This is a genomic window from Limosilactobacillus fermentum, assembly GCF_013394085.1.
GTDB classification, from domain to species: Bacteria; Bacillota; Bacilli; order Lactobacillales; family Lactobacillaceae; genus Limosilactobacillus; species Limosilactobacillus fermentum.
The window spans coordinates 1,660,767-1,717,850 of record NZ_CP040910.1 but is presented as its reverse complement, the minus strand read 5'-3'; the positions used below and the strand labels follow the sequence as shown (position 1 = coordinate 1,717,850).

The window sequence follows — 57,084 nt, the reverse complement described above, 5'->3', positions numbered from 1 at the left end:
CCAGCGTCTTTCATGACCCCTTCCGGGTGCGCTACCAGGCCAGCCTGTTAGCTAGCGGCCACTTCGACTGGGGGGCCAGCGACTACTTTTACCGCTACCCCAATAACGCCGTCAACGCCGTTCTCTTGGCCGGCCCGCTCTGGGTGGGGCGCTTAGTCGGGTTTAACGACGCCACTACGCTCGGGGCGCTGGGTTTTGTAATGACCAACGCCCTGATCCTCGCCTGTGCCCACCTAGCCAGCCGACTCGCCAAAGACAGGGCCGCCGCCATCTTAGTCGTCGCCTGGTTTTTGCTCAACTCGGTCACCTACACCAACTTCTTGCAGGTTCCTTACAGCGACCTGCCCAGCATCCTGGCTGTGGCGGTGATCCTGCTGGTTTGGCAGGCCCACCAAGAACGGCCCCACTGGGCGAAGTTACTCGTCCTCGGCGGGGCGGTCCTGGTCGGCCAGTTGATCAAGCCCAACCTGATCGTCTTGGCGCCGGCCGTTTTGTTAACCTGGTGCTTGGTCAAACCCCGCCGCCAGCTCCTGGCCCCGGTTACTACGGTTTTGGTTGCCTTGGCCCTAACGTTGCCGGTTAAACAAGCGCTCCTGACGGCGGGACACTACCAAGCAAACGACCGCTACCGCCTGCCGGCGACCTCTTGGATCTACATGTCCTACCTGCCGGCCACCGGGGGCCAGTACAACAGCCAGGTGGTGCAACAAGAGGAAACCTTGCCCAATTTGGCCACCCGCCAGCGGTTCGTTCAAAGCGCCCTAGTGAACCAGGTTAAGAAACTCGGGGTCGGCGGCCTCTTCCAGCAGTGGGGGACCAAGCTGGTTAACTTGACTGATGAGCGCCACGTGCCAATCGAGTACCGGGCCGGACCCCAGCGGGCACCGGCTTGGTACCTGGCCCACGCCAAGCTGGCCGGTGTCTTACAAAACTTCCTATTACAGGTCGGCTGGTTAACCCTCTTCGCCCTGACTTTGCGTAAGGTCATTTACCTGCGTTTAAACTCGGCGACCGCGGTCCTCTTGGCGGTCTGGGCGGTCGGCTTCGTGGCCTTCGAGGTCCTCTTGTGGGAAGTGGAGGACCGGTATGGCTTGGCCCTGCTCCCGTTCTTATTCGGGCTCGTCAGCCTGCCGACGGCGCCCCGCTTCAATGACGTTGGGGCACGACTGCCCTGGTTCTGGTGGCCGCTGGTCGGTCTCGTCGGGGCGCTGCTCCTGTTAACCAGCCTTCCCAAGCCTAATTCGATTACCGTCGCCACCCAGCAAAGCTCGCTATCGGTCCAGTACGGCGAACGGCCTTACCAACTCGCCCCTGGAGCCCAGCTGAGCCAGGCGGTGACGCTTCACCACGCCGCCAGCCGGGCCCAGGTTTGGCTGCCGCATAAGAGCCGGGCGACCGTGACCCTGCTGACGCCCGCCGGTCAGCGGCTGGCCCTCCACCGCCGCGGTGGGGTGGTGGCCTACCGCGGGAAGTTAGCCGCCGGCACCTACCGGCTCGTGGTGGCGAACCCAACGGCCCGCGCCCAGCCAGTTTGGGTAACTAGCTGGCCCCACGGCCGCCTAGCCCCGCACCCGCTGGTGGTTAACCACCACGCCACCGGGGGCCGGAGCCTGCGCTACTTATTTAGTACGGATTAAAAAAACGATCGCCCGGGCGGGACGGTCGTTTTATTTTGGTAGCGAACTCCTGGGGGTGAATATACAAAATAAAATGCATATAATCCGTGATTTGTGCTTATTTGACGGTTATTTTCCGAAAATCTTGCATTTTTATTTGATTTTCATGCAAAAGGAGTGTATCCTTAGTCACAATTAATCATTGAAAATAGAAAGCGAGGACGAGCTTATGGCCAAGGAAAAAGTTGTTTTAGCATACTCAGGGGGACTCGATACGTCGGTGGAAATCGCCTGGTTGAAAAACAAGGGGTACGACGTGATTGCCTGCTGCATTGACGTTGGTGAAGGCAAGGACCTGGAGGCCATCAAGGAAAAGGGGCTTAAGGTCGGCGCCGTTAAGTCGGTCGTCATCGACGCCAAGGAAGAATTCGCCAGCGAGTACTGCCTGCCCGCCCTGCAGGCCCATGCCATGTACGAAAATAAGTACCCCCTCGTTTCAGCGCTTTCGCGGCCGTTGATCGTCAAGAAGTTAGTGGAGGTGGCCAAGGAAAACGGCGCCACCGCGATTGCCCACGGTTGTACCGGGAAGGGGAACGACCAGGTGCGGTTTGAAGTCGGCATCCACGCCCTGGCGCCGGACATGAAGATCGAAGACCCGATCCGGGAAGTTCACTGGGCGCGGGAAGAAGAAATCGACTACGCCAAGGAAAACGGGATTCCAGTGCCGATTAACAAGCAAAGCCCGTACTCCATTGATGAAAACCTCTGGGGCCGGGCCAACGAATGCGGGATCCTGGAAGACCCGTGGGCGAGCGCCCCGGCCGACTCCTACGACCGGACGGTGGCCTTAGAAGACACCCCGGACACCCCCGACGTCATTGAACTGACCTTTGAACACGGGGTGCCAAGCGAATTAAACGGCGAGCAACTGAGCCTGGCCACTTTGATCATGACCCTGGACAAGCTGGCCGGTAAGCACGGGATCGGTCGGATCGACCACGTCGAAAACCGGCTGATCGGGATCAAGTCACGGGAAATCTACGAATGCCCAGCAGCCACGGTCCTCCTGGCCGCCCACAAGGATATCGAAGACATCACCCTGGAACGGTCGCTGGCCCACTTCAAGCCGGTGATCGAAAAGCAAATTGCCGACATGGTTTACAACGCCCAGTGGTTTACGCCGTTGATGACTGCCCTGCTGGCCTTCTTAAAGGAAAGCCAACAGGACGTCAACGGGACGGTGCGGGTCAAGCTCTTTAAGGGTAACGTCATTTGCGAAGGGCGGAAGTCACCAAACTCGCTGTACGACGAAAACCTGGCGACCTACACGGTGGCCGACTCCTTTGATTCCGAAGCCGCCGCTGGCTTCATCAAGCTGTACGGCTTGCCAACCCAGGTTTACGCCCAGGTCCACCAACAAGACCAAGCGCCAGCCCAAAAGAAGCCCGCGGCACCAACGAAGGACGAAGGGGCGCCGGACTTTATCTATCAAGTACAACACCAAGGGGTAACGAATTAATGGCAGTTAAGAGAATGTGGGGGGGTCGCTTTGAAGCGACCGGTGCCAAGTGGGTCGAAGAATTTGGGGCCTCGATCTCCTTTGACCAGCAGATGGCCGCAGAAGATTTAGAGGGTTCCTTGGCCCACGTGACGATGTTAAAGGAAACAAAGATCCTGCCGGCGGCCGACGCTGACCAGATCATTACGGGGCTCAAGAAGCTCCAGGACCAACTCGAAGCAGGGGAGCTTACGTTTACGGTTGAAAATGAAGACATCCACATGAACTTAGAGGCCCTCTTGACCGAGGAGATCGGACCGGTGGCCGGCAAGCTCCACACCGCCCGGAGCAGAAACGACCAGGTGGCCACCGACCTACACCTCTACGTCAAGCACCGCCTGCCCCACGTCATCCAGGCGATCAAGGACTTGCAAAAGGTATTGGTCGAAAAGGCGGCGGCCAACGTCGAAACGATCATGCCCGGCTACACCCACTTGCAACACGCCCAACCGATCTCTTACGGCCACTACCTGATGGCCTACTTCCAGATGCTTCAGCGTGACGTCGAACGGTTTGAGTTTAACCAACAGCACACCGATCTAATGCCGTTGGGGGCGGCCGCCTTGGCCGGGACGACCTTCCCGATCGACCGGGAACTGACCGCCAAGCTCTTGGACTTTCAGGCGCCCTACGTTAATTCCTTAGACGCCGTTTCCGACCGGGATTTTGTCCTCGAATTCCTGGCCAACGCCGCCATTTTGATGACCCACCTGTCCCGGCTGTGCGAAGAGATCATCATGTGGTGTTCCTATGAATTTGGCTACCTAGAGCTGTCCGACCAGTACTCAACCGGTAGCTCGATCATGCCGCAAAAGAAGAACCCGGACATGGCCGAACTGGTCCGGGGCAAGACCGGCCGGGTCAACGGCCACCTTTTGGGGCTCTTGACCACCATCAAGGGCCTGCCGCTGGCCTACAACAAGGACTTGCAAGAGGACAAGGAAGGGCTCTTTGATGCCGTTAAGACGATCATGCCGAGCCTGAAGGTGGTGGCCGGGATGCTTGAAACCGCCCACGTCAACAAGGAGAAGATGGCGCAGGCCACGGAGCGCGACTTCTCCAACGCCACCGAGCTGGCCGATTACCTGGCCACCAAGGGGATTCCCTTCCGTCAGGCCCACGCCATCGTTGGCCAACTGGTCTTAGAGGGGCTCAAGACCGGCACGACCCTGCAGGAAATCCCGCTGGTCAAGTACCAAGAGATCGACCCGGCGATCGGCGAAGACGTTTACCACGACCTCCAATCTAAGGTGGCCGTCGAGCGGCGGAACTCGCTGGGCGGGACCGGGTTTGACCAGGTCAAAGCCCAGATTGAAGCCGCCAAGCAACTACTTTCTAAATGATTAATTGAAAAAAGCAGTGGACCATGACCCGAGACGGCCATGGTCCACTGCTTTTAGTTTTCGGATGAGTAGCCCACGGCCTGCCAATGGTTGGTCCGCACTTCCGATAACGTGCTCCCCAACCACGGGCCTAGTGGCTAAGTCTGGCCACAGAACACCGCTGGCGCGCTAACCTGTGTCCTATCCTTAGCCCAACGGCCCGTCGAGGAGGTTGGGTCGCACTCAAATTCTCCCAATCACCCTTGCCGGAATTCCCCCGACGATCGTGTTGGCGGCCACGTCCTTAGTGACCACCGCCCCGGCCGCCACAATTGCGTTTTCGCCAATCGTGACCCCGGGGGTAATGGTGGCGTTAGCACCGACCCAGGCCCGCCGCTTGATCACGATCGGGGCGAGGTCTAAGTGACGGAGCTCAGCCGGGTTGCGCCGGTGGTTGACCGTCGCCAGGGTCACGTTAGGTCCGATTAGGGCGTCGTCTTCTAGGGTAATTGTCCCCAGGTCGGTGAACATGCAGTTTGAGTTAATGAAGACCCGTTTGCCCAGGTGAATCCGGACCCCGCAGTCGGTGTAAAAGGGCAAGCGGATTTCGGTGCTCTCGTCAACCGGGCGCCCGGTGATCTGGCTGACCAGTTCGCGCACCGCGGCGGCATCGTGGACCTGGGTGTTAAGTTTTTGGACCAGCAGCTGATTTTGCTGGATCCGTTCCTCCAGCTGGGCGTATTCTGGCGTGTTTAGATCAAGTTTCTCTACTATTGTCGTGACCTCCGTTTCGTTTGCGCTTATTATAGAAGAAAAGGGCCGGTGACGGAAATAATTTCCCGGGAAATAGCCGGCGGAGAGAGGGATTCGAATGGCAAAACAGATTAACGTGGTAGCGGCGGTGGTCATTGACGGGGCCAAGCTGCTGGCGGGGCGCCGGGAAGGGGGCCGCTTGGGCGAAGGCTTTTGGGAGTTGCCGGGGGGCAAGCTCAAACCCGGTGAAGATCCCCGCCAGGCCCTGATGCGCGAATTAAAAGAGGAGCTGGGGACCGCATCCTATATCGGTGAACGGGTTTTACCAACCGTCGTTCACACCTACGATTGGGGCGAGGTCCACATGCAGGTCTTTTACGCTGGTTTAAAAGGCAACGCCCTGACCGCGGTCGCTCACGATGCCTTCCGGTGGGGGACCCCGCAAGAATTAGCGGACCTCAACTGGCTGGGGGCCGCCAAGCCGGTCATCGCCAAGCTCCAAGGTGTGGACCTGACCAAGGTGGTCTTCCCGGCCGCCGGGACGGTCTACACCCACACTGTTCAGTACTACGAGACCGACCGGATGGGGATCACCCACCACTCCAACTACGTCCGCTGGATGGAGGAGGCCCGGACCCACTTCCTAGCGGCGATCGGCTGGGATTACGCCAAGATTGAAGCGGCCGGGATCATCTCACCGGTCGTTTCGGTCAACTGCCGCTACAAGCGCTCGACCACCTTTAGCGACCAGGTGGTAATCACCACCAAGATTGCCGCCCTCGACCGGGTGCGCTTGACCCTGTCCTACCGAATGGAGTGTCACGATCAGCTGGTGTGCGAGGGGACTTCGGAGCACTGCTTTACCAACCAGGACGGCAAGCTCTTGCGGCTCAACCGCGACCTGCCGGACTTTTACCAGGCCCTACAAGAGGCCAGCCAGGTAAAATGAATCAACTTTGCCTCAGGTTAAGCATTTCCCATTTGCAGCTACCCCTTATATAATTTAAGTAATACTACTAAAGGGGGAAACACCATGAAAATTGTCATTTTAACTGGGAGCCCGCACCACCCGGGAACGTCCGAACAGCTGGCCGATGCCTTTGAAAAGGCGGTCCGGGAAAACGGCCACCAAGTTTAGCTTTGACGCCGGGCGCCGGGCCAGTGAGTTCAGTCTCCTGCAGCTGGAGGACGAGTGCCCGGGGATGGAAGTCGCCGTCCGCCCGGATGACGTGGTGGAAAACGAGGTCCTGCCCAAGCTGATCGAGGCCGACCTGGTGTTTTGGTAACCTCCCTGTACTACTACGGGATTAACGCCGCCTTGAAGGCCGTCATCGACCGCTTTTACGCCTACAACCACGAGTTGCACGGCGGCAAGCAGGCCGTCACCCTGATTTCCGGGTACGGCGATGACAGCGCCTTTGCCTCCATGAAGCTGTACTTCAAGCAGCTGCTGGACTACATGCGCTGGCAACCGGCCGGCACGGTCCTGGCTAGTGATTCCTGGAACGGGCGTCAGCTGGCCAAGCACGTCCAGGAAGCGGCTGAGCTGGGACACCAATTTGAGGAGTGGGTACCCACCACTGGCCGACCGTTGTTAGCGACGGGGTTAGAGTGGGGGCCCACTCTTTTTTGGACTAAACCAATTATGGAAACGGTAATGAAAGCGCCGCCTCGGCAAAGAAGATTTAAATAACGGCGGTTAGTTAATTAATGAAATAATATTATCTAGTTGATTCTAATAAAAATCTAATTTAGCGGCGGCGAAACATTGACTAATCCCGGTGAGATTGATAAAATGAGTTAAACTTTTCTTATTATTCTAATTAAGATCTAATTGTCAACGGGAGGAAAAACCAGTGAGTTTTTGGAAAACCATTACGCGGAAGGAAGATCCGCACGTATACGCTAATAAGGACGCCCACCTGGTCCGATCATTACGGGTGCGCGACTTCTTAGCCTTGGGGGTAGGGACGATCGTGTCGACCTCCATCTTTACTCTTCCTGGGGAAGTGGCTGCCATTCACACCGGTCCATCAGTGGCGATCTCCTTTGTGGTCGCTGCCGTCGTGGCCGGCCTGGTGGCCTTTGCCTACGCTGAAATGGCGGCGGCGATGCCATTCGCCGGGTCCGCTTATTCATGGATTAACGTTGTCTTCGGGGAATTTTTCGGATGGATTGCCGGCTGGGCCCTGTTAGCCGAGTACTTCATCGCCCTGGCCTTCGTTGGGTCGGGGCTGTCGGCCAATCTGCGGGGGCTTTTGGCGCCAATGGGGATCACCCTGCCGAACTCCTTATCCAACGCCTTTGGGACTGACGGTGGGGTCGTCGACATCATCTCCGTGGTCGTGATTGCCGTGGCCGCCGTCCTGATTGCGATGGGGGCTTCGCAAGCCGCTCGGGTCGAAAACGTACTGGTGGTTTTAAAGGTCTTCGCGATTCTCTTGTTCATCGTCGTCGGCCTCTTTGCCATCAAGGCCGCTAACTTCCACCCCTTCATCCCCAAGTACCACGAAACGGCTAACGGGCCGTTCGGGGGCTGGCAAGGGATTTACGCCGGGGTTTCGATGATCTTCTTATCCTACATCGGGTTTGACTCGATCGCCGCCAACTCTGCCGAAGCCGTTAACCCGCAAAAGACGATGCCGCGCGGGATCTTAGGGTCCTTGGCGATCGCCGTGGTTCTGTTCGTGGCCGTTAGTTTGGTCCTGATCGGGATGCTGCCGTACCAAAAGTACGCCAACTCCGCCGAACCAGTTGGGTTAGCACTGCGGGCCGCCGGTCACGGTGGGGTCGCCACCGTTGTTCAAACGATCGCCGTAGTTGGGATGTTCACCGCCCTGATCGGGATGAGCATGGCTGGCTCCCGGCTGATCTACTCCTTCGGGCGTGACGGAATGTTGCCGAAATGGCTTGGTCAATTGGACGAGCACCAACGGCCAAACCGCGCCCTGTGGACCTTGACGATCATCGCCATCGTAATCGGGGCCGTCTTCCCGTTCGCCTTCTTATCCCAACTGATTTCTGCCGGAACCTTAATTGCCTTCATGTTCGTTTCCCTGGGGATTTACGCCTTGCGGCCGCGGGAAGGGAAGGATATTCCGAACCCCGCCTTCAAGATGCCGTTTTACCCGGTCATGCCGGCCTTAGGTTTCATCGCTGCCCTCTTCGTGTTCATGGGCTTAGACATTCAAGCAAAGCTCTACGCTGGGGCATGGTTTGTTTTAGGATTAGTCATTTACTTCGCATACGGGATGAGTCACTCATTCCTGGCCAAGAAGGGAGACACTGATCATGGAGGAGAAAAAAAGTAACCAGCAGATGCTCGCTGCCGAAGAAGAGGCCTTTTCCTCGGCGGCCCGAATTAAGTATTATGACATTGTGATTGATAAAGGGCGGGGCGCCATTATTACCGACGTGGAAGGCCACGACTACATTGACCTCTTGGCCAGTGCTAGCTCTACCAATACCGGCCACGCCCACCCCAAGGTCGTCAAGGCCATCGCCGACCAGGCGGCCAGGCTGATCCAATATACCCCCGCTTACTTTGCGAACTCCCAGGCCGCCCGCTTAGCCCCGCGCCTGGCGGCGTTGGCACCGATCAGCGGGCCGGTAGAGGTCGCCTGGGGTAACTCGGGGTCCGACGCCAACGACGCGATCATTAAGTTTGTCCGCGCCGCCACCGGGCGCCAATACATCGTTTCCTTCACCGGGGCCTATCACGGCTCCACGTACGGCTCGATGACGATCTCAAGCGTCACCTTAAACATGAGCCGTAAGATGGGCCCGCTCTTGCCCGGCGTGGTGAAGGTGCCCTTCCCGAGCCCGTGGGACAAGTTAGCCGGTGAAAGCGACGACCAGTTTGTCGACCGGATGTACAAGGCCTTTTTGCAACCCTTTGAAACCTACCTGCCGGCCGAAGAAGTCGCGGCGATCGTGATTGAACCAATCCAGGGGGACGGCGGGATCATCAAGGTTCCCCAGGCCTACATGGAAAGGATCTATGCCTTTGCCAAGCAAAACGGGATCCTCTTTGCCATTGACGAGGTCAACCAGGGGATGGGGCGGACCGGAAAGTGGTGGTCAATTCAACACTTCCCGGGCATCGAACCGGACCTGATGTCGGTCGGTAAGTCGCTGGCCTCGGGGATGCCACTGAGCGCCGTGGTCGGCAGAAAAGAGATCATGGAAGCGCTCGGCCCGGCGGCCAATGTCTACACGACCGCCGGTAACCCGGTGACGGCCGCCTCCGCCAACGCCACCCTCGACGTGATCGAAGAAGAACACCTGGTGGAACGCTCGGCGAAGCTAGGGCAAAAGGCCAAGGACTTCTTTGACCAGGAACAAGCCAAGTACGACTTCGTTGGCGACGCCCGCTTGTACGGGCTCAACGGTGGGATTAGCATCGTCGACCCGGCCACTGGTAAGGGCGACGTTGAAGCCACCACCAAGCTGATGTACCGGATCTTTGAACTCGGGGCGATTATCATTAGCCTGCGCGGGAACATCCTCCGTTTCCAACCGCCGCTGGTTATCACCGAAGAACAATTAGACAAAGCCTTTGCCATCATCGACCAGGCCTTTGCCGAACTGGCCGCTGGCAAACTAAGCCTCCCCTCCAACGCAGAAGAGCTGGGTTGGGAATAATTAGGGAGTGGGAAATAACCTCCAAAGCAGGTCGTATGACTAAGCTAGGGCGAACGGTTGGTGCGAAACGCACCGTTTTCGCCCGTACTTAGAACACTAGACCTGCGGTTATTTTCCACGTTATCTGTCTAACATTCAGACATACAGTAAGAGACTAGGAAAGCCCTGTTTTCCCAGTCTCTTTTCTTTTTGTATAATGTTGGAAGTGCGGACCAACCATAGGCAGGCCGTGGGGTAAGGATAGGGCACAGGTTAGCGCGGTACGCGGTGTTCTGTGGCCAGACTTAGCCACTAGGCCTGCGGTTGGTGAGCACGTTATTAGTGTAACCGACGAAGATACAATAGCATTTAAGAGGAGGAATCGCTATGGATACTTATATCGTGGCCATCGTCTTAATTGTGGCGGTGATGGTCTACAAGCTGGTGAACGAAACGGTCACCCGGGTTACCAAGGAACGGACCAAGCGGGTAAAAGAAGAACGCAAGATACTGGAACTAAGGGTGGAACTGGAACGGCTGAAGCACCAACCGCCGGTGGATGAACCGGCAGCGCCCCTACAAGAGGTCGAGCAAGGAAAAGACCAGCGGGATGGTGACCAAACTCAGGAGGGTTGAAACGCTCATCACGACCGTGGCCGGGCGGGCATCGCCCTTAGCTTGCAGGGTGAAGAGAACCACTAACCCGGCGACCGGGCAGGCGGCTAAGATGACGGTGGTCATCAGCGGCACCCCGGTCAAGCCGAGGCACTTTAAGATCACGATCGTCAGGGCCGGGAAGACCAGGTTACGCAACAAGATCGTCGCCCCTAAAACTGGTGGGACTTTCAGGTCGGCACGGCGCATACCGGCTAAGTTGGAGCCGATGATGATCATCGATAGCGGGGTGAAGGCGGCGCTGGCGTAGTCAAGAAAGGACGTCAGCATGCTGGGGACCGGAATTTGAACGGTGAAGATCACAATCCCCAAGGCGATGGCAATTAAGTTGGGGTTGGCCAGGACCCGCTTGAGCCGGGTTAGCGGGGCGGCGGACTGTTTTTTAAACATTGCCACCCCGTGGGTCCAAGTGAAGGCGTTGAAACCGACCATCGAAACGACCCCGTAAAAGACCCCGGTGCTGCCAAAGAGGGCCTGGGCCAGCGGGATTCCCATGAAGCCGTTGTTTGAATAGATCGACCCGTACGTGGCGATCCGCCGCAGGTTAGCGTCTTTAACCTTAGCAAAGGCCAGTTTGGCCAGTAGGATCGTGACCAGGTAGGTGATCACCACCCCGACCAGGGTCAGGCAAAAGATCTTCAGCCGGGTGACGGAAAAGGGCGCCAAGAAGGCCTTGATGATCACGAGCGGGCTTAAAAAGTAGAGGACCAAATTAGTGAGGTCGTTGATCGTGGTCGGGCTTAGAAAACCCAGCTGGCGGGCGAGGGCCCCCAGTAGCATCAACAAAAAAATCACGGCAATTTGGCTGGCGAGTTGGGATAAGCACATGGGAAAACACCTTTCGTAGCATTAATGTTACTATTATAGGGGTGCCGACGGTTAAAAATAAACTAACAAATAGTAAGTCATAATATTTGGTACCGCTTTGAAATTCTGGTAAACTTAGCTTAAGAATTTATCAAGGAGGCCTTTAACATGGCAGTAGCAGAAACCACTGACGCAACTTTTGAACAAGACACGAACTCCGGGGTCGTTTTAACCGACTTCTGGGCAACCTGGTGTGGCCCGTGCCGGATGCAATCCCCAATCGTGGAAACCGTCGCCGATGACATGGCCGGCCAAGTGACCGTCAACAAGCTCGACGTCGACGCTAACCCACAAACGGCGGCCGCCTTTGGCGTGATGAGCATCCCGACCCTGCTGATCAAAAAGGACGGCCAAGTTGTCGACAAGCTGATCGGTTTGCACACCAAGGACCAGATTGAAGACACGCTGAAGAAGTACTTGTAAAAAGGAGTGCGACCAACCGAAAAGCAGGCCGTATGGCTAAGCTAGACCTGCAGTTGGGAGCATGTTGTAAAAGGGGAGTGTAGCCAGGCGCCACGCTCCCCTTTTTAGGTTTATAATGAAGGCGCAATCAAGAATTTAATGGGGGTGGCTTAAATGGAACTTTATGACTACATTTTGCTCGGAACTGGTCCGGCCGGCTACAAGCTAGCTAAGGGCTTGGCTGGCGATAACCACCGAATTCTGGCGGTCGAACCCAACTTGTTTGGCGGGACCTGCCCCAATGTGGGGTGCGAGCCCAAGATCTTTTTGGAGGGGGCCGTTCGCGCCGCCTTGGCCACCACCAATCTAGTGGGTAAGGGGATTGATCAGGCGGCCACCGTCGATTGGGCTACCTTGATGAAGACCAAGAAGGCCCGCTTTGACTCTTGGCCCAGCGAAACCAAGGCGATCTACGAACAGTTGCCGGGGGTGACCGTTAAGGTGGGCGCCGGCCGGTTTACCGGGCCGCACACGGTTGCCGTGGGGGACGAGAAATTCGCCGGCGACCAGATTGTGATCGCCACCGGGGCCCGTCCGCACCGGCTGGATTTCCCGGGCAGCGAGCTAACCCACGATTCCACCGACGTCTTGTCCCTGGACCAGTTGCCGGCCACCACGACGATCATCGGCGGCGGCTACGTGGCCATGGAGTTGGCCACCCTGTTAGCGGCGGCTGGTAGCCAGGTGACCCTACTGATCCGCGGCGACCGGGTGCTGAAAAACTTCGCCCAGGGAAACGTGCGGCGGCTAGTCAAGGAAATGACGGGGCGGGGGATCCGCTTTGCCTTCAACACCAGCCCCGCTGAACTCAAGCCACAAGATGGGCGCCTTACTTTAATTACTAACAATGGCAACGCCCTGACGACCGACTATGTCATCGACGCCACCGGACGGATCCCCAACGTCGAAGCGCTGAACCTGGCGGCGGCCGGGATCGAATACGACCGCCACGGGATCGCGGTCGACGAAAACCTCCAGACCAGCTTTGCCGGCGTCTACGCGGTGGGCGACGTGGTTAACCGGCCGTGGCCCAAGCTAACCCCGGTTGCTGAGCGCCAAGCCGACTACCTGCTAACCCGCTTTGGCCACGATGACCCAACGGCGCCCTTCAACCTACCGGTGGTGGCCAGCGCCGTCTTTTCTTACCCGACCCTAGCCCAGGCCGGGGTCAACCCCGATGAAGCAACGGCTGGCCAGCACGTTGAAGAATTTGATTGGGGCGGTAGTAGCCTTTACGCCGGGCAAAACGAGCACCCGCACTACATCTGCGTTTACGACAACCAGGACCGCCTGGTCGGGATCAGTGCCCTGGGGGCGGGGGCGGCCGATGATGTCAACGCCGTCCTGCCCGCGATTGGCTTGGGGCTGTCACGGGCCCAGTGGCAAGCGGCCATGATCGAGGCCTACCCAACGACCGGGGATAAGGTGGCGGCGTTGCTGAAATAAGGAAGTGCGGACCAACCTACTCGACAGGTCGTATGGCTAAGCTAGGATGGGGGGCGATGCGGTACGCATCGTTCTCCGTCCGTACTTAGCCACTAGACCTGTGGTTGGGAGCACGTTATCGTAAGTGCGACCAACCGTTAGGTAAAATAGGGAGAGCCTGAGAGAAAATCCGATTTTCTCCCAGGCTCCTTTTTGGGGACAGGACAAATCCGCAAATTTGCGTAATAAAAAGGAGTGTGACCCAACCTATCAAGCAGGCCGTTGGGCTAAGCTAGGGTAAAGTTTAGCGCGGAACGCGGTGTTATTTGACCGTACTTAGCCACTATGTCTGCGGTTGGGGAGCACGTTATCTTGCGCAAATCTAAATATTTGTCGTGTGTCGTTTGGTGACCGGTTAAAAAAAGTAAACACCCCCGCAAGGAGCGGAGGTGTTTAACAGAGTCGATTGATCTTTTAATTATTATAGCATGATAGCGGTTACGTTAAAACCTTAAATCAAAAGAAATTAGGGCTGGAATCCGGGCCCTAAACCACGTACAATGGTCGTTGATTGTTTTAAAAAGATGGGAGGAGTTATTGATGACCAAGTACCGGCTGCAGGCCGTTTTATTTGTGATGGTGGCCTTTATGCTAGGCTGCAACGAGTACATGATCGTGGGGGTCTTGCCAGACATTAAGGGTGAATTTGGCACCCCACTGGCCACCTTAGGTTATTTGGTGACCGTTTTTGCCGGGGTGTACGCCCTGTTGACGCCGGTCTTGACCACCATAGCGAGCCGTTTTCGCCGCTATGACATCTTATTGGTTTACATGGCCATCTTCTTGGTCGGCAACACCTGGACGGCGCTGGCCGGGGGTTTTTGGTCACTGCTCTTGTCGCGGATTTTGACGGCGAGCGTGTCCGGGGCGATCATCTCCCTAGTTTTAATCTTAGCGGCCCAACTGGCCCCGCGCGAGAAGCGGGCCGGGCTAGTTTCCTGGGTCTTTGCTGGCTTTTCGATCGCCTCGATCATCGGGATTCCGATCGGCACGATGATCAGCACCACCTTTTCTTGGCACGATTCCTTTTGGATGGTGACCGGGATCGCCACCCTGGTTTTGATCGGCTTGGCGCTTTTGGTGCCACGCGAAGACACCGCCACCAAGGGGAGTCTCTTGGCCCAGTTTAGCCTTTTGAAGGACGCCCGGATCCTATTAGGGGTCGGGTTGGTCGTGAGCGTCTGCGCCGGCCAATACACCTTTTACACCTACATCCGGCCGCTGTTGTCAACGATGATGGGCTTTTCGATCAGTACCCTGAACTGGATCTTGCTGGGGATGGGGGTCGCCTTTATCATCGGCAACAAGTTTGGCGGTTACCTAGCCGACATGGGCGGGATCAAGCAACTGCCCCACATCTACTTTATGATGACTTGCTTGTTATTGATGATGGCGCCGCTCTTCCACTTTCCGTGGTTGGACGTTTTGGCCATCGCCCTGATTTGCGTGGCTATCGCTTGTTATGGGGCGTCCACCCAGCTGATGTTTTTAGACATCGCCGAAAGGGACTACCCGCAGTCTTTGGAGCTGGCTTCGTCTTTAAACTCGATCTTTGCTAACATCGGGATTTCCCTGGGATCCTTTACGGCGGCCGAAACGGTGGGCTTCTTAGGCCTGACCCACGTCGGTAACGTCGGGGCGGTCTACGGGGTGTTGGCGGTCCTGGCCGCCTTATTCTTACGCCGGCGCTACCAGAGCGCACAATACTAACAATAAAGGGCTACGCCAACTCGGCGCAGCCCTTTTTGATTGGTTAGTATTTACTTAGCCCACGGCCTGCTTTACGGTTGAGTCGCACTTCCAATAACGTGCTCCTCAACCGCAGGCCTAGTGGCTAAGTCTGGCCACAGAATACCGCCGAGGGCGCTAACCTGTGTCCTATCCTTAGCCCACGGCCTGCTTTACGGTTGAGTCGCACTTCTTACAATAGGTTTAATACCGTGTTAATCCCGGCGTAAGCCATGAAGATAACGACCAGCCAGCCGGTCCAAGTCAACCAAGCGGGGTGGTGGTAGCCTGCCCCCATGATCTTGATCTTGCGGGAGGCCACCAGCAGGATCCCTAAGGCGATTGGTAAGATGAAACCGTTGATCGCCCCAACGACCACCAGGACGGTAGCCGGTTGGCCGACAAAGCAGAAGATCAACGTCGCAAAGGCAATGAAGCCGATCGTGATCGCCATCTTGTAGTGGCGGTTGTGGTCGGTGTTTTCGTTTTTACGGCTGGTGTAGTCCAAGAACGAGATCGAGGTAAAGGTTGAACCGATCACCGAGGACATCCCGGCCGCAAAGAGTAAGAGGCCAAAGAACTTGTAGCCAAAGGTACCGGCCGCGACCTTAAAGATCGTGGCGGCGGGGTTGGCGGCGTCTAGGGTGCCACCACCTAAGACCACGGCTAACCCGGTCAAGAAGAGGACGATCCGGATCACGGAGGCTAACCCGATTCCGGACAGGGCGCCGAGGTTGACGGCACCGAGGTCTTTGGTCCCCTGGGCGCCCCCTTCTAAGAGCCGGTGCCCCCCGGCAAAGGAGATGTACCCCCCGACGGTCCCGCCGACAATCGTCAGGATCGAGTAGAAGTTAACCTTGGTCGGCATAAAGGTGTGGCTAACGGCCGTCCCGTACGGGATCTTCATGATCGCCAGCGTGTACAAGAGGACCAAGACGGCGATGACCGCCAGCACCTGGACGGTCCGGTCGACGGCCTTCAGGGCGTTTTTCATCACTAAGATCAAGACGGCGGCGACGGCCGAAATTACGGCGCCCCAAATGGTCGGGATCCCAAACAAGACGTTGAGCCCCAGGCCGGCCCCGGCGACGTTTCCGATGTTGAAAAAGAGCCCCCCGATCGCCACGAGCAGGGATAAGAAGTAGCCCAGGCCGGGGAAGACGTCGTTAGCGATCATTTGGGCCCGCTTTCCGGAGACGATGATGACGCGCCAGATGTTGAGCTGGACGATGACGTCGACGATGATACACATCAGGATGGCGAAACCGAAGTTAGCCCCTTCCCGTTGGGTAAAGGTAGCGGTTTGGGTTAAAAAGCCGGGCCCCACGGCCGACATGGCCATTAAAAAGGCGCCCCCAATCGCGGCGTTGCGAACGGTACGGCGGTGATCAGTCGTTTCTTGCATCGGCAGTTCCTCCTAACATGCTTGAATGGTAATTCCGTTGGCGGTAAAGGTTTGGCGTAGCTGGTCCACCAGGGCTAAGGCGGCCTGGTTGTCACCGTGCACGCAGATGGTGTCGACTTTGAGCGGCACCGTTTCCCCAGTCACGGCGGTTACCGACTGGGTTTGGACCATCGAAAGGGCCCGCTCGGCCACGGCCAGCGGGTCGGTCAAGACGGCGTTGGGTTGGCTACGGGGCACTAGGGAACCATCTGCCTGGTAGCCCCGGTCGGCAAAGACCTCCGAATAAGCGGGGAGGCCGACTTCCTTGGCGGCCACCAGGAGTTGGCTGCCTGCCAGGCCATAGAGGGGCAGTTGGTCGTCAACTTGGGCGACCCCCTCGCAGATGGCCCGGGCCAGGGCTAAGTCCTTAGCGGCGGCGTTGTACAGGGCGCCGTGGGGTTTAACGTGGTGGAGGCGGTGGTCTTTGGTAAAGCCCATTAAGGCGCTGACTTGGTAGGTCACCATGTTTTTGACCTCGGCGGGCGCCATGTCTAACTTGCGGCGGCCAAAGCCCCCCAGGTCAGGGAAGCCGGGGTGGGCGCCGATCGCGACCCCCTTGGTCTCGGCCAGGGCGACGGTCTGGGCCATCACGTCGGGGTCGCCGGCGTGGAAACCGCAGGCGACGTTGGCGGCCGTGATCAGGTCCAGCACCTGGTCGTCGTTACCAATCGTGTAGCGGCCGAAGCTTTCACCCAGGTCGCTGTTTAAATCAATCCTCGTCATCTTGCTCCTCCTTTTGGTTCGGGTTCATTTGGTCGTCTAACCAGTTAACGGTGGTGGTCAGGCGCTGGAAGGCCGGCGCCTGTAAGATCTCAATCAAGAGGTCTAAGTTGGTCTTGATGCCGTCGATCACCGTTTCGTCGATCACCGCTTGCATCTGTTGCAGGGCCCGTTGCCGCCGTTCACCGTAGACGATCAGCTTGGCGATCATCCCGTCGTAGTTACTCGGTACCGTGTAGCCCTGGTAAAGGGCGGTGTCGACCCGGACGCCCGGCCCTCCCGGTAGGTGCAGGGCGGTGATCTTACCCGGTGTTAGGGCGTTGACCCGGCACTCGATGGCGTAACCAACCGAGGCGGGGCGCTCCGCTTTTAACTGGGCCCCGGCGGCCACCAGGAACTGGCTTTCGACCAGGTCCACCCTGGTGGTCAGCTCGGTAATGGGGTGTTCGACCTGGATCCGGGTGTTCATTTCCATGAAGTAATAGGAACCGTCCTCGTTGTACAAGAACTCGATCGTCCCTAAGCCTTCGTACTTGAGCTGGGCGGCGGCCTGTTCGCTTTGGGCCAGCATGGCTTCGCGAACCGGGGCCGGTAAGACGGCGGCCGGCGCCTCTTCAATCACCTTCTGGTGGCGGGCCTGGATCGTGCAGTCCCGTTCACCCAGGGCCAGGGCGTTACCGTACTGGTCACCAATCACCTGGACTTCAATGTGGCGCGGGTGGGCCAGGTACTGTTCTAAGTACATCTGGTCGTCGTTAAAGGAGGCCCGGGCCTCGTCCTGGGCGACGGCGAACTTGGCCTCCATTTCCTCGGCGTTACGGATGATCCGCATCCCCTTGCCCCCACCCCCGGCGGCGGCCTTGAGCATCACCGGGTAGCCAACCTCTTCGGCCTGGGCCAGGGCGGTTGCTAAGTCGTGGAGGGGCTCTTGGCTCCCCTTGACCAGGGGTAAGCCGGCCCGGCGCATCGTCAGGCGGGCGGCCTCCTTGTCACCAAGCAGGGCGATCGTTTCCGGGCTTGGTCCGATGAAGGTCAGATCGTTGTCCTGGCAGGCGCGGGCAAAGGCGACGCTCTCCGATAGGAAGCCAAAGCCGGGGTGGACGGCGTCGGCCCCGGTGACTAAGGCGGCCCCAATCAGGGCGCTGATGTTTAAATAACTCTTCTCGGCGCTCCCCGGCCCGATGCAGACGGCCTCATCGGCTAACTTGACGTGGAGGGCCTTGGCGTCGGTCGTCGAATAAACCGCCACCGTGGCCAGGCCCAGCACCCGGCAGGTCCGGATGATCCGGACGGCGATTTCGCCCCGGTTAGCGATCAAGACCTTGTGGAAGGGCCAGCGGGAGCGGGAATTATTTGATTTGAATAAGCGGTTGGCCATACTCAACCCCCTCCTCGTTATTGACTAGGACGGCCGCCACCGTTCCCTCGACGTCGGCCACCACGTCGGTAAAGGCCTTCATCGCCTCGATCACGCCGACGACTTGGCCGACCTTGACGGTGTCGCCAACGGAAACAAAGGGCGGGTCCTGGGGTGACTTAGCGGTGTAAAAGACGCCGACGGTCGGGGCGTCGATCGTGGTACCACTGGCTTCGAGGTGCGGCGCCCGGACTGGCGGGGCTGCGTGGGGAGCCGGTGCGCTAACTGCCGGGGTGACCGGTGCCGGGGCCTCTTTTTTGAGGGTGATCTTCTGGTCGCCGGTTTGGTAGGTTAGCTCGCTTAGGTGGTACTTATCCAAGAGCTTGCTTAGGGCGTCTAGGGTTGGTTCATCGATGTTCATGGTTACTCCTCCTCAAATAAAGTGGCGATCCGCTGGTTGGCCACCCGGGTAATTCCGTAGGGCGGTAAAAAGGCGGCCGAGCGCAGTTTCTGGGCCAGCTGGTTAATGGTTCGGCGCCCCTCTTCCAAGCGGGTTTGGGCTTCTGCTTGGTCAATTAAGTTAAACTGAACGGTTTGCCCCGGGGCCAGCTGGGTGAAGGTCGGCAAGTCGGCGCTGGTGATCACGGCTAAAAGGGGGTAACCGCCGGTGGTTTGCCGGTCGGCCATCAGGACGATCGGTTGGCCGCTGGCCGGGATCTGGATCGCCCCCATTACGGTCGCCGCCGACAGCATGCTTTGGTCCGGCACCGGCAGGGTCGGGCCGCTGAGCCGGTAGCCCATCCGGTCGGATTGGTTGCTAACGGTGTAGGTGGTGTCCAAAAAGGACTCCCGGCTGGCCGGGTCAAACCAGTCCCACTGGGGACCCTTTAACACGCTGATGGTAGCGGTGGTGTCTTTTGAAACCGGTGCGGCACCCTTCGTGTGGCGGTGGTAGTAGCCGGGCAGGGTTAAGTGTTCTTCAATCGGCAGGTCGTCGCCGGCTTGCAGGGGCCGGCCCGAGTAGCCGCCCAACTGCAGGCGCAGGGTGGTGGAACGCGACCCCAGCACCGGGGCGACCTGGAGGCCACCGGTCACGGCGAGGTAGCCGATCCGACCGCTAGCGGCGTGGCCGATAGCGAGCCGGTCGCCCTCGTGGACCTGGTAACAGCGGTTGGGGTCGACGGGCTGGTCGTTTAAGGTTGCCTTAAAGTCGGCCCCACCAAGGGCGATAAAGGTGCTGACCGTAAACTCGACCGTCGGGCCGGCCATGAAGAATTCCAAGACGGCGGCGGAAGCGGGGTTACCAACCAATAAGTTGGCCGTGATGGCGGCGGGTTGGTCCATTACCCCCGAGGTGGGGAAGCCGTCGATCTGGTGGTTAGGGCGCCCGAGGTCCTGAACGGTAGTCTGCAGGCCCGGTTTTAGTACGCGTAAACTCAATTAATTCACCGCCTTTACTTGGTAGGTACCGTTGGCCACGTCGGTTTTGATCAGGTCAAACTCGTGGTCGGTCACGGCAAAGAAGCGGACCCGGTCGCCGGCGGAGTAAAAGCTCTGCGGGTGGGCAGGATCGTACAAGTTCAGCGGGGTCTGGCCGATGATTCGCCAGCCCCCCGGGGAAGCCACCGGGTAAAAGCCGGTCTGCTTGCCGGCAATCCCGACGCTACCGGCGGGGATTTCCAGCCGCGGCTTAGCTAAGCGGGGCATGGCGATTTTGTCATCGACGCTACCCATGTAGGCAAAGCCGGGTAAAAAGCCGAGGAAGTAGATCAGGTAGTCCTGGTCGGTATGGGCTTGAACAACCTCGCCGGTGCTCTGGTCAGCAAAATTAGCGACGTCGGCGAGGTCCGGCCCCCCATCCCCACCGTAACGGACCGGAATTAGCCAGGTAGTGGGCGTGGCTAAGGGGGCGCTCAGGGAGGAATCGATCAGGGGCTTGAGGGTGTGGCTGAGCTTGTCGTAATTCGTGACGATGCCATCGTAGGTAACGGTTAAAGTCGAATAAGCCGGGATGAGGGCCACGATGCCGGGTAGGTTGGCCTGGCGGATTTCTTTAATCAGGGTTTGTAAGCGCCGGTTGACGACCGGGTCGATTGAATCGCCCAGGGTAATCACCAGGGCTTGGTCGCCCAGCGGGGTTAATTGGTAAGAATCCATCGGGGCGCCTCCTTTCATTAAAAAATAGTGAGATCAATTTTAAATGTACCAGCTTTCAACTTGCTTGTCAAAAGTTATTGTCGGTACTTATGTAACCATCCATGGTATTTAGTTAATATTTGAAAGCTAAAGGCGCTTAAAAGGGGCGGTGGGGAAAGTAATCCCTCATTGATACTTAATATAAGTTAAGAATCACCCTGAATTAATAGATTTATTTATGTTGGTGAATCACTGGTGACGGCGCCCTTAATTTGGCGTAAAATGGGAGCTAAAGTTAACTTGAGGAGAATTGGAATGGAAGCAATTAAGGAACACACTTACCAAATCGGCGAGGTCGCCCGTAAGTACCACCTTTCCGTGGCCACCCTGCGTTACTACGACCAGGAGGGCCTGATCCCCGGCTTGGGTAAGTCGGCCAGCGGGGTGCGCCAGTTCACCGACGAAAACCTCGGCGCCCTAGACGTGGTCGAGTGCCTGAAAAACGCCGGGATGTCAATCAAAGACATCAAGGTCTTCATGGAATTAGCCAGCCAGGGGGACGCCACCTTAGCGGAGCGCCAGGCGATGTTTTACGACCTCAAACAGCGGCTGCAAGCCAAGCTAGCCACCCTAGAGGAGACGATGAAGATGGTCGACTTCAAGTGCGCTTACTACACCCAGGCGGTGGCCGACGGGACCGAACGCTACGTTAAAGAAGCGATGCACCGGGTGGACTAGGGGGAGCACGTCATCTGTAGCACAGTTAAAACAAAAAGCTGAAGATCGACGTCTAAAAGGACGTGATCTTCAGCTTTTTTTACTTAATGAGTGTGCATTCACTGGTGAGGTTGGGTCGCACTTCCAATAACGTACTCCCCAACCGCAGGCCTAGTGGCTAAGTACGGGTAAAGAACGCCGCCGGGGGCGCCAACCTTCCCCCTAGCTTACCCACGGCCCGCCAATGGTTGGGTCGCACTTCCAATAACGTGCTTCCCAACCGCAGGCCTAGTGGCTAAGTCCGACCACAGAACACCGCGTTCCGCGCTAACCTGTGGTCTTGTCCTTAGCCCACGGCCTGCCCAATGGTTGGGTCGCACTTCCAATAACGTGCTTCCCAACCGCAGGCCTAGTGGCTAAGTCCGACCACAGAACACCGCGTTCCGCGCTAACCTGTGGTCTTGTCCTTAGCCCACGGCCTGCCCAATGGTTGGGTCGCACTTCCTATTTTCTCGTCACCACCGTCACCTTCCGCAGGTTGGCGATAATTAGCTCCCACTCCTGCTTTCTGGTCAGCATCAGCCGGCCCCGCCTGAAGTCGAGCTGGGTAGCGGTGCCCGCGATTGTTTCGTAGTAGCCGCTGTCGCCGTTGAAATATTCGACCTTGAGGCGTAGGGGCAAGAGCGGCTTGATGGCCAGTAACTTACGCTCAATGCGCTTGGTGCTCAGCTCATCGGGGTAATTCTTGTGGCTGTAGCGCTCGGCGACCTCGTTGATCAGCTGGTGGTAGCCGGTCAGGGCCGCAAAGGGAGCGAACTGACCAGCGTGGTCGGCCGCCGGTAGGGGCCAGTGGTGCTTGGAGACCGGCCGGGGCAGGTCCATGATGTCTTGGTAGGCGCTGGTGTCTTTAAAGAGGCGGGCCTCGATGGCCGCCGTTTGTTGGTCTAGTGCTGGTTTGTTCATGCCTTGTGGCCCCCAATCTCGTCGTTGCGCTTACGGGTGGTCGACCCGTCTAAGAGGTCGGCGGCCCGGATAATGGCGTTTTTACCATACTGTTCTTGTAGCTTTAACACTAGTTCTTGGACCTCGTGCTCCTGGTCGCGGGTCGACTGGGCGCTTTGTTGTTCCGCTACCTTTTGGTGGGGGTCTTCAAACAGGTTTAACTGCTCGGTACGGACCTGTTTGGCGGCCTCTTCTTCATCGACTAAGTGATTGGCGATCACCGTTACCTTACGGATTAAGAGGTCCCGGTTGGCGATGCGGTCGTAGAGGTCCAAAAAGGCGCCCCGCAGCTCCCGGGGCGAAGAGGTGAGGTCGGGTAAGTTGGCACCGCCGTGATCGGGCTTGGGAACCTGGCGGCCGTAAAAGTCGGTTACGATCGGGCCGTGGTAGTTGCTGGCGTAGGAGATGCTCTTTACGTCGTAGGAGAGGAGCAGGGCGATCTGGTTGGTCAAAGCGTGGCGCTTGACCAGCTGCAAGGACAGGTCGGCGCTCATCTCGCTGATCACCTGGCGGGCTTGGGGGATCGTGTAGGGTTTCATCAGTACTTGGCCGGAGTAAATGCCGTGTTCGCTGGCCCGGTAGTTTTTAATGTCTTCGATCGTGGCGGCCTCGTAGCCCCAGGCGTGGTTGATTAGGAGCTGGGCGTGCTTGCCAAACTCGCGGTACAAGACCTCCTCGTTTTGCGGGTCCGACAGGGTGCCTAAGGAGCACCGGGCGATGTCGCCCATCGTGTGGAGGCCAAGCTTTTCTAGCCGGCGGGCGTACCCGCGGCCGATCCGCCAAAAGTCGGTCAGGGGTTGGTGAGCCCACAGGAGGCGGCGGTAATCTTGTTCGGTCATCGCCACGATCCGTACCCCGTCAGCGTCGCCGGGGATCTTTTTGGCCACGATGTCCATGGCGACCTTGGCCAGGTAGAGGTTGGTGCCGATCCCGGCGGTGGCGGTGATCCCAAATTCGGCCTGGATCGCTTGGATCATCTTTTTGGCCAGTGCGTGGGCCGATTCGTGGTGGGTGGCCAAGTAATCGGTGGCGTCGATGAAGACCTCATCGATCGAGTAGACGTGGATTTTTTCCGGCGGGATGAAGCGGAGGTAAATCTCGTAGATCTTAGCCGACACCTGGAGGTAGTAGCGCATCCGCGGGGGCACGATCATGAAATCGACCCGCAGGCCGGTGCGGCTTTCCAGTTCGTCCTTGTAGATCGACCGGGTCTTGGCTAGGCGCCGGTTGGCAAACTTAGCGGCCCGCTGGCGGTTGACCCGGTCGACTTGCTGGTTAACTTCAAATAGGCGTGGCCGGCCGGGGACGCCAAACGACTTTAGGGCCGGGGAAACAGCTAGGCAGATCGTCTTGTCGGTCCGCGAGGCGTCGGCCACGACTAGGTTGGCGTTTAAGGGATCCAACCCGTGGGCGGCGCACTCCGCCGAGGCGTAAAAGGACTTCAAATCAATGGCGATGTAGGTGTGCTCTTGGGCCACGCGGGCCACCCCCCTTCGTAAATCACCCCTATCATAGCAGATTTTAGTTATCGGAACAAGTGTTCGGTTACAAGAAGTGCGGACCAACCATTAAGCGGGCCGTGGGCTAAGGACAAGACCACAGGTTAGCGCGGAACGCAGTGTTCTGTGGTCGTACTTAGCCACTAGGCCTGCGGTTGGGAAGCACGTTATCTGTATAACAGTCGAAAATTGAAAAAAGCTGGAGATCGCATCGGTAAAAACGTGGATCTTCAGCTACTTCTGTAATTGATTGAAAGGAGGTTGGTCCGCACTTCCTACAAATTCAACTCAAACGCCAAGCGCACCGGGTCAACCGGGTCGACCACCTTGATGATCCCCCGGTACTCAAAGCCGGCGCTCTTAGCCACGTGTTGCATTGGCTGGTTGAGCTTGAAGGTGTCGACGCGGAAGTTGTGGACGCCCCCCCTGCAAAGTGGTCAATGATTAGCTTAAAGAAGCGCTGGCCAAGGTGTTGGCCCTGGTACTGGTTGGAAATGGCGATCCGGTGGATAGTGGCGTACGGGGCGGTCGTATTTTGCCAGGCCCCGTCAATTTCTTGGTAGTTGGGGTCTTCGCCAACGATGACGGCGGCGTACCCGACCACCTGGTGATCGGCCTTTAGCACCCAGCCGACCTCGTTAGCGATGTCAGTGGTGATCGTGTCGGCGTTGGGGTAGCCGGATTGCCACTGGGTCGAGCCGGCCGCCTTCAAGAAGGCCTTGGCGTGGTTGATGATTTCTAGGACGGCTAAGACGTCAGCGGTCGTGGCCGGGGCCAGCGTGAAAGTAGGGTTCATAGACAGGATCCTTTCTGGTTAATCGTATTGGTCGAGCTTAAACTTTTTGATTGCGTAAATCAATTCGTTCGCGTAATTGGGGTCGGTAGCGTAGCCGTTATTTTGCAGGGCCCAGGCCGCCTTGGTGTAGGACTTGGTAATCACGCCCCGGTAGCGGTGGGGGTTATCGGTGGTCCCGTTTAAGATCAACTTGGTGTGGGCGTCAATTGAGGCCTTCCACGAGGAGTAAACCTGGAAGTACTGCTTGATGGTAACGGTCTTGCCGTTGAGGGTTTCTTTGGTGTACATCTTCACCCGGTTGGTTTTACCGCTGGCCTTGATGCCAAAGAGGTTATTGTACTTGTAGGCTAGTTTGGCCCGTCCCCAGTCGGATTCGGTCCCGGCCTGGGCGATGATGATCGAAGCGGGGATCCCGTACTTCTTTTCCACCGCTTGGGCGGCCGGGGCGATTTCTTTGATGAACTCCTTGGTGGTGATCTTAGCGGAGTGGGTTTGCGAAAGCGAGGTTTGTTGGTAGTAGGCGGCGCCAATCCCGACGCCGAGCACGACGAGGAGGCTGACGATGATGCCGGCCACGATGACGATCACGTCGTCATTTTTCTTCACATCAATCATCCTTTCTCAGTTTTCCCCATTATAGCGGGGTGGTGGGCCGTTAAACCATTAATCGGAAAAACTTCACCGAAAAAGCGTTAAAAGTCGGCAGATTTGTCTGGTTGAAATGGGAGCGCCCCTTCGTTAAAATTAGATTATGATTAACGGGTGATAAAACCGTCCAACTGTGTTAGTAGGCAAAGGAGGAACCTAAATGTCTTTGATTGTCCCAGAAAACTACGACCCGAAGCTGTCAATCCGCGAAACCGAAGAAGCGATCCGTTACATCCGTGAAACCTTCCAGGATGAAATCGGCAAGGAGTTGAACCTGCAACGGATGTCGGCGCCAATGTTTGTCGAACAAAGCACCGGGTTAAACGATAACTTAAACGGGGTGGAAGCCCCGGTGTCCTTTACCATGAAGGACCTGCCCGGTGAAACGATTGAAATCGTCCACTCGCTGGCCAAGTGGAAACGCTTTGCCCTAAAGAAGTACGGCTTTGGCTTACACGAAGGGCTTTACACCAACATGAACGCCATTCGTAAGGACGAAGACCTCGATAACTTCCACTCGATTTACGTTGACCAGTGGGACTGGGAAAAGGTGATCGCCAAAGAAGAGCGGACCGAAGCCACCCTGAAGGCAACCGTACGCCAGGTCTTTAAGGTCATCAAGCACATGGAACACGAGGTTTGGTACAAGTTCCCGCAGGCCGTTTACCACCTGCCGGACGAAATCCACTTTGTGACCACCCAGGAATTAGAGGACCGCTGGCCAGAGCTTTCGCCAATGGAGCGCGAAGACAAGATCGCTAAGGAACTGGGCTGCGTCTTCGTGATGAAGATCGGTGACAAGCTGCAACGCTCCGGCGAACCGCACGACGGCCGCGCCCCGGACTACGATGACTGGTCCTTAAACGGCGATATCATCTTCTGATACGAACCGCTGCAAACCAAGCTGGAAGTCTCCAGTATGGGGATCCGGGTCGACGAACGGGCGATGAAAGAACAGCTGGAAAAGGCTCACGCTACCGACCGGGCCGAATTGCCGTTCCACCGCGACCTCTTGGCCGGCAAGATGCCGTACACGATTGGGGGCGGGATCGGCCAGTCCCGGCTGTGCATGCTTTTGCTCGGCAAAGCCCACGTCGGGGAAGTCCAAGCCTCGATTTGGCCAGAAGAGATGAAAGAAGCCTGCGCTAAGGCCAAGATCCAGCTGCTGTAAGGAGTTTTTTTAAGGAACAGCTGGGTCAAACCGTCGGCCCCGAAGTCGACCAGGAGTACCTGGGCTATTTGGGGACCCAACACGAGCTGATGCCCGGCGCCATGGCAATGCTCAAGCAGGCCCAACGCCTGGGCTACCAATTGGGGATCATCACCAACGGGGTCGCCAAGGTGCAAAAGAGCCGGTTGAGTGAATCCGGCTTGGCGCCGCTCTTTTCGTCGGTTTTAGTGTCCGAAACGGTCGGGGTGGAAAAGCCAGATCCGGTCATCTTTGAGCGCTTCTTTGCCACCAGCGAAGTGGCGCCGGAACGGTCGATCATGATCGGCGACGGCCTGCCTTCCGACATCGTTGGGGCGCATAAGGCCCACCTGGCGTCGGTCTGGTACAACCCGCGCCGGGTGGCGAACACCAGCGGGGTCACCCCAACCGTGACCGTGGCTAACCACCAGGAGTTAACCGACCTCTTAACCCAGTGGGCCCACGCCTAAGCGTCAGGGCGCTGCACTTTTAATAAATATTGGCCGGGAATCCCGTGACTTTAGTCATGGGATGGATAGGCTTCTACTTACGTCCTTTAGGGCGTTTTTTTATTTCATTGTACTTTTGATTATTGATATATTGCTCAACGACCTCCTTGCTCATATTCCCTAAAGTACTCATGTAATAGCTAGGGGACCAGAGGTGGCCACCCCAATACTGCGACTGGCGGATTTCCGGGTGTCGCTTGAGGAAAATGAAGGCACTGCGTCCTTTGAGGGCTTTGATAGCGCTAGTTGGTGCTTTACTAGGTGGAAAACTAATCAACACATGGACGTGGTCAGGCATTACTTCCATGTGCTCAATCACGATTTCGTTATCTGCCGCAACCGTTGTAAGGATTTCTTTCATTTCATTCACTAACACTTCACTAGTAAAAGTTGGATTACGATACTTGGTTACCCAAATCAAATGGTAGTGAAAGTTATAAATATAACGCCGTGTATAAATGGCATCTTCGATTTTGTCCTTCGACATGATTGCCACGCTCCTTAATTATTATTGTCATTGACATGTGGTATAATAACACTATATCAGTGAAGGAGGTGAAAATAAATGAAGTCAATGGCGCAGATGAAATATCATTACGGACTCAAGGTGCGGATTTATCCAAGCGACAGGCAAAAGAAAATTATCAAGATCAATAGTGATGCTAGTCGATTCATCTATAACGAAATGGTCGCTATTAACAAGGAACTTTGGCGGCTAAAACAGGTTAAACTCCCGATTGATACCATTCAGAACCGGATTGAGCAACTGGAGCTTCGCCAAAGCGCTAAACAAATGTCTAATCATTTCCAGTTCTTAGAAGATAAAAGGATCGATAGCTTGACTAAAGCCAATGCCATTCAAAACTACCATAAAGCTTGGAATGCTTTTCGCAAAGTTCATACCGCAGGTGTGCCTAAGTTTCACCGGAAAAGTTACGTTTGGCGTTATCAAACTAACTGCCAGTATTTGAAACAGAAGGCAGCATACTTAACTAACGGAACTGTACATTTTGAAGATAGTAAGCATGTTATAGTGCCTAAATTAGGTCGGCTCCGTGTTAAAGGTTCCCATCAACGAGTCTTAGCTCGCAGTGCTGAAACCCGTATTGGAACGGTAACCATCGTAAAGGACGCTAGCGGTCGTTTCTTTCTCTCAATGCAGTTGGCGTCGGATACTCCCTTTGTCAATTGGCCGCAAAATACAGGCAAGCAGATTGGGATTGATCTTAATACTGAAAACTTCTTAACTACTAGTAATGGCGATACTGTGGCTAATCCACGCTATTACCGCATAATTAAGGGTCGCTTAGCCAAAGCACAGCGCATCTTATCGCGACGGGCTCGTCGGGCCAAACAAGAACATCGACCATTACGGACTAGTAAGAACTACCAAAAGCAACGCTTGTTGGTGGCTAAATTACACGCCCAAGTCTTTGAACGTCGACGTGACTTTCTCCACAATGTCTCGACTACACTAATCAAGAACCACGATTTCGTAGCCGCAGAGGAATTGCGGAGTAAAAATATGCTGAAGAATCATGCTTTAGCGATGAGTATTGCGGACGTAGGTTGGCGGACTTTCTTAGGAATGTTGGCTTATAAAGCAGAACTCTACCATCGCCAATTCCTTACGGTGAATCCTAAGAATACTACGCAGGCTTGCCATGAATGTGGTTTTGTGATGGGCACAGCAGGGACCGAAAAACTCACACTTGCAGACCGAGAATGGACATGCCCAAAGTGCCATGCTCACCACGTTCGTGACCATAACGCTGCGCAGAATATTCTAACTAAAGGAATTATTAAATTAGCCTAATTTGGCTCGTCCCTATGGCAACCTGGGGACGCTAAAGGCATTGGTAATTGCCGTGTAAGACGAAACGGTTCGTAGAACTGTTCGCAGTGGTGTATCTATGCAAATTGTGATTCAAACACTCATCAGAAGGGTGCTTGCTCACAAGCCACTGACTTTAGTCAGTGGTGGTTGACAAAAGCTAGTTGACAAGGCCCCCCGACCAGGTTAAGATAATGACAATTTAATGAGAAACAGCTGAGAAGAGATGAGTAAGGACCGGAAACCTCCTAAGAGAGGCGGGATAGGTGTAAGCCGCCGTGGTGAAAGGTCCTGAAGATGGTCTTGGAGCAATCCGGCTCCGCAAACGATGGTGAGCGGACCGCGGCTGACGCCCGATATTGCGTCTGGGTATTCCTTGGAGTACCCACTGAGGACCCGATCGCGAGGTGGGGTCAAATAAGGGTGGTAACACGATCAAGCGTCCCTGAAGCACAAGTGGCTTCGGGGGCGTTTTTATTTTCAGCGGCTTCGCAAATTGGCAAAATTGAAAGGGGATTTTCACTATGACAACACAATTACACTACGACATCGTTGGTTCCTTCCTCCGTCCGCAAGCCCTCAAGGAGGCACGCAAACAGTTTGCGGCGGGCCAGCTGAGTCAAGCCGACTTGACCAAGGTCGAAGACGCCCAGATTAAGGAACTGGTTCAAAAAGAAGCGGCGGCCGGCCTGAAGGTGGTTACTGACGGGGAGTTTCGCCGTTCCTACTGGCACCTAGACACCTTCTGGGGCTTTGGTGGGATCGAACACACGACCCAAACCCACGGCTACTTCTTCCACGACGAAGAAACCCGCAACGATTCGGCCCAAGTGGCGGGCAAGATTCGCTTTACCGGCGCACACCCCGACTTGACCGCCTTTAAGTATTTGAAGAGCCTGACCGACGGCACCGACCTAGTTCCCCGTCAATCGATCCCGTCACCGGCCCAGTGTTACGCCGAACTCTACCGGGGGGACGAAAACATCGCTAAGCTCAAGGAGGTTTACGCAAACGAAGACGACCTGATAACGGACCTGGCGACGGCCTACCGTGACCTGATCTTGGCCCTGTACGACGCCGGCTGTCGCGACTTGAAGCTAGACGACTGTACCTGGGGGATGGTCGTTGACGACGACTTCTGGCAAAGCATGGCCGACGCCGGCTTCGACCGGGAACAACTGGCGGCCAAGTACTTGGAAGTCAATAACGGTGCACTGGTTGATCTACCGGCCGACCTGCGGGTGTCGACCCACATCTGCCGGGGCAACTATCACTCGACCTGGGCGGCCAAGGGCGGTTACGGCCCGGTGGCCAAGTACGTCTTCGCCAAGGAAAACGTCTCCGCTTTTTACCTAGAATTTGACGACGAGCGCTCCGGGGGCTTTGAACCGCTCCAAGAAGTCCCGGCCGGCAAGGAAGTCGTCCTCGGCCTAGTGACCTCCAAGAAACCAGAGCTAGAAGCGGCAGCTGACCTAGTTGCCCGGATCAAGGAGGCCAGCCAGTACGTGTCCTTAGACGACCTCGCCTTATCGACCCAGTGTGGCTTTGCCTCGACCGAAGAGGGGAACCAGCTGACCGAAGACCAACAGTGGGCTAAGATCAAGCTGGTCGTCGAAGTTGCCAAGCAAGTTTGGGGTTAATGGTTGACCCGGGTTGTATAATGAAGTGGTATTAACTTTTAAATAAAGGAGAAGATAGTTATGGCAAAGGTTGAAAGTTTCACGCTCGATCACACGAAGGTGAAGGCCCCTTACGTGCGGCTGATCACGGTTGAAGAAGGTCCTAAGGGTGACAAGATTGCCAACTACGACCTGCGGCTGGTCCAACCAAACGAAAACGCCATCCCAACGGCGGGCCTGCACACGATTGAACACCTCCTGGCTGGCCTCTTGCGGGACCGCCTGGACGGGGTGATTGACTGCTCACCGTTTGGTTGCCGGACCGGGTTCCACTTGATCACCTGGGGCGAACACTCGACGACGGACGTCGCCAAGGCCCTCAAGTCCTCATTAGAAGAAATCGCCTACCACACCGAATGGGAAGACGTACAGGGGACGACGATCGAAAGCTGCGGGAACTACCGCGACCACTCCCTCTTCTCCGCCAAGGAATGGTCCAAGACGATCCTGGACCAGGGGATTTCCGACCAACCGTTTGAACGGCATGTAGTAGAGTAGGGAGAGCGACAGAAATCTTTGATTTCGTCGTCGCTCCCCCGCAAGCGCCAATAGGTATCTAGCTAGCGTCGGCTTGCCGACCAGCTGGATGCCATTGGCGTACTGCGGTGCGGACCAGTAAATTATAAGTTCATTGTCTTGACTCCGCAGTGAGGGCGAGATAAAGGCAAAAGGGCTAGGAGAGATGTCTTTCCCCTAGCCCTTTTTGATCCTTGATGGTTACTCAGATAACGTGCTCCCCAACCGCAGGCCTAGTGGCTAAGTGTCTGGACACAGAACACCGCCGAGGGCGCTAACCTGTGCCCTATCCTTAGCCTACGGCCTGCCAATGGTTGGTTCGCACTCAAAAAAAGACCCGGCGCACTGTGAAGTGCCGGGTCTTTTTTGTAACCTTAACCGAGGGTACCAACCACTGGCAAGCCTTCGATGACTCCGGCCCCGTGGGGGGAGTGCTTGAGGGCGTCAGTGATGTCCTTACCGGCAAGGTTGCCGTGGTTCTTGTTCTCTTTCCAGTTCGGGATGGAAGAAGCGTCGTACACCTGGCCTTCGTAAGCGAAGTAAGCCGGGCGACCGTCCTGACCGTCATATTGAGCAAGTTCCGCGAGGGTAAACACCTTATCTGCCATGGAAATGTACCTCCGTTTCAAGGGTTAATGTGGATGATTACGGTTATTGTACAAAAGTAAGTGACACGACGTCAAGAAATTAGGTGCGGAACGTAACAATCTTTAGTCGAGCTGGTAACGGGCGAGGGTGTCGGAGAGTTTTTTGATAATTTCTAAACGTAATTCCTTGGGTTCCAAGACCTCGATGCCGGAAATCCCCAGCAAGAGGTAAAGGCCGGCGCCCAGCATTAAGCGTGACTTTAACTTGACCGGCGCGTCATCGGGCACTTCGGCTAAAGAAGAGGCCGGGAACTCGGTTTGGTCGACGTAGTAGCCAACCACCTCGGCGTTAATGCGGTCGATCGTGATTTTGGCGGCCTTGTGGTCGGCCTTGACCAGGATGGTTTGGGTCTGGTGGTTTTTGCCCTTGAACATACCGATCACGGTGTTACGGTCGGCTTCAAAGCCCTCGAGCTCACGCTTGGTGGCGTCGGGGCCGATTTTGATCGACAATACCCCGTCGCAGCGCAGGATCCGGGCAGCGTCGGCCTCATCCCCCTTAGCGCCCTTGGTGGTGTCGACCTCCTTGTAGCCGCGGACGTACCAGTAGTAATCGAAGTGTTCGATGCTTAGCGGGGTGAAAACGTAGTCCTTGTCGATCGAACCGTCGCGCTTACGGTAGTCAACGATCACCTTTTTGTGGGCGTAGACGGCGTCGAGGAAGGTTTCTAAGACCGCCAGCTGGGTCGGTTCGGCCACCGGACGGTAGTAATGGCGCTCCCCCTTTAACAAGGTGTTAATTTCGTCGGCCCCGTGTTCGGCGAGTTGGAGCTGGTTTAAGGGGCGGGTCAACTTGTTAATGAGGTGTTCGACGACTTCCTTATCAAAGGAGCGGCTGGCCAGGAGGATCTTGGCGATGATGAAGACCTCCCGCTGGGTTAAAAAGGGCCCCTGGCTAGCGTCAACCAGGTACCTGACGTCGCGCTCGCCGTCGTCATTGACGAAGCGTTCCCGTTTAACCTCTAAGTTAAGGTAGTCGCCGAGGAGCGTTTCGATGGCGGCGATGTCTCGTTCAATCGTCTTGGCCGAGGTATGGTACTTATCAATCAGGTCATTTTTGGTGGCCTCCCCGGTGGTTAGGAGGAGGAAAATAATGGCGGCTTGGCGGTTATCGATATGATCAAATCCTTTTTAGAAAAATTTTACCGCTTTTTTTGGCCAACGACAATATATGACCAAGTCGCCTGTAATAATAAAGACATCAAGCCGGATGGGGGTCCGGCTTGGTGCTTCCGCCACCGGGAGGGGTTAGTTAACCACGCAGGTTACGGGCGGAGAGCGGGGCTGGGGAGCATGGTTTCCTCAGCCCCGTTTTTTTTAATGGCTACTTAATTTTAGGAGTGCCTGGCGGGTGAAGGCGCGTTGGTACTTGGCCGCTAAACTTTGGGTCAGCTGGGTTTGGTTAGCCAACTGAGCCTGCGCTGCTTGGTCACCGGCCTGGGCCTTGGCCGCCAGTGCTTTCAGGTCGCTTTGGACGTGGGCGGTAACGTAGGCGGTCGCCTGGGTCTTTAAGGTGGCCTGGTTAGTAGGGTTAGCGGCTGCTTGTTTTAACCTGGTCGCTTGTTTGCTCGACAAGACCAACCAGGACTTGGGCACCGTGAAGTGGGCGACTTGCTGGGTGGTCGCGAGCTTGGTGCCGGGGATGGCAAAGAGGACCTTAGCGAGCTGATTTTGGTAGGTGTACTTGGTGGTCGTTAGGGTCAGGGTGGCGTGCTTAGCGTTAGTGGTGGTAACCGAACTGGCGACCCTGGTCGTTTTGGCCAGGCCCCGTTTGCCGGGGAGCGGGGACTTTTGGTCGCCGTTATATACGTAAACCCGCTCGTTGTTGGTGGTGCCCAGTGGCTGGTAGACCAGGAGCTGGACTCCCTGGGAGGTCGAGGTCGGTCGAATGGTTTGGCGGTTGTTGTTGGTGGTTTTAGTCAACCCCAGGTGGGTGCCCATGTTTAAGACCAATAAAAAGATGGACAGACCAAAGAAGAGGGCGCTGGTGATGGCCCCAGTGCGGTGGGGATGTAGGTTGGCGAAGAAAAAGAAGCTCCCGCCAAAGAGGACAATTAATAGTAAGATCAGCATCAAATTACCTCCGGGTTGGTTTGAGGGTCAGGGCCAAACAGAGGCCGGCAACGGAAAAGAGGGTCGCAAACAAGAAGGTGGCGCTGTAGCCGTTCAGGGTCGCTTCAAAGGCCCGGTTGGCGTACAAAAGCGGGGCGCTGCTCTTTAGGGCGTGGCCAGGTAGGTGGGCCTTAGTGACGTTGGACAGGATTGAAATCATCACCGCCGTGACCATCGACGAGGCAATTTGGCGGAAGGTGTTGTTGGCGGCCGTCCCGTGGCTAAACTCGCTGACCGGGATGGCGTTCATGGCGTTGGTGATCGTCGTCATCAAGACCAGGGAAATCCCAAACATCCGGACGGCGTACAAGAAGACGACCAGGATTTCCGGGGTCGTGGTGCTCAAGAAGATGAAGGGGAGGTTCCCCAGGGTTAAGATGGCAAAGCCGGTGATCGCTAGGTTGCGGATCCCGTACTGGTCAAAGAGGCGACCGGTGACCGGGGACATCAACCCGATCAAAAGGGCGCCCGGCAGCATCGTCAGCCCCGATTCAAAGGGGGAGTGGCCCATTAAGTCCTGCAAGTACAGGGGCAAGACCATTTCAACGCCGACCATTGAGAGGTTAACAAAGGACGACAGCAGGGTGCCGACGGTGAAGTCCTTATTTAAAAAGACCCGCAGATCCAAGAAGGGGCGCTCCATCGTCAGCTGGCGGTGGATGAAGAGGGCGATGAAGACCAGCCCCACGGCCAGGGCGATCAGGACCTTAGCGTCGCCCCAACCGTCGTTACCGGCGGTCGAAAAGCCGTAGAGTAGGCTCCCAAAGCCCAACGATGAGGTGATCGTCGACCAAAGATCGAGCTGGCTGGGTTTGCCGGGTAAGACGTCCTTCATGAAGAAGAGGGCGCCGAAGAGGACGAAGGCGATGATTGGTAACAGCATCCCAAACAGGATCCGCCAGCTGCCGTGATCCAGGATGTACCCAGCTAGGGTGGGGGAAACCGCCGGCGCTAGGCCGACCACGATGCCGGCCAGTCCCATCGCCTGGCCCCGCTGGTTAGCCGGGAAGATTTCCAACATCATGATTTGTAACAGGGGTAAGACGACCCCGACGGCTTGGATCAGCCGGCCGACTAAGAGGGCGGCAAAACTGTGGGCCTGAAAGGCGATCAGGGTGCCGCAAAAGAAGATCAGCATTGTGATTAAGTAGAGGCGCTTGGTCGGGACGTTATCGGCTAGCCACGCCGAGATTGGGATCATGATCCCGTTGACCAGCAAAAAGCCAGTCGACAGCCATTGGACGGTCGCAGTCGACACGTCAAAGACCCGCATAAAAGTCGGCAGGGCGGTGGCTAAAAAGGTTTGGTTTAAAACGGTCGCAAAGGAGCCGATCATCACCACGATGACCAACAGGATGCGGTTATAGGTTTTTCCGTGCACATCAACGGAACTTGAAGTCATATTCATTCTCCCTTTCCAACACAGTGTTGTGTTAATGACATGGCTGTATTATAGTGAGGGGAGCAAGCGGTGATCACAGCAAGAAACGACAATTTGTTTTAAAACCAACACAAAGTCGTTTTTATGTTGGAAACAAGGAGGAAAAGATGGCTGAAAAAGAAGAAAACCGCCGGGTCAAATACACCAAGCGGGTCATTAAAGAAGCCCTGATCGAGCTGATGGCCAATCGGCAGGTTGGCGAAATCTCGGTCAAAAAGCTGTGCGAGAAGGCCGACGTCAACCGGTCGACCTTTTACGCCCACTACGGCAACCCGATGGACGTGATGTGGGAACTAGAAGAAGAGGTCTTTACCGACCTGCAACAAAGCGTGGCTAACCACGGCCAGTGCCAAGACAAACGGGCCGCCCTGGAGTCGATCATGCAGGCGGTGCTGGAATACGTGCAAGAACGGCGCCAGACCTTTTTGGTACTGTTTGCCCAAGACAACCTGGGTGACTTTCAAGACCAGCTCTTCGTCTTGACCCAGGGCCAAAAGACCCACCCCAAGAACATGACCCAAGAACAGCGCGACTATCAACGCCGCTACGTCTTTTACGGTAACGTGGCCGTCATCAAGCGCTGGCTAGAAAAAGAGGACCGCGAGTCGGTCGAGGAGATGGCGAAACTGATTGCCAAGTGGATGTTGGGGTAGAGAATCGAACCGGATTTAACTTTGCTATACTGAAAGAAAACGGGGGAAAACGATGAGTAAACAGATTCAGGTGGTTGGGGCCGCCATTTTAAACGACCAAAATCAAATCTTGGCAACGCAGCGGGCCGACGCACGAGTTCTCGGTCAACAGTGGGAGTTTCCCGGCGGCAAAATCAAGGCTGGCGAAACACCCGAGCAAGCGCTGACCCGGGAGCTAGAGGAGGAGTTTTCGGTTCAAGCTCAAGTAGGCCCGGCAGTGGGGCCGACCTTTAAGCATGAGTATGACTTTGGGACCGTGAATCTAACGGTTTACTACGTGCGCTTAGCTAGCGAGGACTTACGGCTAATGGCGCACGGCAAGGTCGTTTGGTGTGAGCAGACCCAGTTAGGGAAGTTAGACTGGGCCGCCACGGATCGGCAAATCGCGGAATTGATCGGGCAAGAAGACTTGACCCAACTGTCTATTTAATGGGAGAAAAGAATGCATCAAGATGTTAATTACGATCACTTATTGGATGAGTTAGGGACACAGGGGAGCCTGGCTAAGGAGATGGGCGCCTCTCTTTTGCACGGCTACGTTGACCAAGATGGGGTCCAACCAATTGGTGACTTCGGGCCTAAGCTATTAACGAACCAGTTTGATAACCAGATCTGGGACCAGCTGCGTTCAGAATTAAACGACGCGACGGAGTACGCCTTTGCGGTGGCCTTCGTGACCGACGCAATGGTCTCCAACCTCAAGCCGCTCTTTAGAACCTTGGCGGCCCGGGGAGTCAAGGGGCGGCTCTTGACGTCGACTTACCTGCAATTTAACCAGCCGGACATGTTTGAAGAACTACTTAAAATCGACAACTTAGGGGTCCGGATTGCCACCGTCAAGGGTTTTCACCAGAAGGGTTACCTCTTTAAGCACCGCGACTACCAAACGGTGATCATCGGTAGTGCTAATTTAACCGCCAGCGCCCTGATGAAAAACCAAAACTACGAGTGGAGTTTAAAGGTCAGCTCCCTGAATAACGGTGAGATCACCCGTCAAATCGAGGAAAACTTTGAGGCCGAATGGAGGGACGCCAAGCCGCTGAGTGAGGACTGGCTGGACGGCTACCGCAAGGCTTACCAAGCGGACCACCAAGTTAACAGGGCGGTGCACGATTACGTGACGCCGTCGGATGAACCGGGAAAGGCGCAGCAGGTTAAGCCAAACCAAATGCAAACGGCGGCCCTAAATGAAATTGAGGCCCTGCGCCTGGCCGGCAAGGACCGCGGGCTGGTGGTGTCGGCGACTGGGACCGGGAAAACTTACCTGGGAGCCTTCGACGTTCGGGCGGCCAAGCCCAAGCGGATGCTGTTCTTGGCCCACCGGGAACAGATCTTGCAAAAGTCCTGCCAGAGTTTTCAAAATATCTTAGGTGGTGATCCAGCCAATTTTGGCCTCTACACTGGTGGGGCCAGAGACAAGAACGCCAAGTACCTATTTGCCAGCGTTCAAACCCTGTCACGGGAGGAACACCTGCACCGCTTCTCCCCCGATGACTTTGATTACATTTTGATTGACGAGGTTCATCACGCCGGGGCGGAGAGCTACCAAAGGATCATGGACTATTTCACCCCAAAGTTTTTCTTGGGAATGACCGCGACCCCGGAACGCAGCGACGACTTTAACATCTTTAATCTCTTTCACTATAACGTCGCCTATGAAATCCGTCTCCAACAAGCCTTAGAGTTGAACATGCTGGCGCCCTTTCATTACGTGGGGTTGACCGACTACGCCTTTGCTGATCAATACGAAGAAGAAGTTGATCAGTACCGGAACCGCAAGCAGGGGAGCAAACCGTCGCGTAAGCAAGAGCAACGGGCGGTGGAATTGTTGACCAGTAAGGAACGGGTTAACTACATCCTGGAACAGACCGATTACTACGGCTATTCCGGCCCGGTCTTGCACGGCCTGGTCTTTTGTTCGTCGGTGGCCGAAGCTGAAGCGTTGGCGAGGGCCTTTACGGCTGCCGGCCACCCAGCCAAGGCCCTGTCTGGTGCCGATAATGGTGACCGCCGTCGCCAGGTGGTGCACGAACTAGAAAACGGACTTATCGAATACATCATCACGGTTGACATCTTTAATGAGGGAATCGATATTCCCTGCGTCAACCAGGTCGTTTTCCTACGTAACACCCAGTCGGCGATCGTCTACGTTCAACAGCTAGGGCGGGGATTGCGCAAGTACCCGGGTAAGGAGTACGTCGAGGTCCTCGACTTCATTGGTAACTATAAAAATAACTACATGATCCCGATTGCTTTGACCGGGGATAATTCCTACTCCAAGGATCAGGCTCGCGATACCGTCGACATTGAACCAACCGTCGGCCTGTCGACGATCGCCTTTGACGAGGTGGCTAAGGAACGGATTTATGAGTCCTTAAGCAAGGTCAAACTAGACGGACTGGCTAACTTACGGGACGCCTACCAAAATATCAAGCGACGGGTGGGGCGAATCCCAATGCTCAGCGACTTTTTGAAGATGGATTCGGTCGATCCGCAGATCTTAGCGACGGTGGTCAAGCCCCGTAACTACAACCGTTTCTTGCTTAAGATGGGGGAGCCAGTTGAAGTAACTGACTACGAAGACCAGGCTTTGTCCCTTATCTCCGTTGAATTGTTAAACGGCAAGCGCCGCCACGAATTGATTTTGCTACGGTTATTACTACAACGTTCTGTGGTTAAGGAGGCAGATTACGTCAGGGAGCTCAAGGAGGCTGGCTGTTACGTCAACGAAGCCACCTTGAACTCGGTCCGGCAGGTGTTAAGCCTCCAGTACTACGCCGAAAGGGCCTACCCATCACGAGCTTCTTATGGGGGCGTTGCGCTGGTTAATTATGATTCAGACCAAAAAAACTACCAAATGGGGGAGCAGTTGGCCCAAGCCCTTACCAAGCGGGGCTGGTTTTACCAGCTGTGGTCTGATGCGATCGAAACGGGCCTACTGCGGGCCGAACGCTACCAGGCCAACGAACAATTTACGATTGGGGAACGCTACACTAGGCGGGATGCCGTGCGTCTGATTAACAACCCTTACGATATGAACGGCCAGCTTGTGTCGGGTTATCGCTTCACCAGTGAAGAAACGGGGTTAAAAGAGGCGATTATCTTCGTCACCTACAAGAAGGCCAAAAACATCCGCAAGGAGATCAATTACAATAACCGCTTCATCAATGACCACGTTCTCCATTACTACACTAAGAATTCCGACATTAAGTTAGATTCGGCCAACGTGGTGAAGTTCATGGGGGGCGAATACAAGCTGCGGCTGTTCGTCCAGAAGTCGGGTGCCATCGATGAAACCGAATTTTACTACCTCGGGACTTGCCGTTACCTCAACAACAGCGTCCAAAAAGAAAACCAAGATGGGGTGCCGCGGTTGGCAATGGACCTTCTGTTGGATCACCCCGTTGAACATAACCGCTACCACACCTTTATCGATTAGGAGGACCTATGGATTACCAAGAAATCACCACCATCCTGCGCGACTTTACCGCCCAAAAGGGATGGGGGAAGTACCATAATTTAAAGGACCTCGCCCTTTCGGTGAACCTCGAAGCCAGCGAGGTCTTAGAAGTCTTTCAGTGGAAGGACGAGCAAACGCCGTTGACCAACCAGGAACGCGACCACTTGAAAGAAGAAATCGCCGATACCTTGATCTACCTCTTTTACATGTGCGATGAAATGGGGCTCGACCCCTACCAAGCGATCGCCGAGAAGATGAAGGTTAACCAAACCCGGCACTGGAAGGAGGAAGACCAGTGAGCGTGACGGTGATTCCCCACTGGGGGGCCTGGTTAATCGGGCTCCTGGTCCTCTTGGGGTTGCTCTTATTGGACCTGGCCCACCACGGCCTGGTCGCCCGCTTTGACGACTGGGCCTTTGCTAAAATGCCCCACCAGCCCGACAACCGCTTTTGGAACCTGGTGGCCTGGGTCGGTGAACCCTGGGCGGTCGTGGTTTACGTCTTGATTTTGACCGTCGCCCTGTTGGTTATCCACGAAGAACAGGCCGCCGCCTGGGTTTTGTGGACGTTAGGGATCGGCAACGTGTTAGGGATCATCACTAAAAAGACCCTCAAGCGCGAACGCCCGGGGGCCCATTTGGAACATGATGATGGTTATTCCTTTCCCAGCGGTCACGTACTGGGGGGAACGAACCTGTACCTGATGGTCGTGGAACTATGGCCGATTTGGCCGGTGATCGTGATCGGGGGCGTGGCCTGGCTATTGGTAGCTAGCTCGCGGATCATCCTGCGGGCCCACCACGTCAGTGACGTTGCCGGCACCGTTCTCTTTGCCGGGGCCTGGTTTATCATCAGCACCCTGTTGTACCAACTAATTTTCTAACTAAAACGAGCGCCCGAGCAAACTTTCTCTTAGGCGCTCGTTTTGAATTTCTGGGTGTTATCCGGCCTGCCAATGGTTGGTCCGCACTTCCTTCACTTCCAATACAGCACCTGCACCGGTTCCGGGCATGGTACCCCGGTTTGGTTGGTGGCTAGGTGCCCGGTAGCCGGATCGCGGCGCATCAGGGTTAAATCGTTGGTGTTTTGGTTGGCAACGATCATAAACTTCTGGTCGTGGCTCAAGGAGAAGTCGCGCGGGAAGTCGCCGGCCGTGGCCACCGACTGGATGTGCTTGACCCGGCCGTCAGGTTGGACCTCAAAAACGGCGATCGTGTTTTCACCGCGGTTAGAAACGTAGACGAAGCGGCCACTGTGGCAAACGTGAATGGCGGCGGCCCCGTTGTGGGCGGTCCAGTCGGCCGGGATGGTCGAAACGGTTTGGATTGACGATAGTTCACCGTTCTCTTGATCGTAGGCGAGGACCTCCAGCTTGGAGGACAATTCGCCGACCAGGTACATGAAGCGCCCGTCACGCCCGAAGGTTAGGTGGCGGTCCCCAAATCCCGGTTGATCCTGGTGGGTGGTGACGGTCGACATGTGGTAGTTGGCCGAAAAGAGCAGTTGGCGTTCTTCATCGATGGCCAAGTAAGCGGTCGTGGTCCCCGGGGCACTGACCGAACTGAGCCGGGTAAAGTAGCCCCCCTCCTCTTTAAAGGAGGTAATGGCGGCGTGGTCTTGGTCCAGCTTTTCGATCGTGTACAAGATCCCGTTGTTAGCAAAGGTCATAAAAATCGGTTTTTGAATTGGTATTTCCAGGCGGGTGGGTGACAGCCGGCCCGCGCTGGTATCTAGGGTTACCGAGTAGATGCCCTGGCTGGTGTGGTGGGTGTAGGTCCCAATCAAGTAGTGTTCGAGCATGATAACCAGTACCTCCTGAAAGCGTTTCTCTTATCATACCACCATCTAGCAAATTTTTTGATTAACTTATCAGATGAAAAAGGATAGTAAGGGAAAGTCAAATGGACAACTGGGCGCCTCCCTTGTCAGCACCCGGTCACTAATAGTAGACTGAAGGGAATACAAAACGAGGTGAAATCATGGACGCACGCTTAATTCAGTTCCACATTACCCCCAAACTAGAGGGGCAAACCCAAGAGGAGCTTCGGCAAAACCCCTCTGGCTTTAACATGGAATTCATTGCTAAAGAGAAGTACATTTCCGAAAACCTGCAGGGGGTCCCGCAGTTCCGCCGCGAGTACCGCCACTCTTTAAACCGCGTTATTGACCAGTTTAACGAGTACTACCAGTGGCACACCGAGAAGGCCGCCAAGATGAAGCACTACGGCGATAGTTTTGGTCGCTTAGAAGACCTATCAGACGCTACTAAGTACCTGGCTAGCCTGCTCAAGAGTGAGTTCTTAGTGCCTAACGAACTGGAGTTAATTGACATCCAGATCGTCGGCCAGTTCTCGGTTTACGAGTCCGGTAGCGACACCGACTTAAAGAAGCAGGCCGATCAGATCCGGGAAGCATCGATCCGCGAGATGCAAAAGAAGATGGCGGCCCGCCAACCGGCCCCCAACCAACCCGGTCAACCGGGGCGACCGGTAGCGATGCACTTCCCAAACCGGGAACCACGGGCTTAGTTTGCGAAAAGATTACAGTTTATTAACGGTTTTCCATAAAATAACTATTAATCAATCAGATCCGCTAATATATAAAACGGGAACGGTGAACGTTGCCGTTTTTTTGTTGCCAAAGTTTAGAAGAGAGATTGAGAGTAACGATGAGAAAACTACGCCGGGTCTGCTTCCACCTCTTGTTGGTGGTCGTCACCTTTACCACCGTGCTGGCCACTAGTGCCGGCGCTGTCGCCAACGCCAGCAGCACCGTCGACGCCCGGGCGGCGATCACGATTGACGCCGAAACGGGTCAGGTGCTCTACGAAAAGAACGCCACCAAGCGCTACCCGATCGCTTCGGTGATTAAAATCCGGACCCTAGCGGTGATCGAACAAGACATCGAACAGGGTAAGCTCAAGTGGGACCAAAAGATTAAGATCTCAAAGGAGGTCGCTAAGGTCGCCAACGACTGGCGCTTCTCCAACGTCCAGTTAAACGAGGGGGAGTCCTACACCGTTAAGTCCTTGGTGGAATCAATGATGATTGTTTCGGCCGACGGGTCGGCGGAAGCCCTCGCCCTTGCCTCGGCGGGGTCCACGGCCGCCTTCAACCAGAAGATGCAGGCGGTCGCTAAAGAGGCCGGGGTGACCGACGCCAAGATCTACAACATGATTGGTCTCGCTAATGGCGACCTCGGCGAGATGCGGTTGAAAAACGTCTCCAAGAAGGCGGAAAACCAGCTGTCGGCCAAAGACGTTGCCAAGATTGCCCGTTACCTAGTGGAGAAGTACCCAAGCGTCTTGGAAATCACCAAGCAAAAGTTCGTCAACTTCCAAGTGTCCGACAGCCAGCAGTACGAAATGGTCAACATCAACTCGATGCTGCCTCAAAACGCCGCCGCATCGACCCATGGTGAGGTGGACGGTTTAAAGACCGGGATGACCGATTCGTCGGGCTACTGCTTCGTGGGGACCGGGACCTTTAACGGCCGCCGCTTGATCACAGTGGTTTTGAAGGTGCCGGGGGAATACAACAACCAGTTTAAGGTCACCGACGCAATGATCGGCCAGGTCCTCGACAAGTACCAGTACCTGACCGTTAACAAGCTCAGCGACTTCAAGAAGGGCGTTCAATCAGTCACCGTCGCCCACGCCGAAAAGAAGGGCCCCAAGACGGTTGGCTTAACCCTCAAGAAGGCCACCACCCTGTGGTTAGCCAAGAACACCAGCCTCAAGAAGGCCGACGTCGAGTTAATCTTGGATAAAAACAAGCGGACGATCGGCGGCCACAAGCTGCGCGCCCCCGTGAAGAAGGGCGAAAAAGTCGGCGTCCTGCGGGTACACGTGAAGGGGGCCCCGGACGTGGACTTGCCGGTGTACGCGACGAAGACGGTTCACAAGAATAAGGGTTGGTTTTAAAGAAGTGCGACCCAATCTATCAAACAGGCCGTGGGCTAAGGATGAGACCACAGGTTAGCGCGGAACGCGGTGTTCTGTGGTCAGACTTAACCACTAGGCCTGTGATTGGGAGCACGTTATGGGGGAAGTGCGACTAACCTTCTCGACGAGCTGTATGGCTAAGTTAGGGCAAATGGCTGGTGCGCCAGCACCGTTCTTTGCCCGTACTTAGACACTAGGCTCGTGGTTAGGAGCACGTTATGGGAAGTGCGACCCAGCCTGCTAATTTCTAGATAATAAAATCCCGCCTCAGGTCAGAATTGACCTAGGGCGGGATTTTTGCTTTGGGTTGAGTTGGCTCGCACTTAATCCTTCGCGTCCTTCATGACCTTGGCGGTGGCCTTGGCCAGGTTTTCAATCAGGGTTTCGCCGTCTTGCATCGTACTGGAGCCATCGGTATAAACGGCGATCGTGTAGTCGGTGCCGTTCTTCAGGGTAACGTGGCCGATCGAGTTGACGATCCACTGGTCGCTACCGTAATCGAGCCAGCCGTTTTTAAGCTGGTAAGAAGCGGCGCCGGCCGAGGTCCCCCAGGACTGGTCTTCTTCAACGTTATCCATCAAAGAGTAAATTTGCTGGCGCTCGTCGGCGGACAAAAGGTCAGACTTGTAAAAGATGTTGTTGAGTAACTTAACCTGGTCGGCGGCCGTGGTGGTGGTTAACCCCCACTCACTACGTACCTTGGTGTGGGTCATACCGATTTCATCATAGACTTTTTGCAGACCCTCCTTGCTACCAATGTAATTTTCAAAGAGGGTCGAAGTGGCGTCGTTATCGGAGTTCTCAATCATTGCCTGGGCCAGGTTGTTTTCGGTGTCGTTTAACTGGCCGTTATTGTCGAGCAAGAGGGCGGTCAGTACCCCAACCTTGACCGTGGAAGCGGTGTGGAACTGGTGACCGTGGCTCGCCCTAGTCAGGCGGTAAGTTTGTCCGGTCGTGGGGGAATAGATGGCGATTGACACGTTTTGGTCGGTACCGTTTAACTGCTTTTGCCATGCTTGTTGGAGGCGATCGCCAAGGCGGTCACCAAGTAATTGTTTTTTCACTGTTGTAAGGGCGTTTCCTGATTGACCGTTATCGTTGGAGCCGTTACCGTTGACCATGGCGATAATCATCACCACCGCCGCCAGAATAAAGAGAAAACTAAAGAGGCGGGGGTAAAAGCGATGACTCCTGTGTCGTGGTCGCACCTCAGAGCGGCTCTGCCGTTGCGGACGTTGTGTCATGGCGTTAATTCTTCTTTCTTAAACGAATCTCAAAACTCAATCATACACATAAAGTACGAAGGAAGTTAGAAGAAAAACTTGGGGGAATGTAAAAAGGAGCGTGGCAGGATTCTGGTCTCCCTACCACGCTCCCTTTTAAATGTTGAAAATCTGGAACGTCTCAGATAGTATAGCACATTTGCCCAAAAATGCGGCGGCGATTTTCGAAAAAGGGACGAAAAATGACGGCTGCCTAGTGGAGGGTAAGATTAATAAACGATGAGAATTCCAGCCGGAAATAATCGTTTTTAAAAGTGACTATTCATCGTTTTGGAAGGGTTAGTTCATCTTTTCTTTAATATTGTCATTAAAGACTTAAAGATTATTCGGAAAGGGGTATAATTGCCCCAATTCTAAATTAGGGGATGGATTAATCCAATGGACGAAGAAAATTCAACGAAGAAGATCAAGACGGCCAGCCTGGTCCTGATGATCTTTTCGTCAATTTTTGGTTTTAGTAACTCATTGACGGCCTACTACCAGATGGGCTACGCAAGTATGATCTGGTATATCGTGACCGCCATCTTATTCTTCCTCCCGTCGGCGATAATGTTTGCCGAATACGGGGCCTCGTTTAAGGCTGCTCGTGGGGGGATTTTTTCTTGGATGCGGGGCTCCGTCGGTGAGAAACCGGCCTTTATCGGGACCTTTATTTGGCTGTCGGCCTGGGTGGTCTGGCTGGTTTCGTCCACCCAGTACTTCCTCGTGTCGATTTCAACGATGTTGTTTGGAAGCGACAAGACCCAGACCTGGCACCTCTTGGGCCTCGATTCGAACCAAACGCTGGGGATCATGGAAATTGCCTTCTTGGCGATCGTCACCTACCTGTCCAGTCGTGGGATTGACAAGATCGCCAAGGTCGCCTCGGTCTGCGGGGTCTTCACCCTGGGGATTGCCGCAGTCTTTATCCTGGCTTCACTAGCCATCTGGGTCATGGATCACGGCGCCACAGCCGAACCGGTCACGGCGGTCAACTTTATCAAGTCACCCAACAGCGCCTTTATATCGCCAATTGCCATTATTTCCTTCATTGTCTACGCCCTCTTTGCTTACGGTGGTCTAGAAACGATGGCCGGGGTGATCGACTCGGTTGACAAACCGGAACGGACCTTCCCGCGCGCTTTGATCATCGGGATGGTGATTATGACCTTGCTGTACGTTCTCGCCATCTTCATGTGTGGGGTGACCACCAACTGGCACGAGGTATTGGGCAAGAAAAGCGTTGACCTGGCCAACGTTGAATACGTTTTGATCAATAACATGGGGCTCGTAGCCGGTAGCCACCTGGGCTTAAGCCACGCCGCTTCGGTGACGCTCGGGCGGGTCTTCTCGCAAATTACCGCCCTGTCCGACGTCTTCGGCGGGCTCGGGGCCGCCTTTGTCATGACCTACTCGCCCATCAAGTCCTTTGTCGAGGGGTGTGACCCGCGGCTCTTGCCGGACAAGTTAACGAGCTTAAACAAGGCGGGGATGCCGGCCTTTGCCATGTGGATGCAAATGATCGTCGTTTCGGTGATCGTCTTCTTCATTACCTTTGGGGGGAGCACGGCGGCGACCTTCTACACGATTTTGACCGATATGATGAACGTTTCCTCTTCGGCACCGTACCTGTTTTTGATCGGGGCGTTCCCGTTCTTCAAGATGAAAAAGGACCTCGACCGCCCCTTTGTCTTTTACAAGAGCATGACCACCACCTGGGTGGTTACCACGATCGTTTGGTTAGTTATCGCCGTGGGGATCGTCTTCACCTGCGTCGAACCGCTACTGGAAGGCGACTGGGTAACGGCCTTTTGGACCGCCTTTGGACCGGTCTTTTTCGGCATCGTGGCCTGGATCTTCTATAGTCGCGCTGAACGAAAACATGTCTTAGATTAAAATTAAAGCTCCCCTTTTTGAGCGGGAACTTTTTATTTTTCGATAGATTAGTTATAATAAGATAAGTAGATAGAAAGGGGGGCGAGCGATGGCTGATTGGAAACGGATCCGGAAACGATTACGCGAAAACTTAATGGATTTATTACAAATCTTTGCTTCCGAAGATGACTACGTTCGCAACGGACGGAAGCGACGGCACACAAAGTATGGGGACGTTGACTGTAATAATAATCTGATAAGCGATGATCAGGAAAAATGATGAATCAACTCGGCCGGGCTTTCGATCCGGGGGTTGTCATCCCAGATCGGTTCGTCGATGAAGACATCGGCAATTTCCCAGTAGGCTTCTAATAGCGCCATTCCGGTGTGCGATAAGAGGAGCTGACCGTCTCTGAAGCGAACTAGCAACCACTTGCGGGCCCACTGGTCCAAGAGGGTTGCCTCCAGCAGGGGCGGAATTGAAAGGGCGCACAGTAAGTGTTCTTGTGCGACTAAGTAGATGCCGCTAGCTTGACTAACCTTTTCAACAAAGGCGAGGGCGACAAAATCGTGATAGCTTAACTGGTGGCCATTGGTCCGGTTTGACAGGGCGCCTGCGATCGCTTTTAACAAGTACTTTTTGCCCGGAAAAGCGCGCAGGTCAAAGTCAATTAAGCCGTTCACCGGGTGGGCGTTCGGGTGGTATGATAAACGTAAATCGAAAACGACCCCCTCTTTTAAAACAGTGAAGTACAAACTTTCACTCCCCTTCGACTGGTGAGCAGCCAAGAGGGTAAAACCCTTGGGAAGGCCATTTTCGACTTGCCGTTGAACAGTGGTTTGCCACGAAGTAACGGATGGTTGTTGTGACATGGCGACCTCCTTATGGTGTAGTGGTTGTTCACTGTAAGTTTAACAAGCTTTTTTGAATGGGGGAAGTAGAATGGACTACCGTCAGTACCGCTACCGTGATGATCACTTTGCAATCAAAAAGGCACCGACCAACGTCGACCTGGGTCTGTCAACCGACGAGCTGAAAAAGCGGGTACGGGAGTGTACTAAGCAGTTAAGCGATCTACAAAAGATCTTGTACGCCCAGCGGACCTACGGGGTGATTATTGTTTTGCAAGCGATGGACGCGGCCGGTAAGGATAGCATGATCGCCCACGTCTTCTCCGGGGTCAACCCGGTCGGCGTCAAGGTGGCCAACTTCAAGCAACCCAACTCGACGGAAATCCTGCACGACTACCTGTGGCGCATCAACCAGCAGCTACCGGAGCGGGGACAAATCGGGATCTTCAACCGTTCCTATTACGAGGACGTTTTGATCGCCCGGGTCCACCCCGAAATCCTGGTGAGCGAACACCTGCCCAACATCGAAAAGGTTAAAGACATTAAGGAAAGTTTCTACGCGGACCGTTACCAAGACTTACGTGATTACGAAGCCTACCTGACCCGCAACGGGTTTAAAATTCTAAAGTTCTTCTTGCACGTTTCCAAAGAAGAGCAGGGCGCCCGCTTTGCCGCCCGGATCGAAATTCCGGATAAGAACTGGAAGTTTTCGGCCGCCGACATTCGGGAGCGCCAGTACTGGGATGCCTACCAGGACGCCTACGAAAAGGCGATCCAGGCCACGGCCACTAAGGACAGCCCCTGGTACGTGATCCCGTCAGATGACAAGTGGTCATCGCGCTACATCGTTGCCAATGCGCTAGTGGACCAGATTTCACACCTGCCGCTAGCCTACCCGCTGGTAACCAAGGATAAGAAAAAAGAACTCAAAGACGCACTGAAGGAACTAAAAAAAGAATAGTTACCCAAGTTTTTTATGAAATTGGGGGAGGTTTGTATGCTACTAAAACAACTCGACTACTTCATTAAGGTCGTTGAATACCGATCATTTACTAAGGCAGCCGCAGCGGCTTACATCTCACAGTCTGCGATCTCACAGCAGATCCAAGCATTGGAAAATTCCCTGGGGGTCCAACTCTTGGAACGCCACAACCGTTCCTTTTCTTTGACGTCGGCGGGAGAATACCTGTACCGCCACGCCCCGGACTTACTGGAATCGGCGGCTCAATTAGAAGCGGCGACGACCATCGTTGGCCAGCGTCAGATTTCGCACCTGACGGTCGGTTACTTACGTGAATACGCCGGGATCGACATCGCCCGTGCCGTGAGCACCTTTAACCAACACTTTCCTAAGATTCAGATCAACCTCCGCCAGGGTAACCACGAGGAGTTGTACGACCTCTTAAACGACGAAAAGGTTGACCTGATCTTTTCCGACCAACGCCGGGCCCTGTCCGATGAGTACATTAACCGCAAGTTAGTCACCACCAACCTGATGATCCTCTTCTCTAGCCACCACCCGCTGGCCAGCAAAAAGTCGGTCGGCAGAGCGGATCTAACTGATCAGGCCTGCATTTTGATCGCGCCGGAGAGCCAGCAAAAGGAAGAGGCTAATTACTACCGTCAAACGCTGGGGATCAAGAGCGACTTCGTCTTCGCCCAAACGCTAGAGGGGGCCTACACGATGGTGGCCGCCAACCGGGGCTACATGATTACTGATCAGCTCGGGGTGGTTAGCTCAAGAAACCTAAACTTACCGATGATCAAGTCACTGCCGCTCCACGGGGCGGGGGGGACCTTGGTGCACCGTGATTACTACCTCTTTTGGCAAGAGGAACGGACCACGCCGGCCACCGAGGAGTTTGCCAAGACCCTGGAACGTGAAATCGCCAAATTAGAGGACTAAATCAATATATTGTAGGGGTTGGCTTCCGTTGGAAGAGGGAGTGCGACTCAACCATTTGGCAGGCCGTGGGCTAAGGCCTAGACACAGGTTAGCGCGCCAGCGGTGTTCTGTGGCTGGACTTAGCCCACGGCCTGTGATTGGGGAGCACGTTATCTGTGAAATCGTCTAAGATTATGCAGGAATCAACAATTGCGCAAATCTAAACATTTGTCCTGTCTAACATTGAGGAACTAAAAAGGACTCCCGCATCGTTCAAATTGAACGGTGCGGGGGTCCTTTTAGTAATTGATAAAGATTTGGTAATCACGGTTAACTTGGCCGGCGTACTGAACGGCCCAATCAGCCAGGGTATCGTCGACTGGTTTTTGGTGGTGCAAGTAGCCCGCGATCATTGGGGCGGTCGGGCTTTGGAAGTGGGCAATCGCCAACAAGAAGGCGCAGGTGGCCGTGTAAATACCAAAGGACTCCAGGTCGAGCTTGGCGACGTCGATCGACTCCTTCATGTCGCGGAACTGGCGAAAGTAATAGGAGCGGTGGCCAAAGTGGGAGGCCCCGAGGAAGGGATCGGAGGCCGACTGGAGGGTCTTTTGGGCGGTGACGATCCGACGGCCGGCCGAGCGTTCCTGGGCCAGCCGCAGGTCACGGTCGGAGCTCAAGCTGGTTAGGCTAGCCCGCAGCGGCAGGGCCTCTTTGATCTGTAAGACCAGGTGGCTACCGTCGTTGCCGGATAACAGCATCAGGTAACAGTGGGTGCCAAAGGAGCCGACCCCCACGGCGTAGCGGATCACGTCGTCCACGGTAAAGTTGGTCAGGTAAACGCGGACGTCCTCGCGGGTGTTTTTCAAGTAGCGGTGGTAGCCCCGGATCAGTTGGTCCTTGATGGCTTGGGGAACACGCTTGGCTCGTGGCGCTTGTTCGATAAAGTAGCGGCGCCCCTCTTCATCCGCGGTCGTCAGCTTGGCGATGACCTGTTCGGAGTTTTTCTGGGGACTCTTCTTGAGAATCTTTTCCAAGATGGTGCTGATCTTGTGGGGTTGATCGTCGCTGATCCGGTCGATCGTCGCCATCATGTCATGGATCTCGTAGGAGAAGTAGAAGCGCTCCGGCAAGGTCAGGGCGTTGGCGTATTTGACCCCGTGGCGGTAGGTCCTGGTTACGTTGGTGAGGATCGGCAAGAGGTCGCGTTCCGAAAAGCCGTTGGACTGACCAGCCAGGTAGGTGGAAACCAAGAGGCGTTTGAGGTCGTCTTCCCAGTTACCAATCCGGGCTTCGTCAAAATCATTCAGGCCAAACAAGAGCTTACGTTCCGGCGAGGCGTAAAAGCCGTAGTTGTTGACGTGGGCGTCGCCGGAAATGATCACTTGGATGCCGCTGTGGCTCTGTTCGGCTAGGTCGTGTTCCATCAGCTCGGCGGTGCCACGAAAGAATGTAAAGGGCGAGACGCCCATTCGCTGGTGGCGCAGCGCCAAGAGGTCGGGGAGCATCTGCGATTCGGTCGCCGCAATCAGGTCCAAGGGGTTGCGATCGACCGGCACGTAGGCGGCCAGTTCGCGGCTCGGAACGGCCTGCTGGCGCGCCACCCCCAGGTCAAAGAGGGCCTGCTTGGAGAGGTGGGGGCTGAGCTGGTTTTGGTTGAAGAGATCGGTAACGAGCATGGGCAAACCTCTTTAGTATGGCTTGATTGGCCACAGGGTCCCGGTGGCCTTGGTGGGGTTAGTGAAGGCGACTTGGCCGTGGGCTTGGTCGGCAAAGTAGCGCAAAGTGGCAACCTTGTAACCATCGTTGACGAAGATTTCGACCAGCGAGTGGTCAACAAAGATGTCGAGCTTTAATTCTTGGTGGCCCGGGACGGTTAGGGTCCGGGTGGTGCCGTGGTCTTCTGCCACCGGCTGGCCGGCCTTGGCGCGGTCAATTACCAGTTGGCCGGCGGTGGTGTCAAAGTTCAGGAAGACGCCGTGCTCTAGGCTCTGGTCGCCAGCTAGGGTCAGGGTCCCGGCCTGGTTTGGTTCGATCGTCACCTGGAGTTCGAACTGCTGGCCGGCGTCTTCTTTGATCACGGTTGGCTGACCGGTGAAGATGGTGGCGTGGTGGGTGTGGCGCAGGTCGGCCATTGCTTCCACCGGGGTTTGGTAGAGGTGGCCGTCGCGGTAATGAAGCTCCTTAACCTGGCTCATCACGTTGGCCCAGTTGTGGTCATCGGTTGGGTAGGTGGTGTCGGGCAGGCCCACCCAAGAAACGGCGTAGGCAGTGCCATCCGGGGCGTTGAAGGCTTGGGTGGCGTAAACGTCAAAGCCCTCATCCAGGTTGGTGAGCGTTTCGTCCGGGTTAACCAGGCGCGGCGCCGTTAGGTCAAAGTCTTGACCGGTCAGGTACATGTTGGGGTAAATGTTTTGGTAGGGCGCCGTTTGGTGATCCAGCCCCTGCGGACAAAAGATCATGACAGCCCGACCGTCGACGTCGACGTAGTTGGGGCACTCCACCATGTAACCTAGGTCTGATTGCCCCAGGTCAACTTCACCGACTTCGTGCCAGCCGCTTTCCAGTTGGTCGCTTTCCCACAGGTCGACGACGCCGGTCTTATCCGCGGTCCGTTGGGCGCCTAAGAGCGCGTAGTAATGGCCGTCTTTAACTAGGAGCTGGGGGTCGCGGAGTTCGGTAAAGTGGGGCGGGTTAACGAAGAGCTCGTGGTCCAGCTTGGTGACCTGGCCATCCTTGTCCATCCAAGCTCCCACCTGGTAAGAGATCCGGTTCCAGTCGGCGTCGCGGTGGTTACCGGTATACATTAAGAAGAGCCGGTCACCGAAGGCCTTGGCCGAACCGGAGTAGGCCCCGTGGCTGTCGAACTTGGTGTCCGGGGCGACGGCTAAGCCGAGGTTGCGCCAGTGGACCAGGTCCTCAGAAACGGTGTGCATCCAGGATTTGATCCCGTGGGTGGCGCCAAACGGGAAGGATTGGTAAAAGAGGTGCCACTGGCCGTTAAAATAGGAAAAGCCGTTCGGGTCGTTTAAAAGCCCCAAACTGGGGTGCAAGTGGTAGCGTACCTGCACCGGGTCGGTGGCGGCTTGGCTTTGCAATTCTAAGAGTTGCTGGGCGGTGTAGTGATCGTAGGATTGGTAACGTTGTTGACGGGTCCATTCCATGGTTAAAGGCTCCTTTTGTAAAATTACCCCTATTTTAGGGCCCTTGCGCAACCGCTGTCAATTGATTGGCATAAAGGAAGTGTGTACCAACCATTGGCAGGCCGTGGGCTAAGGATAGACCACAGGTTAGCGCGGAACGCGGTGTTCTGTGGTCAGACTTAGCCACTAGGCCTGCGGTTGGGGAGCACGTTATCTTTAGAAGTGTGTACCAATCTATCAAACGGGCCGTACTTAGGCACTAGGCCCGTGGTCGGGGAGCACGTTATCTTTGGAAGTGTGTACCAACCTATTAAACAGGCTGTATGACTAAGCTAGGGCAAAAGGTTGTCGCCCTAGCGGCGTTCTTTGCCCGTACTTAGGCACCAGGCCTGTGGTTGGGGAGCACATTATCTGTGGAATAGCAAACCACCTTCTTGATAAGTAGTATCTGGGTGGGTTCGCACTTCTCCTAATCCTGCACTATAATAAACATAATTAAACTAAAAGGAGTGGTAACTGTGTCAGAACAAATTCCTGAACAAATGCGGGCCTGGGCGGTAAAAGTCCCCGCCCCGATTGAAAGTGATCCCTGTCCCCTGCAATTGGTTAAAAAACCGGTGCCGACCCCGGCGCCCGGCGAGGTTTTGGTTAAGGTTTTGGCCTGTGGGGTCTGCCACACTGACTTACACGTGACGGAAGGCGACCTCCCCGTCCACCAACCGGAAGTCACCCCGGGCCACGAAATCGTCGGCCGGGTGGTCGCTAGTGGAGCTAGCACCCAGCGTTTCACCATTGGTGACCGGATCGGGATTCCCTGGTTCCGCCACGCCTGTGGGGTCTGCCGTTATTGTCGCAGTGGACACGAAAATCTGTGTCCCCACTCGCTGTACACCGGCTGGGATCACGACGGGGGCTACGCCGAGTACGTAACGGTACCGGAGGGCTTTGCCTACCGGATTCCCGCCCGCTTTAAGGACGTGGAAGCGGCGCCCCTACTATGCGCCGGGATCATTGGTTACCGGGCGCTCTTGCGGGCTAACGTACCGGCGGGGGGCCGTTTGGGACTGTATGGCTTTGGTGGCTCCGCACACCTGGCGGCTCAGTTAGCGATTAAGCAGGGGATCGAGGTGCACGTCTTTACCCGGGGCAAGGACGCTCAAAAGTTTGCCCTGGAGTTGGGCTGTGCCTCAGCGCAAGGGGCCTATGACCGAGCACCGGTCCCGCTTGATTCGGCCATTATGTTTTCGCCGGCGGGGGCCATGGTGCCTAACGCCTTGGCTAACCTGGCCCCCAACGGGACGCTGACCTTAGCCGGAATCCACTTGAGTGACGTCCCCAGCTTAAATTACCAGGACCACCTCTTTCACGAAAAAACGGTCACTAGCGTCGAATCTAACACCCGCCGCGATGGTGAGGAGTTCTTGACCCTGGCGGATCGGTTGGGGATCACGCCAACGGTCACGGCGGTACCATTTAACCAGGCTGACCAGGCTCTGAAACGGGTTAGCAGAGGAAATATTGACGGCGCTTACGTGCTTGAAATGCCGTCATAACGGGCTTGTGATCAAATCACATTTGGTAGCGATTTCAAAAAATATGTCAAACGGTTGACAATTTAAAATAGTCATGTATGATGGATAAGGTAGAAAAAGCGCTTACAAAGCGTTCGCATTATCAAATACTTGCAGATGGAGGAACGATTATGGATCACAAGCAAGTCGCTACCGATGTCATCAAGGCCATCGGGGCAGATAATATTGTTGCGGCGGCCCATTGTGCCACTCGGTTGAGATTAGTCCTTAAAGACGATGAGGCCATCGATCAAAAGGCCCTCGACAACAACGACGGCGTCAAGGGGACCTTCAAGACTAACGGCCAGTACCAGGTCATCATCGGACCTGGGGACGTTAACAACGTTTATGACGAGCTGATCAAGCAGACTGGGCTCAAGGAAGTTTCGACCGAAGACTTGAAGCAAATCGCGGCCAAGAACCAAAAGTTCAACCCCGTGATGGCCTTCATTAAGTTGCTGTCGGACATCTTCGTGCCAATCATTCCGGCCCTGGTTGCCGGAGGTCTGTTGATGGCCTTAGATAACGTTTTAGTTTCCCAAGGTCTGTTCGGGCCAAAGTCGGTCGTCCAAATGTTCCCGGCCATCAAGGGGCTGGAAGGAATGGTCAACGTTATGTCGGCCGCTCCGTACGTCTTCTTGCCGATTCTAGTGGGGGTTTCCGGGGCTAAGCGCTTCGGGGCCAACCAATTCTTGGGGGCCGTAGTCGGGATGATGATGACGGCGCCGGCCTTGGCAGAGGGGGGTGCATGGCACCTCTTCGGTTTTACCGTTAACATCCAATCTTACACTGGGCAAGTGATCCCGGCCTTAGCCGCCGTTTGGATCCTGTCAATCTTTGAAAAGTGGTTCCACAAGAAGTTACCATCCGCGGTTGACTTCACCTTTACGCCACTGCTGTCAGTCATCTTAACGGGGTTCATCACCTTTATCGTGGTTGGACCAGTTATGAAGGAACTATCAGACTTAATCACTAACGGGATCGTTTGGCTTTACTCGACCCTCGGCTTTGTCGGGACCGGGATCTTCGGGGCCATCTACTCGCCAATCGTTTTGACGGGGCTCCACCAATCCTTCCCAGCCATCGAAACTCAGCTGGTGACCGCCTACAAGAGCGGGACTGGTTACGGGGACTTTATCTTCGTCGTTGCTTCCATGGCTAACGTTGCCCAGGGGGCTGCCACGACCGCCGTTTACTTCTTAACCAAGAACGAAAAGATGAAGGGGCTTTCTAGTTCCGCCGCCGTTTCCGCCTTACTGGGGATTACGGAACCAGCCCTCTTCGGGGTTAACTTGAAGCTCAAGTTCCCATTCTTCTGTGCCTTGATCGGGTCTGCGACCGCCGCTACTCTAGCCGGTCTCTTCCACGTCATCGCCGTTTCGATGGGGTCGGCCGGGTTCATTGGGTTCTTATCCATCGGAGCCAAGTCAATTCCGTTCTACCTGCTGTGTGAACTCGTTTCCTTCGTGGTGGCCTTCACCATCACCTTCCTTTACGGGAAGACGCACAATCACTTGGTAAACCCGGTTGTTGAAGCAGCCGACGCTGATGCAGTTGATGCTACGACCCAAGCAAACGAAGCCGTAGCAACTGTTGCTAGTGCTAACCAACCAAGTGGTGAAGCCGCTAAGACCGAAACGCTGGGCGCACCCGTAAGTGGGACCGCTGAAGATTTGAGTCAAGTTAACGACGAGGTCTTCTCCCAAAAGATGATGGGGGACGGGGCCGCCATCGTTCCAAGTGACGGGACGATTGTCGCACCGGCCGACGGTGAGATCACGGTGGCCTACGCCACGAAGCACGCCTACGGTTTAACCAGTACGGACGGTGCCGAGATCTTGATTCACATCGGTTTGGACACCGTTAACTTAAAGGGTGACCACTTCACTTCCAACGTAGCGCAGGGTCAAAAAGTCAAGAAGGGTGACGTTTTGGGCACCGTTGACCTTGATGCCGTTAAGGCAGCCGGCTACGACACCACGACCATGATTGTAATTACCAACACCGCTAACTACAGTGCCGTTAAACAGCTCGCTGACGGGACGGTTCAGGCCGGAGATGACCTGATCGCCGTCGTTGGTAAAAACTAAACATCTCAACATCTCTCTTCTAAACAAGGGCGTCGCAAAACCATGCGGCGCCTTTGTTGTATCTTGACTATTCCAAAGATAACGTGGCTAAGTCTGACCGGAGAACGATGCGTACCGCATCAATCCCCGGTCTATCCTTAACCCACGGCCTGCCAATGGCTGGTTCGCACTTCCCTTATTGTGTTAAAATATACCCTAATACTAATTTTGGAGGAAAAAGATGAGCCAATATCCGCAACTGAACTTGGCCGACGTCAAGGCCGTTCAAGCAACCATTAAGACTAACCAAGGGGACATCAAGCTACAACTGTTCCCCGACCAAGCACCCAAGACGGTGAAGAACTTCGTTGAGTTGGCCAAGCAGGGCTACTACAAAGGCGTAATTTTCCACCGGGTGATTCCGGACTTCATGATCCAAGGGGGCGACCCGACCGGGACCGGGGCCGGTGGTGAATCAATCTACGGCCAAGCCTTTGAAGACGAATTCTCCGAGGAACTCTTTAACTTCAAGGGGGCCCTTTCGATGGCCAACGCTGGTCCTAACACCAACGGGAGCCAATTCTTCATCGTGACCAACGAAAACGTGCCGGCTGACATGGTGGGCCAAATGAAGGCCGCCGGCTACCCGGACGAAGTAATCGCCCGCTACCAAGAGGGGGGGACGCCGTGGTTGGACTTCCACCACACCGTCTTTGGCCAGGTGATCGAGGGCATGGACGTGGCCCAAAAGATTTCCCAGGTTAAGCGCGACTTCCGCGACCGCCCAGAAGAAGACGTCGTGATTGAAGACGTTGAAATCGCTGAATAATTAACTGACGGGCGCCCCTCTGTGGTCGCCCGTTTTTGATTGGAGGAGACATGGACTATCAAGAAGCACTGGCCAGCTTGGAGCGGGGGGTACTATCCCCTGTCAAGTTGACACTTATAAAAACGAAAACACAATTTTTCTTATCCAACCAAATCGTGGTAATATTCCGCT

52 protein-coding genes and 3 pseudogenes (1 of these 55 cut by a window edge) are annotated in these 57,084 nt (G+C 55.5%); 33 read left to right on the top strand and 22 right to left on the bottom strand.

Going from position 1 to position 57,084, the window contains the following annotated elements; translation table 11 throughout:
* The 3 genes from FG166_RS08690 to argH form a co-directional block, all read left to right on the top strand.
* Window positions 1–1,637, top strand: partial view of a hypothetical protein gene (locus FG166_RS08690; RefSeq protein WP_003681341.1) — the 3' portion only. The gene continues 241 nt to the left of window position 1, outside the view; only the last 1,637 of its 1,878 coding nucleotides appear in the window; the start codon falls outside the window, past its left edge; it ends in the stop codon at window positions 1,635–1,637.
* 208 nt (window positions 1,638–1,845) lie between these two features.
* Complete coding sequence (locus tag FG166_RS08685) at window positions 1,846–3,135, top strand: argininosuccinate synthase (protein ID WP_035430702.1); 1,290 nt, start codon at window positions 1,846–1,848, stop codon at window positions 3,133–3,135.
* Window positions 3,135–4,517, top strand: coding sequence for an argininosuccinate lyase (argH, locus tag FG166_RS08680; RefSeq protein WP_003681344.1), 1,383 nt, complete (start codon window positions 3,135–3,137; stop codon window positions 4,515–4,517). Before FG166_RS08685 ends, argH begins: the two co-directional genes overlap by 1 nt.
* 222 nt (window positions 4,518–4,739) lie before the next feature.
* On the opposite strand, the gene FG166_RS08675 is transcribed toward argH, so the two are convergent.
* Window positions 4,740–5,270 (bottom strand): DapH/DapD/GlmU-related protein, encoded by a 531-nt coding sequence (locus tag FG166_RS08675; protein WP_035430738.1) that lies wholly within the window; start codon window positions 5,268–5,270, stop codon window positions 4,740–4,742.
* A gap of 97 nt (window positions 5,271–5,367) precedes the next feature.
* On the opposite strand from FG166_RS08675, the pseudogene FG166_RS09690 reads away from it, so the two are divergent.
* The 8 genes and pseudogenes from FG166_RS09690 to FG166_RS08650 form a co-directional block, all read left to right on the top strand.
* A pseudogene (locus FG166_RS09690) lies at window positions 5,368–5,682 on the top strand ((deoxy)nucleoside triphosphate pyrophosphohydrolase); the annotation flags it as partial.
* Window positions 5,683–5,769: 87 nt separating this feature from the next.
* Complete coding sequence (locus FG166_RS09685) at window positions 5,770–6,198, top strand: acyl-CoA thioesterase (protein WP_031265496.1); 429 nt, start codon at window positions 5,770–5,772, stop codon at window positions 6,196–6,198.
* An 84-nt stretch (window positions 6,199–6,282) separates the two neighbouring features.
* Window positions 6,283–6,387: an NAD(P)H-dependent oxidoreductase gene (locus FG166_RS09815; protein ID WP_021350099.1), complete on the top strand. Its 105-nt coding sequence runs from the start codon at window positions 6,283–6,285 to the stop codon at window positions 6,385–6,387.
* Complete coding sequence (locus FG166_RS09810) at window positions 6,344–6,535, top strand: hypothetical protein (RefSeq protein WP_003681351.1); 192 nt, start codon at window positions 6,344–6,346, stop codon at window positions 6,533–6,535. The genes FG166_RS09815 and FG166_RS09810 overlap by 44 nt, the downstream gene beginning before the upstream one ends.
* Window positions 6,529–6,942: a flavodoxin family protein gene (locus FG166_RS09805; RefSeq protein WP_003681352.1), complete on the top strand. Its 414-nt coding sequence runs from the start codon at window positions 6,529–6,531 to the stop codon at window positions 6,940–6,942. The genes FG166_RS09810 and FG166_RS09805 overlap by 7 nt, the downstream gene beginning before the upstream one ends.
* A gap of 163 nt (window positions 6,943–7,105) precedes the next feature.
* Window positions 7,106–8,560: an APC family permease gene (locus FG166_RS08660; RefSeq protein ID WP_003681354.1), complete on the top strand. Its 1,455-nt coding sequence runs from the start codon at window positions 7,106–7,108 to the stop codon at window positions 8,558–8,560.
* Window positions 8,541–9,893 carry an aspartate aminotransferase family protein gene (locus FG166_RS08655; RefSeq protein WP_003681355.1) on the top strand — a complete coding sequence of 451 codons (1,353 nt, stop codon included), beginning with the start codon at window positions 8,541–8,543 and terminating at the stop codon, window positions 9,891–9,893. Before FG166_RS08660 ends, FG166_RS08655 begins: the two co-directional genes overlap by 20 nt.
* 366 nt (window positions 9,894–10,259) lie before the next feature.
* A complete protein-coding gene (locus FG166_RS08650; RefSeq protein ID WP_003681357.1) occupies window positions 10,260–10,508 on the top strand; it encodes a hypothetical protein in 249 nt (82 codons plus the stop codon).
* Here FG166_RS08650 and FG166_RS08645 read toward each other — a convergent pair.
* Window positions 10,449–11,375, bottom strand: coding sequence for an AEC family transporter (locus FG166_RS08645; protein WP_003681359.1), 927 nt, complete (start codon window positions 11,373–11,375; stop codon window positions 10,449–10,451). The genes FG166_RS08650 and FG166_RS08645 overlap by 60 nt on opposite strands.
* Before the next feature lie 147 nt (window positions 11,376–11,522).
* Here FG166_RS08645 and trxA point away from each other — a divergent pair, with 147 nt between their 5' ends.
* From trxA to FG166_RS08630, 3 genes are all read left to right on the top strand, one after another.
* Entirely contained in the window at window positions 11,523–11,837 is a 315-nt protein-coding gene (gene trxA / locus FG166_RS08640) for a thioredoxin (protein WP_003681362.1), read from the top strand.
* 153 nt (window positions 11,838–11,990) lie between these two features.
* Complete coding sequence (locus FG166_RS08635) at window positions 11,991–13,322, top strand: dihydrolipoyl dehydrogenase family protein (protein WP_003681363.1); 1,332 nt, start codon at window positions 11,991–11,993, stop codon at window positions 13,320–13,322.
* Window positions 13,323–13,901: 579 nt separating this feature from the next.
* The gene (locus FG166_RS08630; protein WP_003681364.1) at window positions 13,902–15,071 is read left to right on the top strand and encodes an MFS transporter; all 1,170 of its coding nucleotides are present in this window, start codon (window positions 13,902–13,904) and stop codon (window positions 15,069–15,071) included.
* A gap of 211 nt (window positions 15,072–15,282) precedes the next feature.
* Here FG166_RS08630 and FG166_RS08625 read toward each other — a convergent pair whose 3' ends face one another.
* Genes FG166_RS08625 through pxpB form a run of 6 tightly spaced genes read right to left on the bottom strand, consistent with a single transcriptional unit; the run spans window position 15,283 to window position 20,767 of the window.
* Window positions 15,283–16,494 carry an NRAMP family divalent metal transporter gene (locus FG166_RS08625; protein WP_003681365.1) on the bottom strand — a complete coding sequence of 404 codons (1,212 nt, stop codon included), beginning with the start codon at window positions 16,492–16,494 and terminating at the stop codon, window positions 15,283–15,285.
* A 12-nt stretch (window positions 16,495–16,506) separates the two neighbouring features.
* Window positions 16,507–17,256, bottom strand: a complete 750-nt coding sequence (locus FG166_RS08620) for a LamB/YcsF family protein (protein ID WP_003681366.1) — start codon at window positions 17,254–17,256, stop codon at window positions 16,507–16,509.
* Complete coding sequence (locus FG166_RS08615; RefSeq protein ID WP_003681367.1) at window positions 17,243–18,631, bottom strand: acetyl-CoA carboxylase biotin carboxylase subunit; 1,389 nt, start codon at window positions 18,629–18,631, stop codon at window positions 17,243–17,245. Before FG166_RS08615 ends, FG166_RS08620 begins: the two co-directional genes overlap by 14 nt.
* Window positions 18,603–19,031: an acetyl-CoA carboxylase biotin carboxyl carrier protein gene (locus tag FG166_RS08610; protein ID WP_003681368.1), complete on the bottom strand. Its 429-nt coding sequence runs from the start codon at window positions 19,029–19,031 to the stop codon at window positions 18,603–18,605. The genes FG166_RS08615 and FG166_RS08610 overlap by 29 nt, the downstream gene beginning before the upstream one ends.
* Window positions 19,032–19,033: 2 nt before the next feature.
* Window positions 19,034–20,050, bottom strand: coding sequence for a 5-oxoprolinase subunit C family protein (locus FG166_RS08605; RefSeq protein WP_003681369.1), 1,017 nt, complete (start codon window positions 20,048–20,050; stop codon window positions 19,034–19,036).
* Window positions 20,051–20,767, bottom strand: a complete 717-nt coding sequence (gene pxpB, locus FG166_RS08600) for a 5-oxoprolinase subunit PxpB (protein ID WP_015639466.1) — start codon at window positions 20,765–20,767, stop codon at window positions 20,051–20,053.
* A 294-nt stretch (window positions 20,768–21,061) separates the two neighbouring features.
* Between pxpB and FG166_RS08595 the strand changes: the two genes are divergently transcribed.
* Window positions 21,062–21,484: a MerR family transcriptional regulator gene (locus FG166_RS08595; RefSeq protein WP_004562871.1), complete on the top strand. Its 423-nt coding sequence runs from the start codon at window positions 21,062–21,064 to the stop codon at window positions 21,482–21,484.
* 483 nt (window positions 21,485–21,967) lie between these two features.
* Here the strand turns inward: FG166_RS08595 and FG166_RS08590 are convergent, their stop codons facing one another.
* The 4 genes and pseudogenes from FG166_RS08590 to FG166_RS08575 all read right to left on the bottom strand — a co-directional run bounded on the left by FG166_RS08590 (window position 21,968) and on the right by FG166_RS08575 (window position 25,375).
* The gene (locus FG166_RS08590) at window positions 21,968–22,426 is read right to left on the bottom strand and encodes a hypothetical protein (protein ID WP_003681375.1); all 459 of its coding nucleotides are present in this window, start codon (window positions 22,424–22,426) and stop codon (window positions 21,968–21,970) included.
* Window positions 22,423–23,943: a Y-family DNA polymerase gene (locus FG166_RS08585; protein ID WP_023465786.1), complete on the bottom strand. Its 1,521-nt coding sequence runs from the start codon at window positions 23,941–23,943 to the stop codon at window positions 22,423–22,425. Before FG166_RS08585 ends, FG166_RS08590 begins: the two co-directional genes overlap by 4 nt.
* Before the next feature lie 296 nt (window positions 23,944–24,239).
* A pseudogene (locus FG166_RS08580) lies at window positions 24,240–24,760 on the bottom strand (N-acetyltransferase family protein).
* Between the two features lie 18 nt (window positions 24,761–24,778).
* A complete protein-coding gene (locus FG166_RS08575; protein WP_003681382.1) occupies window positions 24,779–25,375 on the bottom strand; it encodes a glycoside hydrolase family 73 protein in 597 nt (198 codons plus the stop codon).
* Window positions 25,376–25,568: 193 nt separating this feature from the next.
* On the opposite strand from FG166_RS08575, the pseudogene asnA reads away from it, so the two are divergent.
* Both asnA and FG166_RS08565 read left to right on the top strand, forming a co-directional pair.
* Window positions 25,569–26,579: pseudogene (gene asnA, locus FG166_RS08570) on the top strand (aspartate--ammonia ligase).
* 20 nt (window positions 26,580–26,599) lie between these two features.
* Complete coding sequence (locus FG166_RS08565) at window positions 26,600–27,067, top strand: HAD family hydrolase (RefSeq protein ID WP_306387745.1); 468 nt, start codon at window positions 26,600–26,602, stop codon at window positions 27,065–27,067.
* A gap of 73 nt (window positions 27,068–27,140) precedes the next feature.
* Here the strand turns inward: FG166_RS08565 and tnpA are convergent, their stop codons facing one another.
* A complete protein-coding gene (gene tnpA, locus FG166_RS08560; RefSeq protein WP_003684311.1) occupies window positions 27,141–27,593 on the bottom strand; it encodes an IS200/IS605 family transposase in 453 nt (150 codons plus the stop codon).
* A gap of 78 nt (window positions 27,594–27,671) precedes the next feature.
* Here tnpA and FG166_RS08555 point away from each other — a divergent pair, with 78 nt between their 5' ends.
* From FG166_RS08555 to FG166_RS08545, 3 genes are all read left to right on the top strand, one after another.
* The gene (locus tag FG166_RS08555) at window positions 27,672–28,922 is read left to right on the top strand and encodes an RNA-guided endonuclease InsQ/TnpB family protein (RefSeq protein WP_003684310.1); all 1,251 of its coding nucleotides are present in this window, start codon (window positions 27,672–27,674) and stop codon (window positions 28,920–28,922) included.
* Between the two features lie 542 nt (window positions 28,923–29,464).
* Window positions 29,465–30,580 (top strand): 5-methyltetrahydropteroyltriglutamate--homocysteine S-methyltransferase, encoded by a 1,116-nt coding sequence (locus FG166_RS08550; protein ID WP_003681392.1) that lies wholly within the window; start codon window positions 29,465–29,467, stop codon window positions 30,578–30,580.
* 60 nt (window positions 30,581–30,640) lie between these two features.
* Window positions 30,641–31,117, top strand: a complete 477-nt coding sequence (locus tag FG166_RS08545; protein ID WP_003681394.1) for an S-ribosylhomocysteine lyase — start codon at window positions 30,641–30,643, stop codon at window positions 31,115–31,117.
* 392 nt (window positions 31,118–31,509) lie between these two features.
* Here the strand turns inward: FG166_RS08545 and FG166_RS08540 are convergent, their stop codons facing one another.
* The 4 genes from FG166_RS08540 to FG166_RS08525 all read right to left on the bottom strand — a co-directional run bounded on the left by FG166_RS08540 (window position 31,510) and on the right by FG166_RS08525 (window position 35,302).
* Window positions 31,510–31,743: a cytochrome b5 domain-containing protein gene (locus tag FG166_RS08540; protein ID WP_003681397.1), complete on the bottom strand. Its 234-nt coding sequence runs from the start codon at window positions 31,741–31,743 to the stop codon at window positions 31,510–31,512.
* A 102-nt stretch (window positions 31,744–31,845) separates the two neighbouring features.
* Window positions 31,846–32,574, bottom strand: a complete 729-nt coding sequence (locus FG166_RS08535) for a helix-turn-helix transcriptional regulator (RefSeq protein WP_003681399.1) — start codon at window positions 32,572–32,574, stop codon at window positions 31,846–31,848.
* A 525-nt stretch (window positions 32,575–33,099) separates the two neighbouring features.
* Window positions 33,100–33,855: a DUF4811 domain-containing protein gene (locus FG166_RS08530; RefSeq protein WP_003681404.1), complete on the bottom strand. Its 756-nt coding sequence runs from the start codon at window positions 33,853–33,855 to the stop codon at window positions 33,100–33,102.
* Window positions 33,856–33,859: 4 nt separating this feature from the next.
* The gene (locus FG166_RS08525) at window positions 33,860–35,302 is read right to left on the bottom strand and encodes an MDR family MFS transporter (RefSeq protein WP_003681406.1); all 1,443 of its coding nucleotides are present in this window, start codon (window positions 35,300–35,302) and stop codon (window positions 33,860–33,862) included.
* A 140-nt stretch (window positions 35,303–35,442) separates the two neighbouring features.
* Between FG166_RS08525 and FG166_RS08520 the strand changes: the two genes are divergently transcribed.
* Genes FG166_RS08520 through FG166_RS08500 form a run of 5 tightly spaced genes read left to right on the top strand, consistent with a single transcriptional unit; the run spans window position 35,443 to window position 40,370 of the window.
* Entirely contained in the window at window positions 35,443–35,988 is a 546-nt protein-coding gene (locus FG166_RS08520) for a TetR/AcrR family transcriptional regulator (RefSeq protein WP_003681409.1), read from the top strand.
* A 52-nt stretch (window positions 35,989–36,040) separates the two neighbouring features.
* On the top strand, window positions 36,041–36,457 hold the full coding sequence (locus tag FG166_RS08515) for a (deoxy)nucleoside triphosphate pyrophosphohydrolase (protein WP_003681411.1): 417 nt from the start codon (window positions 36,041–36,043) through the stop codon (window positions 36,455–36,457).
* Between the two features lie 12 nt (window positions 36,458–36,469).
* On the top strand, window positions 36,470–39,466 hold the full coding sequence (locus FG166_RS08510) for a DUF3427 domain-containing protein (RefSeq protein WP_137876782.1): 2,997 nt from the start codon (window positions 36,470–36,472) through the stop codon (window positions 39,464–39,466).
* A gap of 8 nt (window positions 39,467–39,474) precedes the next feature.
* Complete coding sequence (locus FG166_RS08505; protein WP_003681416.1) at window positions 39,475–39,786, top strand: nucleotide pyrophosphohydrolase; 312 nt, start codon at window positions 39,475–39,477, stop codon at window positions 39,784–39,786.
* Complete coding sequence (locus tag FG166_RS08500) at window positions 39,783–40,370, top strand: phosphatase PAP2 family protein (RefSeq protein WP_003681418.1); 588 nt, start codon at window positions 39,783–39,785, stop codon at window positions 40,368–40,370. The genes FG166_RS08505 and FG166_RS08500 overlap by 4 nt, the downstream gene beginning before the upstream one ends.
* Window positions 40,371–40,462: 92 nt before the next feature.
* Here the strand turns inward: FG166_RS08500 and FG166_RS08495 are convergent, their stop codons facing one another.
* The gene (locus FG166_RS08495) at window positions 40,463–41,287 is read right to left on the bottom strand and encodes a lactonase family protein (RefSeq protein WP_003681420.1); all 825 of its coding nucleotides are present in this window, start codon (window positions 41,285–41,287) and stop codon (window positions 40,463–40,465) included.
* 179 nt (window positions 41,288–41,466) lie between these two features.
* Between FG166_RS08495 and FG166_RS08490 the strand changes: the two genes are divergently transcribed.
* Both FG166_RS08490 and FG166_RS08485 read left to right on the top strand, forming a co-directional pair.
* Window positions 41,467–42,015, top strand: a complete 549-nt coding sequence (locus FG166_RS08490; RefSeq protein WP_003681422.1) for a hypothetical protein — start codon at window positions 41,467–41,469, stop codon at window positions 42,013–42,015.
* A 140-nt stretch (window positions 42,016–42,155) separates the two neighbouring features.
* Window positions 42,156–43,409, top strand: coding sequence for a D-alanyl-D-alanine carboxypeptidase family protein (locus FG166_RS08485; RefSeq protein WP_003681424.1), 1,254 nt, complete (start codon window positions 42,156–42,158; stop codon window positions 43,407–43,409).
* A 344-nt stretch (window positions 43,410–43,753) separates the two neighbouring features.
* Here FG166_RS08485 and FG166_RS08480 read toward each other — a convergent pair whose 3' ends face one another.
* Window positions 43,754–44,674, bottom strand: coding sequence for a serine hydrolase (locus FG166_RS08480; protein WP_012391644.1), 921 nt, complete (start codon window positions 44,672–44,674; stop codon window positions 43,754–43,756).
* Window positions 44,675–45,091: 417 nt separating this feature from the next.
* Between FG166_RS08480 and yjeM the strand changes: the two genes are divergently transcribed.
* Window positions 45,092–46,588 (top strand): glutamate/gamma-aminobutyrate family transporter YjeM, encoded by a 1,497-nt coding sequence (gene yjeM, locus FG166_RS08475; RefSeq protein ID WP_003681429.1) that lies wholly within the window; start codon window positions 45,092–45,094, stop codon window positions 46,586–46,588.
* A 246-nt stretch (window positions 46,589–46,834) separates the two neighbouring features.
* Here yjeM and FG166_RS08470 read toward each other — a convergent pair whose 3' ends face one another.
* Entirely contained in the window at window positions 46,835–47,440 is a 606-nt protein-coding gene (locus FG166_RS08470) for a hypothetical protein (RefSeq protein ID WP_003681434.1), read from the bottom strand.
* 70 nt (window positions 47,441–47,510) lie between these two features.
* Here FG166_RS08470 and FG166_RS08465 point away from each other — a divergent pair, with 70 nt between their 5' ends.
* On the top strand, window positions 47,511–48,380 hold the full coding sequence (locus FG166_RS08465) for a PPK2 family polyphosphate kinase (RefSeq protein WP_003681437.1): 870 nt from the start codon (window positions 47,511–47,513) through the stop codon (window positions 48,378–48,380).
* Between the two features lie 36 nt (window positions 48,381–48,416).
* Window positions 48,417–49,325, top strand: coding sequence for a LysR family transcriptional regulator (locus FG166_RS08460; protein WP_004562894.1), 909 nt, complete (start codon window positions 48,417–48,419; stop codon window positions 49,323–49,325).
* 278 nt (window positions 49,326–49,603) lie between these two features.
* On the opposite strand, the gene FG166_RS08455 is transcribed toward FG166_RS08460, so the two are convergent.
* Both FG166_RS08455 and FG166_RS08450 read right to left on the bottom strand, forming a co-directional pair.
* Window positions 49,604–50,980 carry a DUF2252 domain-containing protein gene (locus FG166_RS08455; protein WP_003681440.1) on the bottom strand — a complete coding sequence of 459 codons (1,377 nt, stop codon included), beginning with the start codon at window positions 50,978–50,980 and terminating at the stop codon, window positions 49,604–49,606.
* Between the two features lie 12 nt (window positions 50,981–50,992).
* On the bottom strand, window positions 50,993–52,465 hold the full coding sequence (locus tag FG166_RS08450) for a sucrose-6-phosphate hydrolase (protein ID WP_003681441.1): 1,473 nt from the start codon (window positions 52,463–52,465) through the stop codon (window positions 50,993–50,995).
* A gap of 521 nt (window positions 52,466–52,986) precedes the next feature.
* Here FG166_RS08450 and FG166_RS08445 point away from each other — a divergent pair.
* From FG166_RS08445 to FG166_RS08435, 3 genes are all read left to right on the top strand, one after another.
* Window positions 52,987–53,997: a zinc-dependent alcohol dehydrogenase family protein gene (locus tag FG166_RS08445; protein WP_003681442.1), complete on the top strand. Its 1,011-nt coding sequence runs from the start codon at window positions 52,987–52,989 to the stop codon at window positions 53,995–53,997.
* 149 nt (window positions 53,998–54,146) lie between these two features.
* Window positions 54,147–56,105, top strand: coding sequence for a sucrose-specific PTS transporter subunit IIBC (locus tag FG166_RS08440; RefSeq protein ID WP_012391637.1), 1,959 nt, complete (start codon window positions 54,147–54,149; stop codon window positions 56,103–56,105).
* A 220-nt stretch (window positions 56,106–56,325) separates the two neighbouring features.
* The gene (locus FG166_RS08435; RefSeq protein WP_003681444.1) at window positions 56,326–56,913 is read left to right on the top strand and encodes a peptidylprolyl isomerase; all 588 of its coding nucleotides are present in this window, start codon (window positions 56,326–56,328) and stop codon (window positions 56,911–56,913) included.
* Window positions 56,914–57,084: the final 171 nt, after the last annotated feature.

Coding starts and splice junctions, on each gene's coding strand:
- FG166_RS08490 (WP_003681422.1), top strand. CDS start 41,467: ATGGACGCACGCTTAATTCAGTTCCACATTACCCCCAAACTAGAGGGG.
- FG166_RS08450 (WP_003681441.1), bottom strand. CDS start 52,465: ATGGAATGGACCCGTCAACAACGTTACCAATCCTACGATCACTACACC.
- FG166_RS08460 (WP_004562894.1), top strand. CDS start 48,417: ATGCTACTAAAACAACTCGACTACTTCATTAAGGTCGTTGAATACCGA.
- FG166_RS08625 (WP_003681365.1), bottom strand. CDS start 16,494: ATGCAAGAAACGACTGATCACCGCCGTACCGTTCGCAACGCCGCGATT.
- FG166_RS08465 (WP_003681437.1), top strand. CDS start 47,511: ATGGACTACCGTCAGTACCGCTACCGTGATGATCACTTTGCAATCAAA.
- FG166_RS08595 (WP_004562871.1), top strand. CDS start 21,062: ATGGAAGCAATTAAGGAACACACTTACCAAATCGGCGAGGTCGCCCGT.
- FG166_RS08620 (WP_003681366.1), bottom strand. CDS start 17,256: ATGACGAGGATTGATTTAAACAGCGACCTGGGTGAAAGCTTCGGCCGC.
- argH (WP_003681344.1), top strand. CDS start 3,135: ATGGCAGTTAAGAGAATGTGGGGGGGTCGCTTTGAAGCGACCGGTGCC.
- FG166_RS08510 (WP_137876782.1), top strand. CDS start 36,470: ATGCATCAAGATGTTAATTACGATCACTTATTGGATGAGTTAGGGACA.
- FG166_RS08470 (WP_003681434.1), bottom strand. CDS start 47,440: ATGTCACAACAACCATCCGTTACTTCGTGGCAAACCACTGTTCAACGG.
- FG166_RS08645 (WP_003681359.1), bottom strand. CDS start 11,375: ATGTGCTTATCCCAACTCGCCAGCCAAATTGCCGTGATTTTTTTGTTG.
- FG166_RS08505 (WP_003681416.1), top strand. CDS start 39,475: ATGGATTACCAAGAAATCACCACCATCCTGCGCGACTTTACCGCCCAA.
- FG166_RS08545 (WP_003681394.1), top strand. CDS start 30,641: ATGGCAAAGGTTGAAAGTTTCACGCTCGATCACACGAAGGTGAAGGCC.
- FG166_RS08575 (WP_003681382.1), bottom strand. CDS start 25,375: ATGATTGATGTGAAGAAAAATGACGACGTGATCGTCATCGTGGCCGGC.
- yjeM (WP_003681429.1), top strand. CDS start 45,092: ATGGACGAAGAAAATTCAACGAAGAAGATCAAGACGGCCAGCCTGGTC.
- FG166_RS08685 (WP_035430702.1), top strand. CDS start 1,846: ATGGCCAAGGAAAAAGTTGTTTTAGCATACTCAGGGGGACTCGATACG.
- pxpB (WP_015639466.1), bottom strand. CDS start 20,767: ATGGATTCTTACCAATTAACCCCGCTGGGCGACCAAGCCCTGGTGATT.
- FG166_RS09810 (WP_003681351.1), top strand. CDS start 6,344: ATGCCTTTGAAAAGGCGGTCCGGGAAAACGGCCACCAAGTTTAGCTTT.
- FG166_RS08540 (WP_003681397.1), bottom strand. CDS start 31,743: ATGGCAGATAAGGTGTTTACCCTCGCGGAACTTGCTCAATATGACGGT.
- FG166_RS08555 (WP_003684310.1), top strand. CDS start 27,672: ATGAAGTCAATGGCGCAGATGAAATATCATTACGGACTCAAGGTGCGG.
- FG166_RS08630 (WP_003681364.1), top strand. CDS start 13,902: ATGACCAAGTACCGGCTGCAGGCCGTTTTATTTGTGATGGTGGCCTTT.
- FG166_RS08520 (WP_003681409.1), top strand. CDS start 35,443: ATGGCTGAAAAAGAAGAAAACCGCCGGGTCAAATACACCAAGCGGGTC.
- FG166_RS08530 (WP_003681404.1), bottom strand. CDS start 33,855: ATGCTGATCTTACTATTAATTGTCCTCTTTGGCGGGAGCTTCTTTTTC.
- FG166_RS08495 (WP_003681420.1), bottom strand. CDS start 41,287: ATGCTCGAACACTACTTGATTGGGACCTACACCCACCACACCAGCCAG.
- FG166_RS08650 (WP_003681357.1), top strand. CDS start 10,260: ATGGATACTTATATCGTGGCCATCGTCTTAATTGTGGCGGTGATGGTC.
- FG166_RS08615 (WP_003681367.1), bottom strand. CDS start 18,631: ATGGCCAACCGCTTATTCAAATCAAATAATTCCCGCTCCCGCTGGCCC.
- FG166_RS08635 (WP_003681363.1), top strand. CDS start 11,991: ATGGAACTTTATGACTACATTTTGCTCGGAACTGGTCCGGCCGGCTAC.
- FG166_RS08485 (WP_003681424.1), top strand. CDS start 42,156: ATGAGAAAACTACGCCGGGTCTGCTTCCACCTCTTGTTGGTGGTCGTC.
- FG166_RS08480 (WP_012391644.1), bottom strand. CDS start 44,674: ATGACACAACGTCCGCAACGGCAGAGCCGCTCTGAGGTGCGACCACGA.
- FG166_RS08590 (WP_003681375.1), bottom strand. CDS start 22,426: ATGAACAAACCAGCACTAGACCAACAAACGGCGGCCATCGAGGCCCGC.
- FG166_RS08610 (WP_003681368.1), bottom strand. CDS start 19,031: ATGAACATCGATGAACCAACCCTAGACGCCCTAAGCAAGCTCTTGGAT.
- trxA (WP_003681362.1), top strand. CDS start 11,523: ATGGCAGTAGCAGAAACCACTGACGCAACTTTTGAACAAGACACGAAC.
- FG166_RS09815 (WP_021350099.1), top strand. CDS start 6,283: ATGAAAATTGTCATTTTAACTGGGAGCCCGCACCACCCGGGAACGTCC.
- FG166_RS08445 (WP_003681442.1), top strand. CDS start 52,987: ATGCGGGCCTGGGCGGTAAAAGTCCCCGCCCCGATTGAAAGTGATCCC.
- FG166_RS08525 (WP_003681406.1), bottom strand. CDS start 35,302: ATGAATATGACTTCAAGTTCCGTTGATGTGCACGGAAAAACCTATAAC.
- FG166_RS08655 (WP_003681355.1), top strand. CDS start 8,541: ATGGAGGAGAAAAAAAGTAACCAGCAGATGCTCGCTGCCGAAGAAGAG.
- tnpA (WP_003684311.1), bottom strand. CDS start 27,593: ATGTCGAAGGACAAAATCGAAGATGCCATTTATACACGGCGTTATATT.
- FG166_RS08440 (WP_012391637.1), top strand. CDS start 54,147: ATGGATCACAAGCAAGTCGCTACCGATGTCATCAAGGCCATCGGGGCA.
- FG166_RS08515 (WP_003681411.1), top strand. CDS start 36,041: ATGAGTAAACAGATTCAGGTGGTTGGGGCCGCCATTTTAAACGACCAA.
- FG166_RS08435 (WP_003681444.1), top strand. CDS start 56,326: ATGAGCCAATATCCGCAACTGAACTTGGCCGACGTCAAGGCCGTTCAA.
- FG166_RS08455 (WP_003681440.1), bottom strand. CDS start 50,980: ATGCTCGTTACCGATCTCTTCAACCAAAACCAGCTCAGCCCCCACCTC.
- FG166_RS08550 (WP_003681392.1), top strand. CDS start 29,465: ATGACAACACAATTACACTACGACATCGTTGGTTCCTTCCTCCGTCCG.